Below are 57,671 nucleotides of genomic sequence, written 5' to 3'. Positions count from 1 at the left end.
CCTGGTGTCCACTGTAATGGTCGGCCCGCCAGGCTTCCTACCTCGCCGGTGCCTTGCCGACGGGCCCTGCTCGGCTCTCTGTAGGGAATCCCCGATACCTAGAGCCGTATTTGAACAAACGAGGCGAACCACGAAATCGTTTCGCCTAGTCGCCGGCAATCATTTCGCCACTAGCGAAAGCGACAAAGAACCGGCGCCCGGGCCCTTTAGCCCGAGCGCCGGTTGGCAGTTTGTTAGGTCGCGGCGTGGAATGCGTCGATGACGTCAGCCGGGATGCGGCCGCGCGTCGACACGTTGTGGCCGTTTCGCCGGGCCCATTCGCGGATCGCTGCGCTCTGCTCGCGGTCAATGGCGCCACGGCCCCGTCCCGAGCCGGTACGTCCACGACGGCGGCCACCGACACGGCGGCCGGCTGCCACCCACTGCTTCAGATCACCGCGGAGTTTCGCGGCATTCTTAGTCGAAAGATCAATCTCATAGGTCACCCCGTCAAGCCCGAATTCGACAGTTTCGTCGGCGGCACCCGCACCGTCGAAATCATCGACCAAGGTGACGGTGACTTTTTTCGCCATTGGCTTACCCTCGCGTTTCTTTCCTGAACAGTTGCTTGAGCAGATAGAACCCACTCCCCGGTCACCAATCTGCCATATGAACGCAGCATACTCAATCTGAGCGCGCAGCGTACAGTTCAACTTTTCAGGAGAGGGGCCGAACAATCGGGAACAAAACTGTCTCTCGAATTGACAGCCCGGTCAAACACATCAACAAGCGGTCGATACCCATTCCGGTTCCAGTACATGGCGGCATCCCATACTCAAGGGCTGCCAAAAAGTCTTCGTCAAGCGCCATAGCCTCGTCATCGCCTGCCGCAGCGGCGCGGGCTTGCTCGGCGAATCGCTCGCGCTGCACGACCGGATCATTCAATTCCGAGTACCCGGTGGCCAGTTCGACGCCACGTACGTAGAGGTCCCACTTCTCGGTCACGCCCGGGATGCTGCGATGCTGACGTGTCAAAGGTGTTGTCTCGACGGGGAAATCCTTGACGAATGTGGGCGCGGTCAATGTGTTACCGACCACATGCTCCCACAGTTCTTCGACGAGCTTGCCGTGCCCGTACCCACGATCGACGGGTATCTCGACGTCGAGACGATCGGCAATTGAACGCAGGTGTTCAACTGTCGTCCCGGGTGTGATCTCTTCACCGAGCGCCCCGGACAACGACGGATACATTTGTATCGAAGCCCATTCTCCGTCTATGTCGTAGACACTCCCATCTGGCAACGTGAGTTGTCGGGTCCCGATCGCCTCGTCTGCTACCTCTTGAATAAGCTCACGCGTGACGACCGCCGAATCGTCATACGTTCCGTAGGTCTGGTAGGTCTCCAACATCGCAAATTCTGGAGAATGCGTCGAATCCGCACCTTCGTTTCGGAACACTCGATTTAGTTCGAAAACCTTGTCGAAACCACCGACGATGCATCGCTTGAGGAACAGTTCCGGCGCGATCCGCAGGTAGAGATCGATGTCAAGCGCATTGGAATGGGTGACGAACGGCCGCGCGGCCGCGCCGCCGGCAAGCGTCTGCAAGATAGGCGTTTCGACTTCGAGAAACCCGCGCCGTTCCAGTGCGTTGCGTACGGCGCGGACAACGGCAATTCGCTGCCTGGCCACCGTGCGCGCCTGCGGGCGGACGATCAAATCGACATAGCGCTGCCGCACCCGCGACTCTTCGCTCATCTCTTTATGCGCGACGGGCAGCGGTCGCAGCGACTTGGACGTCATCTGCCAGGCGTCGGCCAGTACGGACAATTCGCCGCGCCGTGAGCTGATCACGGTGCCGTGCACATAGACGATGTCGCCGAGGTCGACGTCGGCCTTCCAGGCGTCCAGCGATTCCTGACCGACTTTGTCCAGGCTGATCATCACCTGCAGGGTGGTCCCGTCGCCGTCTTGCAGCGTCGCGAAGCACAGTTTCCCGGAATTGCGCGCGAATATGACCCGGCCGGCGATCCCGACGACGTCATCGGTGGCGGTGTCCGTCTGCAAATCGGGGTGTGCGGCCCGGACCTGGGCCAGTGTGTGGGTGCGTTCGATAGCCACTGGGTAGGGGTCGTGCCCCTCGGCCAACAGCCGAGCGCGCTTATCCCGGCGAATGCGGAATTGCTCGGGGGCGTCTGAATCGGCGGCACTCACGACGTGCCAGCTTAAATGACCCGGCGTTGGCTTCCATCGGTGGCGTCGAGTGTGCGCTGGTGGCGTCGGGCGTGCGCTGACGGCGCGAAACCGGCCGAATTACCGCCGTGGCCGCACACTCGACGCCGTATTCGCACGCTCGAAGCGAACGAATTCAGCGTGCGGTCTTCAGCCGGCCGCGCTGGACGTCTCGGTTGCGTTCGAAGACCAGCCGCAGCCCGTCCAGGGTGAGGTGCTGGTCGTAGTGGCTGACGGTGTGCAGCTCGGCCAGCAGCAGCGGCGCGGTGTGGCCGGTGGCCACGGTCACCACGTTGTCGCCGGAAAAGCCGTCGACGTCTTCACGAATGCGTCCGACGATGCCGTCGACCAGACCGGCGAAGCCGAACACCGCGCCCGCCTGCATGCACTCGACGGTGTTCTTGCCGACCACCGAGCGGGGCCGGGCCAGCTCGACGCGGCGCAGCGCCGCCGAGCGGGCAGCGGCGGCATCCGAAGACACCTGTATCCCCGGCGCGATGGCGCCGCCGAGAAATTCGCCCTTGGCCGACACCACGTCCACGCAGATCGACGATCCGAAGTCGACGACGATCGCCGGCTTGCCGAACTTATGAAATGCCGCCAGGCAGTTGACGATTCGGTCGGCGCCGACTTCCTTCGGATTGTCGACCAGCAGCGGGATGCCGGTCCGAACGCCCGGTTCGATCAGCACGTGCGGCACCGACGGCCAGTACTGGTCGAGCATGAGGCGCACCTCGTGCAACACCGACGGGACAGTGGACAGCGCGGCAGCTCCGGTGAGCCGCTCGGAGTCGTCGCCGATGAGGCCGTCGATGGTCAGCGCCAGTTCGTCTGCGGTGATCTCGGATTCGGTGCGAATCCGCCACTGCTGCACGACCTTTGCCTGCTCTTTGGCGCCGGAAAGCAACCCGACGACGGTGTGTGTGTTGCGGACGTCGATCGCCAGCAGCACGACTACCGCGCCCCCATCCTGGGATTAATCAGCTCGGCCGCGTCGTCGGGCACATGCGCCGGGTCGTGGCCGAGGTCGATCGCCTTGTTGTCGGCATCGACGAATACGATCCGCGGCTGGTAGGCACGAGCTTCGGCGTTCTCCATCGTCCCGTAGGCGATCAGGATCACCAGATCGCCGGGGTGGATCAGATGTGCCGCGGCGCCGTTGATTCCGATCACGCCACTGCCACGCTCGCCGGTGATCGCATAGGTGACGAGCCGGGCGCCGTTGTCGATGTCCACGATGGTGACCTGTTCACCCTCCAGCAGGTCGGCCGCGTCCATCAGGTCGGCGTCGATGGTCACCGAGCCGACGTAGTGCAGGTCGGCCTGGGTGACGGTGGCACGATGAATCTTGGACTTGAGCATGGTCCGTAACATCAATTCCTCCAAGGTGATTGGGCGGTTTCGTCCGGCCCTGAGGTGCCGGCGATTGCGACGTCGATCGCGATGTTGTCCAACAGTCTGGTGCTGCCCAGCCGGGCGGCAATGAGTAGGCGTCCGGGTCGGTCCGCCCGCAGCGGACCGAGGTCCGCGTCGCGCAGCTCGAGATAGTCGACCTCGATCGCGGGCACCGCGTCGAGCACGGCGCGTGCCGCGTTCAGCGCGGCCTGTTCGCCTGCCGGGCCCGAATGCGCACCGGCCAGCAGCGCCGCCGACAGCGTCGCCGCCAGTTCGCGCTGCGCGGGATCCAGGTACCGGTTGCGCGACGACATGGCCAGCCCGTCGTTTTCCCGGACGGTCGGCACCGCGATCACCGCGACGCCGAGGTTCAAGTCGGCGACCATCTGCCGGATCAAGACCAGCTGCTGGTAGTCCTTCTCGCCGAAGAAAATCCGGTCGGGTTGCACGATCTGCAGCAGTTTGCACACGACGGTCAGCACACCGGCGAAATGTGTTGGCCGAGCGGCACCTTCGAGCTCGGCCGCCAGCGGGCCCGGATGCACGGTGGTGCGCAGGCCGTCCGGGTACATCGCCGACGCGGTGGGTGCGAACACGATCTCGACGCCCTCACCACGCAGCAGCTCCACGTCGGCGTCGAGCGTGCGGGGGTAGGCGTCGAGGTCTTCTCCGGCACCGAACTGCAGCGGATTGACGAAGATCGAGACCGCGACCACCGAACCGGGCACCCGTTTGGCGGCGCGGACCAGGGCCAGGTGCCCGTCGTGCAGCGCACCCATGGTGGGCACCAGCATCACCCGGCGTCCGGTGGTGCGCAGTGCGCGGCTGACGCCGGTGACATCGGTCGGCGTGGAATACACGTTGAGTTCGCCGGGCTTGAAGACCGGCGGCCGGGCCGTCATGAAGTTCATTGGGCCAGCACCTCGACGACATCCTGGGGAGCATGTGCGCGCTGGGCCGTCCGCAGGGCGTTCACCCGGTAGGCGTGGGCCAGCTCCGGGTCGGCCTGCGCCAGCGCGGCCAGATGCGCGGCGACGGCGGCGGCGTCGCCGCGGGCGACCGGGCCGGTGAGGGCGGCCGGGCCGCGTTGCAGGGTGTTCTCCAGCGCAGCGCGGGCCAGCGGCCCGATGACGCGCTCGGCGAGGCCGCCCGGCTGGTCGTCGACGAGCTGCTGGCCGAGCAGTTCGTCGCCGCGCAGTGCGGCCCGCAGCGCGTCGAGCGCGTCGGCGAGCACCGTGACGATGTGGTTGCCGGCGTGGGCCAGCGCGGCGTGGTAGAGGACGCGGGCATCTTCGCGGACGCGAACCGGCTCGCCGCCCATTTCCAGGACCAGCGACTGCCCGATCGCGTAGCCGACCTCGTCAGCGGCGGTGATCCCGAAGCAGGCGTCCGGCAGCCGGCTGATGTCCTCGTCGGAGCCGGTGAACGCCATCGCGGGGTGAATCGCCAGCGGTATGCACCCGTCCCCGGACAGCGGCGCGAGAATGCCGATCCCGTTGGCGCCGGACGTATGCGCGACGATCGTGCCGGGCCGCACCGCCGCCGTCGCGGCCAGCCCGGAAACCAGGCCGGCCAGCTCGCTGTCGGGAACCGCCAGCAGCAGCAGCTCGGCGCCCGCGGCCACGTCCTGCGGCGGGAACACCGGGGTGTCGGGCAGTCGGCGCTGTGCCCGCTGCCGGGACGCGTGGGAGATGGCGCTGCACGCGACCACGACGTGGTCGGCGCGTTCCAGCGCCACGCCCAGCGCTGTACCCACCCGGCCGGCAGAAATGATTCCCACCTTGAGCCTGGCTGGGCGCAAACCGTCGAGCTGCACCATCGCAGCGACCTCACATGCTTTCTTGTTCGTTCCGGTCCCACCCAGTGGGTACCGTTCGGTCAATAAGACTGTAGTCGATCGAGGGGCGGCGCCCAATGTGAGGAAGCTCCCAGCTCAGTCCTCACGGCGACGACGGCGGCCACCCCCGGATGGCTGGACCTGCAACCGCGCCAGCAGGTCGGCAACCGACTGGCCGCCGCTGCGGGGGTTGTCCTGGTCGCCGTCCCACTCCTCCGGCGACGCGTCCGCGCCGCGGTGCCGCGGTGCGGGCTCGGCAAGCGGCGGCGTGGCCAGGCGGGGCGGCGGCGACGCGTCAGCAGGCGGCGCCGGGTGCGGCGGCGGCCCCCCCCCTCCGGCGCCGCGCCCGCGCCGCGGTGCCGCGGGGCGGGCTGGGCAGGCGGCGGCGTGGCCGGGGGGGGCGGGGGCGAGGCGTCAGCGGGCGGGGCCGGGTGCGGGGGGGGCGGCGATGCGGGCGGAGCGGCGGCGGGGGCGTGCGGAGGCGGCGGTGCTGCGGCCCCGTCGGCCGGGGCGAAGTTCCGCACGCCGTAGTCGCGGTACTCGGCCGAATGGCGTGAGCGCGATCGCCGTCCCGGCTCGCCGTACTGCGGGGACAGGTCGGAGTCGGTGGACGGGCTTCGCGGCGCGCTGTCCGCCACCTCGTCGGGGCTGGAGTGGCGGGAACGCCGGCGCCGGCCCGACGAAGGGGGCGGTGGGGTGGGCGAATCGTCGCCGGCCCAGTTGCTGCCCCGTGCCCCCGGGGGCAACCACTGCCCATCGGAGCCGAGCGGCCGCCAGTTCTGCGGCACCGGCTCCGGTTCCGGCGGCGCGGATGGTGCCGGTGGCGGCGTGCGGTGGAGGGGCTCGAAGCGCGGCTCTGGCTCCGGCTGGGGCGGCAACGGTCCGGGCGCATACGAAGGCTCGGGCGGCGGCGCATACGAAGGCTCTTGCGGCGGTGGCGCATACGACGCCTCTGGGGGTGGTGCGTACGACGGCTCCGGAGGTGGCACGTAAGACGCCTCGTGCGGGGCTTCGTAGTGGAATCGGACCCGCTCGCGCGGGCGGGGCGGCAGCAGCGGTTCCTCGGGCACATCGATGATGGCGGATTCGTCGGTGTTGGGATCGGTGCTACCGAGCGACTCCTCCCGGCGGACCGACGTGATCCGATCGCTGGATACCCAGTCCGCGGGCGTGCTCTGGCCGTTGCGATCCCAGTCGCTGAACGCCCGGGTGGGCGGCGTCTCGCTGTCCATCGACCCCAGCGCAGGGCGGTGTTCGAGGTCGGTGTCGAACAAGATTTCCAGGCTGGTTCGCAGCGACGCCAGCTCGGCCCGCAGGGCGGCGATGTCGTCGGCGGCCTGGGCACGCAGTTCGGTGGCCAGCTCGCGGCGCAGCTGAGACTCCACGGTCAGCTCGTACTCGCGGCGGGCCGAGATCTCCCGATCCAGCTGCAGGTCGTACACCAGCTTCAGGTCGCGCACCCGCGACTGGTCAGCATCGCTTTGCCGGCGGTACACCACCGACACGAACGCACCGGCGGCTGCGGCCCACAGCGCCAGGATCACAGCGAGCTTGAGAAGTTCCACCCGATTGGTGAAAACCAACGCGCAACTGGCCCCCATCGCGAGGACCAGCAACGCGGTCAAGAGCACCCACCCCGGCCTGCGGCCGCCGCGCCGCACCCGGGCGCCGCGGGACAGAACGGTCATGGCCTGACTGTACCTAAGCGAGGTCAATCCGCGTGTCGCGCCAGTCCGGCGATTCTCACCTGGGTTTATTCGGCGGTCAATTGTGGCTACGTTTCGGCCCCATCTGGGTGCTCGGTCGCATCCGGCGGAGACTTGCAGCAATGCTGCAGCCACAGCGCGGCAACCACGAGTGCCAGTGCGCTGACGGCGGCCACCACCGTTCCCGTGGTGTCCTGCGCCGCGACCCGCAACCAGGACCGTCGCGGCAGGAAATACACCATGACACCGACCCACCAGCCCAGCACCAGCGCCCCCACCCAGGCCGACGCCTTGGCGACGATGAGGCTGCGCGCCACCGCGAGCGGGTGCAGCCAGCCGGGCCCGGCACCGATTTGCCCCTCGCCGATCTTGGTCCGGACATAGCGCGCCCACAGCGCCTCGGCGATGGCGACACCGAGCAGCGACAGACCAGTCCAGACCGTGATCGGCGGGAACCACCGATACAGCACGATGACCAGGAGATAGCTCAGGAAGGCGGCGCCGACCACCGCACCCGTCAGGTCACGCTTGCGGGTCGGCCCCATCAGTTCTTCGATTCCAGCTCGAGTCCCTGGTCGATCAGCTGGACACTGTCCCTGTCGGCCGGCTCCAGCTCCGCCAGCAGCCGAGCGACGGGCTGCGGTCCCCCGACGATCGTCAACCGGGCGTCCGGGTCGATGGCCAGCCACGGGATCATCACGAAGGCACGCAGATGGGCCAGCGGATGCGGCAGCGTCAGATGGTTCTCGACGGAGATGATCTCGGTGTCGCCGTAGCAGGCGATCAGGTCGACGTCGAGACTGCGCGGGCCCCAGCGTTCGCCACGAACCCGGCCCGCGGCCTCCTCGAACTCCTGTGCCCGGCGCAGCCACGCCTGACCGTCGAACGCCGGGTCGTCGGCAATCAGCACCGCATTGAGGAACGGGGCCTGGTCGACGAGGCCCCAGGGGTCGGTCTCGTACACCGGCGAAACCGCGATGACCTTGTCGCCGAGCCCGTCGACGACGGACTGCAGCCGGGCCAGCCGGTCGCCGAGATTCGAACCGATGGATAGCACAACCCGCGTCATGACAACCCGCTCGCCGGGATCACCGAGCCGCGCCCGCCGCGTCGCGACCGCCGGACCACCACCGCCACATCAGCGAAGCGATGCGAGATCGGGGCCTGCGGCTTGTGCACCACCACCTCGACGGCGTGCACACGTTCGTCGTCCATCACAAAGTCGGCAATCTCGGCTCCGACCGTTTCGATCAGGTTCCGCGGCGGACCCGCGATGATGTCGGCGGCCCGCTCGCTCAGCGCGCCGTAGTCGTAGGTGTCGGCCAGATCGTCGCTGGCGGCCGCGTCGGCCAGATCAATCCACACGGTGATATCGACGACGAAGTCCTGCCCGTTGGCGCGCTCATGGTCGAAGACCCCGTGCCGGCCGTGAACGGTCAAGCCGCGCAACTCGATTCGATCAGCCATCGTGTCCGGCCACATCGCTGTCCGTCCACGCCGCGACCACCTTGAGGGCGTCGACCGAGGCCCTCACGTCGTGCACCCGCACCCCCCAAGCTCCGTGTAACGCGGCCATTGCCGAAATCACCGCCGTCGCCGTCTCGCGCCCGTCGGGCGGTCGCGGCGATCCATCCGGTCCCGCCAACAACGTACCGAGGAATCTTTTCCGCGAAGCGCCCAGGAGCACCGGGACACCGGTATTGACCAATTCCGGTAGCGCATGCAGCAGCGCCCAATTGTGTTGTCCCGTCTTGGCGAAGCCCAGCCCGGGATCGATCAGCAGCTTGGCCGGGTCGACGCCCGCGGCAACCGCGTCGTCGACGCCGGCGAGCAGCTCGGCGCGCACTTCGGCCACCACGTCGCGATAGTGCGGGGCGTGATGCGGCTGATCGGACGACACCGACCGCCAGTGCATCAACACCCACGGCACACCGGCTTCGGCCACCAGTGGCGCCATCGCCGGGTCGGCTCGTCCGCCGGAGACGTCGTTGACGATTCGCGCTCCGCTCTGCAGCGCGGCCCGCGCGACGTCCGCGTGCATGGTGTCGATGCTGACGGTAATGCCCTGCGCCGCAAGCTCTTTGACGACGGGGACCACGCGGGACGCCTCGACCCTGGGATCGACCCGATCCGCACCCGGCCGCGTCGACTCCCCGCCGACGTCCACGATTGCCGCGCCCTCGGCGGCCATGGCCAAGCCGTGCGCGACGGCACTGTCCGAATCGAGGTACCGCCCCCCATCCGAGAACGAATCGTCGGTGACGTTCAGAACGCCCATAACCTGCACTGGCAATGAACTACTTACGCAGGATCAGGTCGAGCGCCTCGGACCGGGAAGCGGCACTCGTCTTGAATTGACCGCGCACCGCCGACGTCGTGGTCACGGCGCCCGGCTTGCGGACACCGCGCATGGCCATGCACAGATGCTCGGCCTCGACCACCACGATCACCCCGCGCGGGTCCAGTTTGTTCACAAGGGCATCGGCGATCTGGCTTGTTAGCCGCTCTTGCACCTGCGGCCGTTTGGCGTACAGGTCCACCAGCCGGGCGATCTTCGACAGACCGGTGACCCGGCCGTCCTTGCCCGGGATGTAGCCGACGTGGGCCACCCCGTGGAACGACACCAGGTGATGCTCGCAGGTGGAGTACATCGGGATTTCCTTGACGATCACCATCTCGTCGTGGTCTTCGTCGAACATGGTGTTCAAGACGGTGTCGGGATCGGTGTAGAGCCCGGCGAACATCTCGCGGTACGCGCGGGCGACGCGAGCAGGGGTGTCGCGCAAGCCATTTCGGTCGGGGTCCTCACCGATCGCGTGCAGCAACTCACGTACTGCGTCCTCGGCACGCTGCTGGTCAAACGACCGTACACGCCCCGCCGAGACGCCAGTGTCCGGCAGCGCCATCGAATCCTCCGTTTCGTCAGCCGCGGGCCGGCGGATTAGACCGGCTCACATCATCATCCGAGTGCTCAGGTGATTTTCCGGTATCCGGGCTGGGCTGAGGGGGCGGGTAAGGCGGCTGCCCCTGACCTGGATAAGGCTGCTGGCCCGCATAAGGCTGCTGGCCCGCGTAACCCGGCTGGCCGGCATAACCCGGCTGACCTTGCTGGCCAGGATAATTCGGTGCCGGCTGCGGCCAATACGGCTGCTGCTGAGGCTGTGGCTGTGGCTGCGGATAAAAGTGGCCGGGCTGCTGTTGGGAGGGCGGCCAGCCCGGCGCATACCAGCCGACCGGGGCGCCGTAATCGGGCTGAGTGGAGCGCTGCTGATCACCGGAACCCTGAACACCGTGAGAACCGTTGCCGCCATTGGAATTTCGGTCAGCCTCGGTCCGCGCGGCCTCGGCGGCCTGACTCGCCGCCGCGATAGCCGCCTTGAAGGCCGGCTCGACCACCGGCGGGGGCCAGGGCTCACCGCGCTCGATCGCCAGCTCACCGGGCGTCTTGATCGGCGGCTTGTCGGACGGGATGCGGCCACCGAAATCGTCGAACATGGTCAGGCGAGGCCGCTTTTCGACGTCGCCGAAGATCGCTTGGAGTTCGGCTCGGTGCAGGGTTTCTTTTTCCAGCAACTCGCCGGCCAACGTATCCAGCACATCCCGGTATTCGGTGAGGATCTCCCACGCCTCGGTGTGTGCGGCCTCGATCAGCTTGCGGACCTCATCGTCGATGTCACGGGCAACTTCGTGCGAGTAATCGGCCTGGTTGCCCATGGTGCGGCCCAGGAACGGGTCGCCGTGTTCGGTGCCGTATTTGACCGCGCCCAGCTTGGAACTCATGCCGTACTCGGTGACCATCGCGCGGGCGATCTTGGTGGCCTGCTCAATATCGGACACCGCCCCGGTGGTCGGCTCGCGAAACACCAGTTCCTCGGCGGCGCGCCCGCCCATCGCGAACACCAGTTGCGCGATCATCTCCGAGCGGGTCCGCAGGCCCTTGTCATCCTCGGGCACCGCGACCGCGTGCCCGCCGGTGCGGCCGCGGGCCAGGATCGTCACCTTGTAGACAGGGTCGATGTCCGGCATCGCCCAGGCCGCCAAGGTGTGACCGCCCTCGTGGTAGGCGGTGATCTTCTTCTCGTGCTCGCTGATGATCCGGCCCTTGCGGCGCGGGCCCCCGATCACCCGGTCCACTGCTTCCTCCAGCGCGGCGCCGGTGATCACGGTGCCGTTCTCCCGGGCGGTCAGCAGCGCCGATTCGTTGATGACGTTGGCCAGGTCGGCGCCGGTCATGCCGACGGTCCGCTTGGCCAGTCCGTCGAGATCGGCGTCTTCGGCGATGGGCTTGCCCTTGGAATGCACCCGCAACACCGCGCGGCGCCCAGCCAGGTCGGGGTTGGACACCGGGATTTGCCGGTCGAAGCGGCCGGGCCGCAGCAGCGCCGGGTCCAGGATGTCGGGCCGGTTGGTTGCGGCGATCAGGATGACCCCGGCGCGTTCACCGAAACCGTCCATCTCGACCAGCAACTGGTTCAGCGTCTGCTCGCGCTCGTCGTGGCCGCCGCCCAGGCCGGCGCCGCGCTGGCGGCCGACCGCGTCGATCTCGTCGACGAAGATGATGCACGGGCTGTTCTGCTTGGCCTGCTCGAACAGGTCGCGCACCCGCGAGGCGCCCACACCGACGAACATCTCGACGAAGTCGGACCCGGAGATGGTGAAGAACGGCACCCCGGCTTCACCGGCCACCGCCCGGGCCAGCAGCGTCTTGCCGGTTCCGGGTGGCCCGTAGAGCAGCACGCCCTTGGGAATCTTGGCGCCCAGGGCCTGGTACCTGCTCGGGTTCTGCAGGAAGTCTTTGATCTCGTAAAGCTCCTCGACCGCCTCGTCGACGCCGGCGACGTCAGCGAAGGTGGTTTTGGGCATGTCCTTGGACAGTTGCTTGGCCCGCGACTTGCCGAATCCGAAGCCCATCCGGGCGCCGCCCTGCATCCGCGAGAACATCACGAACAGGCCGACCAGCAGCAGCAGCGGCAGCACGTACACCAGCAGCTCGCCCAGGATGCTGCCCTCGTTGACGACGGTGCTGACCTTGGCGTTCTTGGCCGTGAGCGCGTTGAACAGGTCGACGGCATAGCCGTTCGGGTACTTGGTGATGATCTTGTCGGAGTTGTCGGTGTCTCCGTTGCCCTTGTTCAGGGTCAGGCGCAGCTGCTGTTCGCGGTCATCGATCTGCGCACTCTTGACGTTGCCGCCGTTGATCTGCGACATCGCCACCGAGGTGTCAACGGGCTTGAAGCCGCGGGTGTCGTCGCTGAAGTAAAAGAACGACCAGCCCAGCAGCACCACGACAGCGATCGCCGTGACCGTGCGAATCACGTTTTTCCGGTTCATCAATCATCGGCCTTGCCGGCCAGGTCCTTCCCCGATACACGCAGCTGCAAAAGTCCAGGCTACCGCTACTGGTGATCGCCAGTACGGCCTATCCAGGCCCAGCAGCCCACCATCGTCCTGTCCAGACAACGAGCGACAGTTCCCGCGCGGCGCCAGGGAGTGCGAGGGAGTCAGTCGTAGTAGCGAGCTTCGACCACATTGCCGTCCGGATCGGCGAAGTAAAACGTCTGCGCCGCCCACCCTTGGGCCCCGTAGCTATTGGTCAGCCGCGTGCTGGTGTCCACGCCTTCGGCCCGCAGACGCTCATCCAATGCGTCGTATTCGGACTTGGACAGGGCCAGGCAGATGTGATTGACCGGATGGCCATCCCGACCATCCAGCGGCATCAGGTCGATGACCGAGTCTTGCGACACGCGCACGCTCGGGAAGGGCGCGTCGCCGGTCTCGAACTCGCTGTAGCGAAGCGGAGCAAGACCGACCACGCGGGAGTAGAAGTCCACCGCCGCCCGTGGATCCTTCGTCCACAGCACCACGTGGTCCAACCGCATCGGCCCTGCCTTCACGAATTGTTGAGTACCGTTCGCACCCCTGCGAAATCTAACCGGTAATTCCAATCAGGCAGAGCCCTTCTCACCCCGCGGTCGCTGTGATTTGGTGAGACATGCCCTTGTCCAGGCCCACATCAACCGAACGGTTAGTCGACACCAACGGCGTGCAATTGCGGGTGATCGAGGCCGGAGACCGCGACGCCCCCGTGGTGGTCCTGACTCACGGCTTTCCGGAACTGGCCTACTCATGGCGTCACCAAATCCCGGTTCTCGCCGAGGCCGGCTACCACGTGCTGGCACCCGATCAGCGCGGCTACGGCGGTTCGTCTCGTCCCGATGCGATTGACGCCTACACCATCCACGAATTGACCGCCGACATCGTCGGGCTGCTCGACGATGTCGGAGCCCAGCGCGCCGTCTGGATCGGCCACGACTGGGGCGCTCCGGTGGCATGGCATGCGCCGCTGCTGCATCCCGACCGGGTCGCGGCGGTCGTGGGCATGAGCGTCCCGGCGCTGCCCCGCGCCAAGGTGGCACCGACAGCGGCGTTCCGAAAGACGTTCGGGGACAACTTCTTCTACATGCTCTACTTTCAGGAGCCGGGGGTCGCCGATGCCGAACTCGGCGGCGACACCGCCCGCACCATCCGCCGCATGATGGGCGGCCTGCGGCTCTCCGACGACCAGAGCGCCGCGCTGCGGATGGTGGCCCCCGGCCCGGAGGGCTTCATCGAGCGTCTCCCCGAGCCGGACGCTCTGCCGGATTGGATCAGCCAAGACGAGATCGACCACTACATCGGCGAGTTCTCCCGCACCGGGTTCACCGGCGGCCTCAACTGGTACCGCAACCTCGACCGCAACTGGGAGAACACCGCGGAACTCGCCGACGCCAAGATCTCGGTGCCGTGCTTGTTCATCGGAGGCACAGCCGATCCGGTGCTGACCTTCACCCGCGCCGACCGCTCGTCCGAGGTGATCAGCGGACCGTACCGTCAAGTGATGATCGACGGCGCGGGCCACTGGTTGCAACAGGAGCGGCCCGACGAGGTGAATGCGGCCTTGCTGGACTTCCTCAAAGGTTTGGAGCTGCGATGAGCCTTCGGTTCGGCGTTTTTATCACGCCCTTCCATCCGGTCGGCCAATCCCCCACCGTGGCACTGGAATACGACATGGAGCGGGTCGTGGCACTGGACCGCCTGGGCTTCGACGAAGCCTGGTTCGGCGAACACCACTCCGGCGGCTACGAGTTGATCGCCTGCCCGGAGGTGTTCATCGCGGCCGCCGCGGAGCGGACCAAGCACATCCGGCTGGGCACCGGCGTGGTCTCGCTGCCGTATCACCATCCGCTGATGGTGGCCGATCGCTGGGTGCTGCTGGACCACCTGACCCGCGGCAGAGTCATGTTCGGGACCGGCCCCGGTGCGCTGCCGTCGGACGCTTACATGATGGGCATCGACCCGGTCGAGCAGCGGCGGATGATGCAGGAGTCGCTCGAGGCGATCCTGGCGCTGTTCCGCGCCGGCGCCACCGAGCGCATCGACCGGCACTCCGACTGGTTCACCCTGCGCGACGCGCAATTGCATATCCGCCCCTACACCTCGCCGTATCCGGAAATTGCCACGGCCGCAATGATCTCCCCGTCCGGCCCGCGACTGGCGGGCTCCTTGGGCACGTCGTTGCTGTCGCTGTCGATGTCGGTCCCCGGTGGCTTCGCCGCCCTGGAAACCACCTGGGACATCGTGCGCGAACAGGCCGCCAAAGCCCGCCGCGGCGAGCCGGACCGGGCCGATTGGCGGGTGCTGAGCATCATGCATGTCGCAGACACCCGCGAGCAGGCGATCAGCGACTGCACCTACGGCCTGCAAGATTTCGCCAATTACTTCGGTGCGGCCGGATTCGTCCCGCTGGCCAACACCATCGACGACACGCAGACGCCGTACGAGTTCGTGGAAAACTATGCGGCCGCGGGGAACTGCTGCATCGGCACACCCGACGATGCGATCGCGCACATCGAAGACCTGCTCGAGCGCTCGGGTGGATTCGGGACGCTGCTGATGCTCGGCCATGACTGGGCCTCGCCGGAGGCGACCTATCATTGCTATGACCTGTTGGCCCGCAAGGTGATTCCACATTTCAAGGGACAACTGGAAGCGGCGCGCTCGTCGCATGAGTGGGCGCGAAGTCATCGCGATCAACTGATCGGACGCGCGGGTGAGGCCGTGGTGGCGGCCATCACGCAGCACGTCGACGAGAAGGGCGGGGTGAAGTAATGCGGGCCTCGGTATTACGTGACGGCCGGATGGTCTACCGGGATGACGTGGCGGACCCGGTGCCCGGACCCGGTCAGGTCCTGGTTGCCGTGCGATCGTGTGGAATCTGTGGCTCCGACTTGCATTTCGCCGCCCATGGGTCCCAGGTGCTGAAGATGACGGCCGAGGCGGCCGGCGCGGCCGGTGCCATGGACGTCGACCTGAGTCGCGACATCTTCATGGGCCACGAATTCAGCGCCGAGATCCTCGAAGCCGGCCCCGACACCGACACCCATCCGGCCGGAACCATGGTGACGTCGTTGCCGATCTTATTGTCCGCCAAAGGATTCGATCCAATGGTCTACAGCAACAGCACACTCGGCGGCTACGCCGAGCGGATCCTGCTTTCCGCTCCCCTGCTGCTGCCCATTCCCAATGGGCTCGACCCCAGGCATGCCGCCCTGACCGAACCCATGTCGGTGGGGTTGCATGCCGTCAACAAGTCCAACATCGAGCGCGGCGAAACGGCGCTGGTGATCGGGTGCGGCCCGATCGGTATCGCGATCATCGCCGCCCTCCGGCTCCGCGGTGTGGAAAGCATTGTGGCTGCTGACTTTTCACCGAAGCGGCGCGAGCTCGCCACCGCGATGGGCGCGCATCAGGTGCTGGATCCGGCACAGGGATCGCCGTTCGACTCCGTCAAGGCCAGGGTGGTGTTTGAAGCGGTCGGGGTGCCGGGGATCATCGATGACGTCTTGCGGCGGGCGCGGTGGGGGACCCGACTGGTGGTCGCCGGGGTGTGCATGCAACCCGATGAGGTGCACCCGTTCTTCGCGATCGCCAAGGAGATCAACGTGCAATTCGTGCTCGCGCAAACCCCGGAGGAATTCGCCGAATCGCTGCGCGCGCTCGCCGAGGGCGAGATCGATGTCGCGCCGATGATCACCGGTGAGGTGGGCCTGGACGGAGTCGGCGCGGCGTTCGACGACCTGGCCGACCCCGAGCGGCACTGCAAGATTCTCGTCACGCCCTAAGGCCAGCTGCGCCAACGAAATCGGCATCACGTTTCAACATGCTCGATACGGCCCCAGCTTGGGCCGGAAGCCGGGACGCTGGTTCTGCTGCACCGCTTGTACTTTCAACCTCGCCCCAGGGGCAACTTTAGGCTTATGATCATCGCGGGGAGAGCGCCGTCCGACTGCGAACCGTCCGGCCGCAGCCGACTGGATTTCTCGGTGCTTCGGCACTGAATCTAGGACCGCCCTGCGTTGGAAAAGCAGCGCACGAGCAGTTGGGTTCATTTTGTCGTCACAGCGCGATTTTGTGCGCCGGCCAATCGATTCCCCACGGGTCGAATGGCGTCGAATCCCCGCCCTCCGGGCGCTCGAGGAACACCCGCTAGCCGCCGTGGTCGTAGCGGACGACGGTGCGGTCCTGTTCGCCAACGCAGCGTTCACCGAGGTCCTCGGCTGCTCGTGTGATGCCGTCACCTCACTGAACTATGGCGACATCTGCGCCGCCCTGCCTGCTGACGAAACACTTCTTGCGGTAACCCGGCTATCGCCCACCACCCTGACCAGCTCGCCGCTGTCGGGCCGGGCCACCTGTTTCGTCAAAGTTTGCAAGTCGGCGCTGTTCGTCGGCGCAGACTCGGCTGCCGTGACCGTGATCAAAGAACTGATGGACGACTGTGCACGATGCGCCTCGCCCCGCCAGTTATCCACCACCGACAACGCGGCCGTTCGACCTGTCGGACGTTTCGTCTAGCATCGAATGTATATTCGAGTGCGAACCTGACCCCGCCGCTCCGGTGGCGGTTGCCGAGTCCCTGCATCGGCAGGAGTCGATGTTGACGGCTCGCCGCATGGCGGCGGTGCGGCATTGCTGCGGTATCGGGTGGCCGAGGAAGAACGGGGCGAGGGCCGAGGGTCGAACCGATTGGCGGACAGTACGGTTGATCCTCAGCCGCACTGATTCGCTCTCTGACGACAAGCTGAGCGCGAAGGTCGACCAGTCGCTGGCAACGCGCACCGGCAACTGGCACGGCTGGTCGAAGCTGCGGATCGTCAACGCCGTCGATGCCACCGCGCGCGCCACGGACCCCGACGCCGCCCGCGAGCGCCGGGTTGCCGCCGAGGACGACCGGCACATCGGAATCAACGCCCTCGACGACGGGATGGCCGAGATTTAGGGCACGGTGGGATCACGGTCATGGGCAACCTCAAATGCCTTTGCCGACAACATCATCGACTCAAGACTTTCCACAGTGGATGGCAAGATACTCAACTGCTCGACGGCACCGTCATCTGGACGTCCCCCACCGGGCGAACCTATCGGACCTCACCGGCCGGTGCGGATCTCTTTCCGCCGTCACGCGCCCGCATGCGCCGCGCCGACACCCAGCAGGCGCAGCAGGCCGAAGCAGCGAAGCTCTCGAATTACGCAGGCGCGCAAGCATAACCGGACGCAAAGAAGCGCGTCGGCAGGAAATCAAAGCACGACAGTTCCGAAACCACATGCGCGACATGCTGTTTGCCTTCAAGGACGCACCGAGCACCAGCCCGTTCTGCACCTGGATCAATGATCCGCGGGAGCCGGAAGAACTACCTGCGGATTGGACTCCCGACGAACCGGCCCCAGCATCCTTGCCGATCGACCCTCCCTTCTGAGGCCCCGGTCGCGCTAGGGTGCCAGGCATGGCGACCGCACGAAGATTTGCTCGCTGGACGATTGCGCTGGCCGCGACCGGCCTGGCCACGGCCGCCATGGCGGGGTGCGACAAGCACAATTCGACGCCGGCACCGGGAGCGAATCCGCGGCAGGTGACCGTGCTCGGATCGGGTCAGGTGCAGGGCGTCCCGGATACCCTGACCGCCGACGTCGGTATCGAATTCACCGCTACCGATGTCACGGCCGCGATGAACCAGACCAACGACCGTCAGCAGGCGGTCATCAACGCGCTCGTCGGCGCGGGCCAGGACCGCAAAGACATCAGCACCACCGAGGTCACCCTGCAGCCGCAATACAGCAATCCAGGACCCAACGGCACCGCGATCATCACCGGCTATCGGGCCACCAACGCCATCCAGATCAAGATCCACCCGACCGACGCTGCGTCACGCATGCTGGCGCTGATCGTCGGCACCGGCGGCGACGCGACCCGGATCAATTCGGTCAGCTACTCCATCGCCGACGACTCGCAGCTTGTCAAGGACGCACGCGCGCGGGCTTTCAACGACGCCAAGAACCGGGCCGATCAGTACGCCCAGCTGGCCGGATTGCGCCTGGGCAAGGTGCTGTCCATCTCGGAGGCCACCGGCGCTTCGCCTACCGCAGGCGGGCCTGCGGCTCCGCCGAAGGCCATGCCGACCGCGGTCCCGCTAGAGCCCGGCCAGCAGACGGTGAGCTTCTCGGTGACGGCGGTGTGGGAGCTGGACTAGTGGCGATCGCAAGCGCGGCGTAGCCGGGCGCGGCGGTGTGGACGCTCGACTGAGTCCGGCCGGCTACTCCTCGTAAATCCTGGGGTCGAGGGTCCCGATGTAGGACAGGTCGCGGTAACGCTCGTCGTAATCAAGGCCGTAGCCGACCACGAACTCGTTGGGGATATCGAAGCCCACGTAAGAGATTTCGACGTTGGCGCGCACCGCGTCCGGCTTACGAAGCAGCGTGCACACCCGCAACGAACGCGGATGCCGGGTTTTCAAATTGCGCAGCAGCCAGGACAGGGTCAGGCCGGAGTCGACGACGTCCTCAACGATCAGCACGTCGCGATCGTTGATGTCGCGGTCCAAGTCCTTGAGGATTCGCACCACGCCCGACGACGACGTCGAAGAGCCGTAGGAGCTGACGGCCATGAATTCGAACTGCGTCGGCATGGGAATCGAGCGGGCCAGGTCCGTGACGAAGATCACCGCGCCCTTGAGCACGGTGATCAGCAGCAGATCCTGCCCCGTCGCGGCGGCGCTGGCGCGATAGTGGTTGCCGATTTCCTCGCCGAGCTCGGCGATGCGGGCCTGAATCTGGTCGGTCGTGAGCAGCACCGACTTGATGTCCCCCGGGTACAGCTCCAGCGGCGGATCGGGGGTGATCGCCGAGGGGATCTGGGCCACGCCCACAGATTGCCACGCCAGCGCGCGAATCACCAACGGCGGCCTGGCGTTTACACAGGCTCACGGCGCAGAAAGAGCACACCGTCGCGCCGCGCGGCGAACAATCGCTCGCCCCGCAGCGCGGAGCCGACCGCCACTCCGCCCTGCCCGCGCCACGCGGTGACCAGCGTGTCCACCCCGCGGATCTGCTTGTCAGTGAGCCCGGTCGCACCGCCGGCCAGCAGCCAGCCGCGGATCACCCGGCGCCGCACCGGGTCGGCCAACCCGGCCAGCGCCTCGACTCGCAACCCAGCGCCCGTGTCCGCCTCCGGCAGGGCCGCGGCGGCCAGCGCGTCGATCAGCTCGGTGTCCTCGCGCAGTGCCGTCGCAGTGCGGGCCAGCGCTTCGGCAACTCCGCCGCCCAGCACGTCCTCCAGCAGCGGCAGCACCTCAAGGCGCAGCCGGGCACGGGTGAAGCGGGGGTCGCTGTTGTGCGGGTCCTGCCACGGGGTCAGACCCAGCTCACGGCAGGCGGCATGCGTGGTGGCCCGGCGAACACCCAGCAGCGGCCTGCACCACGGCGGATCGTGCGGGCGCATCCCCGCGATCGAACGCGCCCCGGAACCACGGCCCAGCCCCAGCAGCACCGTCTCGGCCTGGTCGTCGAGGGTGTGCGCCAACAGCACGGGCCCGTGCCGGTGGGCGCTCAGGGCCGCATAGCGGGCGGCCCGCGCCGCCGCCTCGGGCCCGCCCTTCGGACCAAATGGGCTGCCCACCTGCACGCAAATCACGTGTGCGTCAACGCATCCCAGTGCGAAGGCTTGGGCGCGCGCGGTTTCGGCGACCGCCGCCGACCCAGGCTGCAGGCCATGGTCAACGATGCAGGCGGTGGTGGGCCGCAGCTGCGCGGCGACGGCCGTCAACGCCAACGAATCCGGGCCGCCCGACAGCGCAACACACCATTGGTCGTCGACGTCCAGATGGGCCTTGGCGAACGCCTCGACAGCGGCGCGCAGCTGCCCTACAGCACCCGGTCGATCCATCGCTGAGGGTCTTCGATCTCGGCGGGCAGCGGCAACGTATCGGGGCCCGACCAGACGGTGTTGAACCGTTCCATTCCCACCCGGCCCACCACGTGGTCGACGAACGCCTTGCCGCGGGTGTACTGGATGAGCTTGGCGTCCAGCCCCAGCAGGGCACGCATGAGGCGCTGCAGCGGCGGTTGCTTGCGTTGGCGCCGCTCGTCGAATCGACGGCGGATGAGGGCGACCGACGGCACCGCCATCGGCCCGACCGCATCCATCACATGATCGGCGTGGCCCTCCAGCAGCGTGCCCAGCACCAGCAGCTGGTCCAGGGCCTGGCGCTGCGGCTCGGACTGCACGGCGCGCACCACGCCCAGAATCCCCGGCGAGCTGCCGTCCGCGTCCGGCGTCCCCACCCCGCGGTTACGGACATACTCGGCGAGCCTGCCCGCCACCTGCCCGACGTCCTCGCCGGCGTCGCGGGTCAGCAGCGCGAGCCCCTGCGACATGTAGTCGGCCAGCCAGCGGTTGGCGGTGAACTGCACCCGGTGGGTCACCTCGTGCAGGCACACCCACAACCGGAAATCGGCGGGCGCGATACGCAGCTGACGCTCGACGGCAATGACATTCGGATAGACCAGCAGCAGACAACCTTCGCGATCCGCGGCGAACGGGTCGTATTGACCGAGGATCCCCGACGACACGAACGCCAGCACCGCACCCGTCTGGGCGCCGGTGATGCGGCCGGTGAGAAATCCGCGGGGCTTCTCGGTGCCGTTCATCATCAGCCGCATCGACTCGGCCGCCGCGCCGACCCACTCGCCGCGATCGACCACGCGGGCCGCCGGTATCGCTCCCTCGGTGGCCAACCCCGTCACGTCGCGCACCAGCGGTTCGGCCTTCGCGGCCGAACTCGTCAGCTCCGTGATCGCCTGGCGGCGGGTGTAGTCGCTGGACGGCGGGCCGGGCCGAGCCAGCCGCTGCCCGACGGTGGCCGCGAAGCGCCAGTCGACAGCGGTACCGATGGTCAGGTCAGCCGATGTGGTCATGAGCAACCACAAGTCCACAGCTTGCCGGCCAGGGCATCCATCGCATTGCGGCCGTTTGGGCCGGCGGCATTGGAGATGAACGCGAAGGTCAGGACGCGACCGCTGCGGTCGGTGACGACGCCGACCAGCGAATTGATGGCGGTCAGCGAGCCCGTCTTGGCCCGCAACCAGCCGGCCGGGCCCTGGTTGGTGGCCGAGTCGAGGAAGCGGTCGGCCAGCGTCCCGCTGCCACCGGCGATCGGCAGCAGATCGAGCAGCGCCCGCAGCGACGGCTGGTCGGGCCCCGCGGCCGCCTGCACCGTGCCGTCGAGGGTCTTCGCGGTCAGACGGTCGTCGACCGACAGCCCGCTCGAATCCTGCAGCGCGGCACCGGTGGTGTCGATGTGCGCGGTGCCCAGTCGGTTGGTCACCGCGTCGACCGCGCCGGCGAAGCTTCGCGGCCGATTGGTCGCGCCGGCCACCTCACGGGCGATGCATTCGGCCAACACGTTGTCGGAGTGGTCCATCATCTCGTTCAGCCGCACCACCAACGGCGCCGACTGCACCACGGCCAGCTGCCGCGCCCCCGACGGTGCAGTCGCGATCGTCACCGCCCCGGGATCCATGCCGAGGGCCTTGGCCAGCTCGCGCCCGGCGTCCAGCGCCGGGGTCCGCGATCGTCTCGAGTTGACGGTGCTCGGCTGGATGCGTCCGGCGTCGATCATCGTCGACTCGATCGGTGCGATGTCGCCGTTGTCGACATCGGTGGGATCCCAGCCCTGCGCCAGCGTCGGGCCGCTGAACGCCGAGACGTCCACCTGCACCGCGGTCGGCGTCATGCCGCTGCGGTGGATCTGCTCGACCAGGTCGCTGATCCTGGGCGCACCCCGGTACCAGGTGTCGACGCCGGGCGGCGCCGCCGACAGCGTCGGATCCCCGGCGCCCACCAGGACGATGGGCCCCTGGGCGTTCGGGCTACCGGCCACGACCCGGGTGCTGATCCTGGCCTGGCTGTCCAGGCTCAGCAGCGCGGCGGCCGCAGTGAGCACTTTGTTGGTCGACGCGGGTACGAGCGGCAGATCATCGGCGACCTGCCACAGTTCCTTGCCGGTGATGGCGTCAGTGATCCGCCCGCCCAGCCTGCCCAGGTTGGGATCGGCGGCGGCGGGCCCCAACACGGCCGCCAGGCTGGGGGCGCTGGGTGTCTCGGCGGTGTCGGTGACGGGCACCATTCCCGGCTTCACCGCGGGCGGGCGCGGCGGGGGTACCGAGGCTCGCGTGCCGGCAGTGCCGTGAATACCCGTCGTGAAGAACATCGCGGCCACGACCACCGCGGCGATAAACGCCAGCACGGCTAACCCGACGAACACTTGGGTGGATCTCCGCCGGCGAGTAGGACCCATGGAACTCCTGACTGTTTGATCCCATTCTGCCGAACCGTTCCCCGTTCTGACCTCTCGGCTAGGGTGAACCCGCGACGCAACGGATCTACCGGGCCGACCGATTCTTCAAAGGAGCCGAGCAGTGCAATTCGACGTGGTCATTGAGATCCCCAAAGGCCAGCGGAACAAGTACGAGGTCGATCACAAGACGGGGCGGGTGAAACTTGATCGCTACCTGTACACGTCGATGGTCTACCCGACCGATTACGGGTTCATCGAGGACACCCTCGGCGAAGACGGCGACCCGTTGGACGCCCTAGTGCTGTTGCCGCAGCCACTGTTCCCCGGCGTTCTGGTGGAGGCACGTCCGGTCGGCATGTTCGAGATGACCGACGAGGCCGGCGGCGACGCCAAGGTGTTGTGCGTTCCGGCCGGCGACCACCGGTGGGATCACATCCAGGACATCGGTGACGTCCCGGCCTACGAACTGGACGTCATCAAGCACTTCTTCTCCCAATACAAGGCTCTGGAGCCGGGCAAATACGTCAAGGCGGCCGACTGGGTCGGCCGGGCCGAAGCCGAAGCCGAAGTTGAGCGCTCGATCGAGCGGTTCAAAGCCGAGGGGCACTAACGCTGCTGGCGTAACCGCGCCCACCCCACTCCGCGATTCTCGGTGGCATCCTGGCGAGGTGACCCCGGTGCTGCATTTCGCCGCGAACTTCTGGTGGCTGATCTTCCCGTTCGCGGGTGCGATCGGCACCGGCATCAGGGCGGTGACCGCCGCCAACGAGCGTCGCGCGGAGCGACGGATGGAACGGTACCGGCTTAAACAGCAGGCCAAGATCGCCATCGCGCAAGCCTCCGGCCGGACGCGGGACAACGAGGAGACCTCGCGGCGCGAACTCGCCAAACTCCTTGAGGCACACGGTCGTGCCGACGCCCGCTGGCTGGACTACGAAGTCGACATCGCCAAGTCGCTGGACTTCCCGCTGATGACCGATATGCGTGATCCGCTGACCGTCGCGTTCCACAAGGCGAAGCGGCACGCGGACCTGCTGCGCCCGGACCGCCCGCAGGACGTCGACGCCCTGTCTGGCGATCGCGCCGCGCAATCCGAATATCGCAACGCCGTCCACGAGTACATCAGCGCGTTCGAGGTCGCCGAGGCGGAGGCGATTCGGCGGCGCCGCAGCGACTTCTCCGAAGACGAACAACAGCGGATGGCGCGCGCCCAGAACCTGCTGCACCTGGCGCAGGACGAAGCGGCCACCCGTGAGGAACGCCAGAACGCGTACGCCCGGGCCGGCAGGGAACTCGACGGCCTTATCGTGTTGCCCGCCCCGGCGCGGGCCAGCATCGAACGACGTATCGCCGGGCAGATCGAGGCATAACCTCAGGCGCCCTTGGCAATTCGCCGGTTGCGCAGCACGCTCCACGCCAACGCCGCCCCGATGAAGACCACGCCCACCGACGCGGTGAACACTTCGGGGATCTCGAAGTGCGGCTCTATGGAGAGCAGCATGATCACCGACAGCGCGCCGATCGCCCAGTGCGCGCCATGCTCCAGGTAGACGTACCGGTCCAGCGCATCCTGCTGCACCAGGTAGATGGTGATCGACCGGACGAACATCGAGCCCACCAGCCCGAGACCCAGCGCGATGACGATCGGGTCCGAGGTGATCGCGAAGGCCCCGGTGACCCCGTCGAACGAGAACGCGGCGTCGAGGACCTCGAGATAGAGGAACAGCGTCAGGCCCGCTTTGCCGGCCGCCAGAGCCAGGCCGGGCCCGCCCGTCGCCTCGACATCCAATGGCTGGAACGCCCGGCTCAACCCGTTGACAACCAGATAGGTCACCAGCCCCAGCAGCCCGGCGGTCAGCACCGTCGCGCGCTCCTCGGTGGAGTGCGTCAACATCGTCCCGGCCAGCACCAGCGCGACGGCAGCCACCGCCACCGACACCTGACCAAGCCGACCAATGCGGGCAAACGGTATCTCAATCCACTTGAGCCACTTGATCTCTCGGTCCTGGACGACGAAATCCAAAAACAGCATCAACAGGAAGATCCCGCCGAAGGCGGCAATCTGCGGGTGCGCCGCGACGACCAGCTTCTCGTAGCTGGGTGAACCGTCGGGGAATTCCAGTGCCCCGTGCGGCGGCGGATTGAGCGCCAGCTCGAAAGCGCGAACGGGCTCGACGCCGGCGGTCGCCCAGACCAGCAACAGCGGAAACACCAGCCGCATACCGAAGACCGCGATGAGGATCCCGACGGTCAGAAACATCTGCCGCCAGAACCGGCTCAGCCGCTGCAGTACCGCGGCGTTGATGATGGCGTTGTCGAACGAGAGGGACACCTCGAGCACGGCCAACGCCACCAGCAGGAAGAGGGCGTTGAGCCCGCCGTGTGCATATCCCGCGACGAGGGCCAGGGCGGTCACCAGTAGCGAGACACCGAAGACGCGAAACGCTGCCATGGCTCCTTCCCGACAGGCGCTCACAATAGCGAAGCCGATCGACATCGCGGGGCTTGCGTGCCGGCGCACTTAGTATCTTCACGGTGACCGAAGTCGGCGGCACGTCGTCCCCACTCACGCGTGCCAGCGTGGCCAGGGTCGGTGCCGCGACCGCGCTGACGGCACTGTGCGGATACGCGGTGGTTTATCTGGCCGCGCGTGACCTGGCTCCCAGCGGCTTTTCCATCTTCGGCGTGTTCTGGGGCGCATTCGGGCTGGTCACCGGCGCCGCCAACGGTCTGCTGCAGGAAACCACCCGAGAGATCCGGTCGATGCTCAACGGCAACGGACCGGCGAGCCCGCCCGACTCCGGGCGACCGCGCACGCATCCGCTGCGGGTCGCCGCCGTGGTCGGGGTGGCCGCGGCCGTCGTGATCGCCGCCAGCTCGCCGTTGTGGAGTGGGCGGGTGTTCGTCGAGGAGCGCTGGCTGTCGGTGGCACTGCTGTCCGTCGGCTTGGCCGGGTTTTGCCTGCACGCCACGCTGCTCGGCATGCTGGCCGGAGCCAACCAGTGGACCCAATACGGGGCGCTGATGGTGACCGATGCGTCCATCCGGGTGATGATCGCCGCGGCCACCTTCGTGATCGGGTGGGGCCTGACGGGATTCTTGTGGGCAACCGTAGGTGGAGCGCTCGCCTGGCTCATCGTGCTGCTCGCCTCGCCGGCAGCACGCGCGACATCGCGCCTGCTGACGCAGGGCGGCATGTCGACCTTCCTGCGCGGCACCGCGCATTCGATCACCGCGGCCGGCGCCAGCGCGATCCTGGTGATGGGCTTCCCGGTGCTGCTGAAACTGACCAGCAGCGAACTCGGCGCCCAGGGCGGCGTGATCATCCTGGCCGTGACGTTGACCCGCGCGCCGCTGCTGGTGCCGCTGACCGCCATGCAAGGCAACCTCATCGCTCATTTCGTCGACGAACGCACCGACCGGCTGCGCGCCCTGATCACACCGGCGGCGATCATCGCCGGCATCGGGGCGATCGGGGTGCTGCTGGCCGGCGTCGTCGGGCCCTGGCTGCTGCGGGTCGCGTTCGGGGCGCAGTACGACGCCCGGGGCGCGCTGCTGGCCTGGCTGACTGCGGCCGCGGTGGCGATCGCGATGCTGACCCTCACCGGCGCCGCTGCGGTCGCGGCCGCGCTGCATCGCGCCTACTCGCTGGGCTGGGTCGGCGCGACGGCCGCATCGGGACTGTTGCTGCTGCTGCCGTGGGCGCTGGAGACTCGCACCATCGTCGCCCTGCTGTGCGGCCCGCTGGTCGGAATCGGCGTGCACTTGGTCGCCCTGACGCGCGTCGGACGCTCAACCGGGTGATCCTGGCTAACCTTGGGAGCATCGAAACGCAATATTCCGGCGTCTGGATCATCATCCCCGCCTACAACGAAGCTGCGGTCATCGGTGAGGTCGTCGCCGATGTGCGCTCGGTCTTCGACCACGTCGTGTGCGTCGACGACGGCAGCCGCGACGGCACCGGGGAGATCGCCCTGCGGGCCGGGGCCCATCTGGTGCGCCATCCGATCAACCTGGGCCAGGGAGCGGCGATCCAGACCGGGGTCGAGTACGCCCGTAGGCAGCCCGGGGCGCAGGTCTTCGCCACCTTCGACGCCGACGGGCAGCATCGCGTCAAAGATGTGGCCGCGATGGTCGAGCGGCTGGGCGCCGGCGACGCTGACATCGTCATCGGAACCCGGTTCGCCCGCCACGACGGGAGCCGGCCGCCGGCCGCAAAAGGGCCACCGTTTTTGAAGAGGGTTGTCCTGCGCACCGCCGCCTGGCTGAGCCCGCACGGTCGCCAGCTCGGCCTGACCGACACCAACAACGGCCTTCGGGTGTTCAACAAGAAGGTCGCCGACGGGCTCGACATCACCATGAACGGGATGAGCCACGCCAACGAATTCGTCCTGCTGATCGCCGAAAACCATTGGCGCGTAATCGAAGAGCCGGTCGAGGTGCTGTACACGGACTACTCGAAGTCCAAGGGCCAGCCCCTGCTCAACGGCGTCAACATCATTTTCGACGGGTTCCTGCGAGGGAGGATTCCTAGATGACAAAGAGCGAGAAATGAACTGGATCCAGGTGCTGCTGATCGGATCGATCATCGCGCTGCTGGTGTATCTGCTGCGTTCCCGCCGGAGCTCACGGTCGAAGGCGTGGGTCAAGGTCGGCTATGTGCTATTTGTGCTGGGCGGTATCTACGCCGTACTGCGGCCCGACGACACCACCGTGGTCGCGAACTGGTTCGGGGTGCGACGCGGCACCGACCTGATGCTCTACGCGCTGATCATGGCGTTCAGTTTCACCACGCTGAGCACGTATATGCGGTTCAAGGACCTGGAGTTGCGCTACGCGCGCCTGGCCCGGGCCGTCGCGCTGGAAGGCGCACAGGTGCCCGAGTAGCGCTACGAGCTGTGTGCGGCGCGGAAGAACTCGACCGTGCGACGCACGCCCTCGTCCAGCCCCACGTTCGGCTGCCAGCCCAAAACCTTTGCCGCCGAACCGATATCGAGGCACGATCGCTTCAGGTCACCGAGCCGGGGCGGATGAAACTCCGGGTCGTCGGGTGCCCCGACGGCCGCTGCGACCGCCGAATGCAGTTGTCTGTCCGAGGTTTCGACGCCGGTGCCGACGTTGAATCGCTGCCCGCCGCCTGCGTCCCCGGAGGCCTTGACGAACGCGTCCACCACGTCGTCGACGAACACATAGTCGCGGGTGTTGCTGCCGTCGCCGAATACCTTGGTGGTCTTGCCCGACAGCAGCGCCTGGGCGAAGATCGCCACCACGCCGGCTTCACCGTGCGGATCCTGGCGTGGGCCATAGACATTCGCCGGTGCGATGTGCGAGCACTCCAGGCCGTACAGATGCCGGAAGGTGTTCAGGTAGATCTCTCCGGCCACCTTGCCCGCCGCGTACGGCGACCACGGATCGCATGCCACGACCTCGGGAGTCGGATACTGCGGCGGGATGCCGTAGATGGACCCGCCCGACGAGGTGTGCACGATTTTGCGGACCTGAGCGCGCTGCGCGGCGTCGGCCAGCCGCACGGTGCCGATGACGTTGACCGAGGCGTCGAATTGCGGGTCGGCCACCGAGTGCCGCACGTCGATCTGCGCGGCGAGGTGAAACACCACCTCGGGCCCATGCTCGTCGAGGATGGCGTCGAGGTCCGCGGTCACGATGTCGGCCTCGACGAAGACGTGCGCGGGGTTATCGGCGAGATGCTCGAGGTTGGTCGCCCGACCCGTTGCGAAATTGTCCAGTCCCACCACGGTGTGGCCGTCGGCGAGGAGGCGGTCGACTAGCGTCGACCCGATGAATCCGGCTGCCCCGGTGACCAGTGCGCGCACCGGCCCACCATACCGGGGGTTCCCCGTGGTTCGGGGTGTCCCTGCGGCAGCCGCTGCCCTGATCGCCGTGCAGCTCGGGATACGTGCGGTGCTGGCGTTCGGCGGCTATTTCTACTGGGACGACCTGATTCTCGTCGGAAAGGCCGGCACCGAGGGCCTGCTGTCGCCGTCATACCTGTTCGACGACCACGACGGCCACGTGATGCCGGGCGCCTTTCTGGTCGCCGGGGTGATCACCCGGTTGGCGCCGCTGGATTGGACCGGACCGGCGATCAGCCTGGTCGTGCTGCAGTTGCTGGCCTCGCTGGCACTGCTGCGCGCGCTCTGGGTGATCCTGGGCTGGCGGTGGGTGCTGCTGATTCCGCTGACGTTCGCGCTCTTCACCCCGCTGGGGGTGCCCGGGTTCGCGTGGTGGGCGGCGGCGCTGAACTCGCTGCCCATGCTGGCTGCGCTGGCCTGGGTGTGCGCCGACGCGATCCTGCTGGTGCGCACCGCCAACCTGCGCTACGCGGCGACCGGCGTGCTGGTCTACTTCGGCGGGCTGCTGTTCTTCGAGAAGGCCGCGGTGATCCCGTTCGTCGCCTTCGCGGTGGTAGCCCTGCTCTGCCATGTTCAGGGCGATCGCGCGGCGGTGCGGACCGCCTGGCGGGCCGGCAAGTGGTTGTGGATCGCCTCCCTGTTGGTGACCCTGGCCTGGGTCGCGGTCTATCTGGCCGTGGTCAACCACCGGCGATGGAGTTTCGACCTGTCGATGACATGGGATCTGCTGTCGCGGTCGATCACCCACGGCATCGTGCCGGGGCTGGCGGGCGGGCCGTGGCACTGGGACCGCTGGGCGCCGGCGTCACCGTGGGCCACGCCGCCGCCACTGGCGATGGCGCTGGGCTGGCTGGTGCTGATCGGGCTGCTGGCGCTGTCGCTGGCCCGCAAGCAACGCATCGGCGCGGTGTGGCTGACCGCGGCGGGGTATGCGGCGGCCTGCCAGGTGCCTATCTATCTGCTGCGGTCGTCGCGGTTCACCGCCCTTGAGCTGGCGCAGACGCTGCGCTACCTGCCGGATCTGGTTGTGGTGCTGGCGCTTTTGACCGCCGTGGCATTGCAGGCGCCGAACCGGCCGGCGAGCGCGCGCTGGCTGGACACCTCGCCGCCACGGGCCATCGCGACGACGGGGTTGGCGGCATTGTTCGTGACCAGCAGCCTGTATTCGACAGCGACATTCCTGACCAGCTGGCGCGACAACCCGGCGCAGCCGTATCTGCAGCGTGCCGAGGCCAGTTTGGCTGCCGCGCACGCGAATTCGACCGCTCCGCTGCTCGACCAGGAGGTCGATCCGCTGGTGTTACAGCGGGTGGCCTACCCGGAGAATTTGGCCAGTCACATGTTCGCGTTGCTGCGAAACAGACCCGAGTTTGCTTCGGCCACAACACAATTACGGATGATCGATAGCTCGGGCCGGCTGGTCGCCGCGAGGGTGACCTGGGTGCGGACCATCGCGCCGGGCCCGATGCCGCAGTGCGGCTATTTCACCCAGCCGGACAGGCCGGTCCGCCTGAAGCTGGACGGGCCGTTGCTGCCCGCCGATTGGACCGCCGAATTCAACTACCTGGCCAACAGCGACGGCTCGATGACGGTGTCGCTGACCGAGGGGCCCGACGTCAAGGTTCCGGTGCACCCGGGCCTCAACCGCGTCTTCGCCCGGGTACCGGGCGCCGGCGACGCCATCACCGTTCGCGCCAACACCACCGCGCTGTCGCTGTGCATCGCGTCGGGACCGGTCGGTTTTCTGGCCCCGGCCTGAATTCGAAGGTGTCACTATTGAGATGCGACTGAGATGCGACAGGAAGGAACACACCCATGGCGGACCTTCTGGCTCGACCGATCGACGGCGTCACCGCCTTGGTGACCGGAGCCAACCGCGGACTCGGTCAGGCTTTTACGCAGGGGCTTCTTGACCATGGCGCCGCGAAAGTCTATGCGGGCGCTCGTGATACAGGTTCGGTCGACGTGACCGATGACCGCATCGTCCCGGTCCGGCTGGACATCACCGACCCCGCCGAGGTTGCGGCGGCCGCGCACGACTGCGCCGACGTGTCGCTGGTGATCAACAACGCCGGTGTGCTGCTGCAGAAGCCGTTTTTGGCCGCGCCGGACATGTCGGCCGCCCGCAGCGAGATGGAGATCAACTATTTCGGCACACTGGCCATGGCGCGGGCATTCGCTTCGGTGCTGGCCGTGAACGGCGGCGGCGCCCTGGTCAACATGCTGTCCGTGGTGAGCTTCTACGCGTCGCCGTTCCACGGCTCCTACTGCGCCTCGAAGTCGGCGGCGTGGGCGTTGACCAACGCGATTCGAGTGGAGCTGCACGGCCAGGGCACCCTCGTGGTCGGAGTGCACGCCGGGTTCATCGACACCGACATGGCCGCCACCGTGACCAGTTCCAAGATCTCGCCGCGCGAGGTCGCAAGCCAGGCACTGGATGCGGTCGAACAGGGACGCCCCGAGGTGTTGACCGACGACAGGACCCGCCGGGTCAAGAGCCTGGTCCCCACCGACCAGGACAGCCTCTACCCCGAGATTCAGCGCAGTTGGGATGCCGGCGAATCACCGTGGAACGGCTGATCGCGGGGCACCGGTCTAGCCGTCCGAGTCTTCGTCCTCGGGTTGTTCGTCGTCGCCCTCGGTCTTTTGTGGGGGCTGTTCATCGCCTTCCGGCGGTGGCTGTTCGGCGGTCGTCATGGGGTTCACCTACCCGGAACATGGGATGGGAAACCGTTGGAGCCGCCTGGGGGAATCGAACCCCCGACCTATTCATTACGAGTGAATCGCTCTACCGACTGAGCTAAGGCGGCACACCCGGACGCCGGGCGGCACGAGTCTACGGCAGGCGGCCGTGCCCACCCAACTTCAATCCCGCAGTTCCTGGCCGATCGTGGCCACCATCGCATCGACGGCGAACTTGGGTTTGACGTTGACGGCCAGCGCCTCGCGGCAGCCGAGCACCGCCTCGATGCAGCGCAACAGCCGTTCCGGGGTGGCGTGGCCGGCCAGCGCCGCCACCCGCTCGGCCATGTCGGGGTGGTTGGCCCGCACCGCCCCCGCGCTGGACGACACCATCAGGGCATCGCGGAAATAGGTCGCCAGGTCGATCAGCGCCCGGTCCAGCGCGTCGCGCGACGCCCGCGTCTGCCGCGACTTCTGCCGTCGCTCGAGGTCCTTGATGGCGCCCGCGGCACCGCGCATGGCCCCCGCGGCGCCCTTCCCCGTCCCGCCGGCGCCCAGAGCAGTCCGGAGCTCTTCGGTCTCGGCCTCGGCGCGATCGGCCGTCAACACCACCGCCTCGGTCTCGGCCGCGGCCACCAACTCCTCGGCGGCGGCGTAGGCCCGCGCCGGGGTGGCGGCGTCGCGCACCAACCCCAGCGCCCGCTCCCGGTGCTGCCGGGCCTCCGGATCGGTGGCCAGCCGCCGGGCCCGCCCGACATGACCACCGCTGACCGACGCCGCCCACTCCGCGGTGTCGGCGGCCAGACCGTCGCTGTCGACCAGCACGTGCGCGATCGCCTCGGTCGACGGGGTCACCAGCGCGACGTGGCGGCACCTTGACCGCAGCGTGACGGCAATGTCCTCGGGGTCCACCGACGGCGCACACAGCAGGAACACCGTCGACGGCGGCGGCTCCTCGACCACCTTCAGCAGGGCGTTCGCGGCGCCTTCGGTCAGCCGGTCGGCGTCTTCGATCACCACGACCTGCCAGTGCCCGGTGGTCGGGCGGCGCGAGGCGATCTGCACGATCCCGCGCATCTCGCCGACGCCGATGGACAGACCCTCGGGAATCACCCGGCGGACGTCGCCGTGGGTACCGGCCATCGTCGTCGTGCAGGCACGGCATTCCCCGCACCCGGGTTGCCCATCTGACGTGCATTGCAGCGCGGCCGCAAAGCACAACGCGGCCACCGAGCGCCCCGACCCGGGCGGGCCGGTGATCAGCCACGCATGTGTCATAGTCCCGTGATCCGCCGCGCTGTGAACAGGATCACGGCGGGCAGCCCTCGCGGCGCTGAGCAGCTCGGCCTCGACCGCTTGCTGGCCTACCAGCCGCGTAAACACTCCGGACATCAACGGCAACAGTAGTGACACCGGCCGACGTCCACCGGACGGCCACCCAATCGCGACACTTCCGTGATGTATTCCGGTGTTTTGCCAGGTGCCGGCGACTTGCCGAGGCGATTAGAGGTTTCCAACAAGTCCCCCCCGACCGATACGGTGGGCAGGTGACTACCGGGGCAGCACTGCCCGGGCGAATTAACGGATTCGTCCGGTGGGTCTTGCGTACCCCGTGGCCGTTGTTCTCGCTGAGCATGCTGCAGGCCGACATCATCGGCGCCCTGTTCGTGCTCGGATTCCTGCGCTACGGCCTGCCGCCCCAGGACCGTATTCAACTCCAAGACCTGCCGACCCTCAACTTGACGATCTTCGGTCTGTCGCTTGTCGTCTTGGTCGTTGCCGGCTGGGTGCTGAACCTACAACTGCTGGTGCCGGTTTTCCGCTGGCAGCGCCGCGACAACTTGCTCGGCGAGGCGGATCCGGCCGCCACGGAGGTGGCGCGCAGCCGGGCGTTGCGCATGCCCTTCTACCGAACGCTGACCAGCGTGGTGCAGTGGTGCATCGGCGGCGTGGTGTTCGTCATCGCCAGCTGGTCGGTCGCCAAGTACGCGGCGCCGGTCGTGACAGTCGCCACCGCGCTGGGTGCCGCCGCGACCGCGATCATCGGCTACCTGCAATCGGAGCGGGTGCTACGCCCGGTGGCGGTCGCCGCGCTGCGCAGCGGTGTACCCGAGAACGTCAAGGCCCCCGGCGTCATCCTGCGCCAACTCCTGACCTGGACGCTGTCCACCGCCGTGCCGGTCCTGGCGATCGTGCTGGCCGTGGTGGCCGACAAGGCCTCCCTGCTGCATGCCCCCCCGGAGCGGTTGTTCACCCCCATCCTGTTGCTGGCCCTGGCGGCGCTTGCCATCGGCTTCGTCAGCACGCTGCTGGTGGCCATGTCGATCGCCGACCCGCTGCGTCAGCTGCGCTGGGCGCTCAGCGAGGTGCAGCGCGGTAACTTCAACGCGCACATGCAGATCTACGACGCCAGCGAGCTCGGTCTGCTGCAGGCCGGCTTCAACGACATGGTGCGCGACCTGTCCGAGCGGCAGCGGCTGCGCGACCTGTTCGGTCGGTACGTCGGCGAGGACGTGGCCCGCCGGGCGCTGGAGCGCGGCACCGAGTTGGGTGGCCAGGAGCGCGACGTCGCGGTGCTGTTCGTGGATCTGGTCGGCTCCACTCAACTTGCCGCCAGCCGCCCGCCCGCCGAGGTGGTGCACCTGCTCAACGAGTTCTTCCGGGTCGTCGTCGATACCGTCGCCAAGCACGGCGGCTTCGTCAACAAGTTCCAGGGCGACGCGGCGCTGGCGATCTTCGGCGCGCCCATCGAACACCCGGATGCGCCCGGCGGTGCGCTAACCGCGGCCCGTGAGCTGCACGACGCGCTCCTCCCGGTGATCGGTTCGGCGGAATTCGGCATCGGGGTGTCATCCGGGCGGGCCATCGCCGGCCACATCGGCGCGCAGGCCCGCTTCGAGTACACCGTGATCGGCGACCCGGTCAACGAGGCGGCGCGGCTCACCGAGCTGGCCAAACTCGAGTCCGGGCACGTGCTCGCGTCGGCGATCGCGGTCAGCGGCGCGCTGGATGCCGAGGCCCTGTGCTGGGACGTCGGCGAGATCGTCGAGCTGCGCGGTCGCTCCGCACCCACACAGCTGGCCCGCCCGGTAAAGCTGGCGCCCAGCGGGGACGGACGGATCACCAGGGCCGCCGCGAAGGAACCGTCCTCAGAGGCCATCGGCCCCGGCTACTAGACCGGCACTAGCTGCGCTTGGCCGCCTTTTTCGCGGCCGTCTTTTTCGCCGGCGCCTTTCGGGTGGTCTTGCGGGCGGGACGTTTCGCCGGGCCACGGGCACGTCGATCGGCCAGCAGCTCGGACGCACGCTCGTCGGTAATCGACAACACGTCGTCGCCCTTGCGTAGGCTGGCGTTGGTCTCGCCGTCGGTGACGTACGGCCCAAATCGCCCGTCCTTGACCACCATTGGCATGCCCGACACCGGGTCGGTCCCCAGCTCGCGCAATGGGGGCGCCGAAGCGCTTTGTCGCCCAGAACGTTTCGGCTGGGCGTAGATCTGCAGCGCCTCGTCGAGCGTGATGGTGAACATCTGGTCTTCGGTGCTCAGCGATCGAGAGTCGGTGCCGCGCTTCAGATATGGGCCGTAGCGTCCATTCTGTGCGGTGATTTCCTCGTTCGTGGCCGGGTCCACGCCGACAACGCGGGGCAGCGAGAGCAGCTTGAGTGCGTCCTCGAGCGTCACGGTCTGCAGGTCCATGGTGCGCAGCAGCGAGCCCGTTCGGGGTTTGGGCCCGGTGGGCTTCTTGCCCTTCTTCGCCGGCGCGGCCTCGCCGTCGTCGTCAGGCTTGGGCAGCACCTCGGTCACATACGGGCCGTATCGGCCGTCTTTGGCGACGATGTCGTGACCCGTCTGCGGGTCCACGCCCAGCACGCGCCCCTCCTGGGGCGTGGCGAACAGCTCCTCGGCCACCTCGATGGTCAGCTCGTCGGGCGTCAGCTCGTCTTTGAGATTGGCCCGCTGCGGCTTGGGTTCACCGTCGTCGCCGGTGATCGTGCGTTCCAGGTAAGGCCCGTTTTTGCCGACCCGGACATAGACGGGCCTGCCCTCCGCATCGTCAAAAAGCTTGATGGAGTTGACTTCTCGGGCATCAATGCCCTCGAGGTTGACGCCGACCAGCTTCTTGAGGCCACCGGACCGTGCCACCGAGTCGGCCACTCCATGCTCGCCGCCGAAGTAGAAGTTGTTGAGCCAGTTGGTGCGTTGCTCGTTGCCCGATGCGATGGCGTCGAGCTCGTCCTCCATCGCCGCGGTGAAGCCGTAGTCGACCAGCCGGCCGAAATGCTGTTCGAGTAGACCGGTGACCGCGAATGCCACCCAGGACGGCACCAGGGCGCTGCCCTTCTTGTGCACATAACCGCGGTCCTGAATGGTCTTGATGATCGACGAATACGTCGACGGGCGGCCGATACCCAACTCCTCGAGCGCCTTGATCAGCGACGCCTCGGTGTAGCGTGCCGGCGGGTTGGTGGTGTGCCCGTCGGGAGTGAGGTCGAGGGCCCCCAGCCGCTGGCCTTCGGTCAGCCTGGGCAGGCGGCGCTCGGCGTCGTCGGCCTCGCCGCCGGCCTGGTCGTCCACGGTTTCGACGTAGGCCTTCAGGAAGCCGGCGAAGGTGATGGTGCGTCCACTGGCCGCGAAAACCACTGGGCGGCCGTCTGATTCGCCGTTGATCCGCAGGCTCAATGTGGTTCCGCGGGCGTCGGCCATCTGCGAAGCCACGGTGCGCTGCCAGACCAGCTCATACAGGCGGAATTCGTCGCCGTCGAGTTCGCGACGCACGGCGTCCGGGGTGGCGAATGTTTCGCCGGCGGGCCGGATCGCCTCGTGCGCCTCCTGAGCGTTTTTCACCTTGCGGGTGTACTGGCGCGGCGCCGGGGACACGTACTCCTCGCCGTACAGCTGGGCCGCCTGGGTGCGCGCGGCGTTGATCGCCGAGTTCGACAGCGTCGTCGAGTCGGTACGCATATAGGTGATGTAGCCGTTTTCGTAGAGCCGCTGGGCAATGCTCATCGTCCGCTCCGAGGAGAACCGCAGCTTGCGGCCCGCTTCCTGCTGCAGCGTCGACGTCATGAACGGCGCGTAGGGACGGCGGGTGTACGGCTTTTCCTCCACCGAGGCCACCGACAGCTGCGCGCCACGCAGACCTGTGGCCAGCGAGGTCGCGTCGGCCTCACCCAGCACGATGACCTCGTCGGCCTTGCGCAGGGTGCCCAGCGAGTCGAAATCGCGGCCGGTGGCCACACGGAGGCCGTCCACCGACGTCAGACGCGCGATGAAGGTCGGCGGCTGGGCCGTCGCGTCGGACACGCTGGCGTCCAGTTGGGCGACGATGTCCCAGTACGACGCGCTGCGGAACGCCATCCGGTCGCGTTCGCGCTGCACGATGATGCGAGTGGCTACCGACTGGACCCGGCCCGCCGACAGCTTGGGCGCAACCTTCTTCCACAGCACCGGGCTGACCTCGTAGCCGTACAGCCGGTCCAGGATGCGGCGGGTTTCCTGCGCATCGACCAGGTCGATGTCCAGGTCACGGGGATTTGCCGCGGCTTCCAGGATGGCGGGCTCGGTGATCTCGTGGAACACCATCCGTTTGACCGGGATGCGGGGCTTCAGGGTTTCCAGCAGGTGCCAGGCGATGGCCTCGCCCTCGCGGTCGCCGTCTGTGGCCAGGTAGAGCTCGTCGACGTCCTTGAGCAGGCCCTTCAGCTCGGTGACGGTGCTCTTCTTCTCCGGGCTGATGATGTAGAGCGGTTCGAAGTCGGCGTCGACGTTGACCCCGAGCCGGGCCCAGGGCTCTGATTTGTACTTCGCCGGCACGTCGGCCGCGGCGCGGGGCAGGTCTCGGATGTGGCCGCGCGAGGATTCGACGATGTACCTGGAGCCCAGGTAACCGGCCAATTTACGCGCCTTAGTCGGCGACTCGACAATCACAAGTCGCCTGAGGCTGCCATTTCCGCTGCTGTCGCGGTCTAACTTCGGGTCAGCCAACTGCGCTTACGCTCCATCTCTTCTCCCGGTCCCCCACGAGACCGCCCTGCAGGAAGAATGACAGGCGGTCGTCCGAAATTCCGGTGAAATTCAGATACGCCGGCGTTCCTTCCCTTCGGGCACCTGACAATTTCGCACCCATGGGCAGACATACGCAAACCGACTCACTGAAATCGCAGGTGTTCGTCCCGCACGTAACTTCGACGCAACGACCCGGATCGGCGTTCAGAAGCTCGAGGGCTCGGGGGCCTAGACCCGGGGCCACTGCGACAACGCCTCGGCGTCGTCGGGCGGTTCCCCTACGTTCTCTACCAGCCGCGATAGCCGCCGACGGCCGGTGATCCGAAGCGCGGGCCGACCGCCGCGGGTTCCGATCAGGGTGGGCGCAATCCCGACCCGCATCAGGGCCGACGCCAGCGGCGAATGGGTGTCCGGCGCGTGGGGATCCAGACCCAGTAAGTAGTGGTCGCCCTCGGGGACGCCGGCCGCCAGGGTCCACGCCCGCAGCTCGCGGGGGCCGGGCAGCCAGCGCGGCGGCACCGTCTTGACCGCGCCGCGCGTCCATTCCACCGCGATCGTCGTCAACGAGCGGTCGACAGCCGTCCGCACCAGGGGTGTGCCCTCCTCGGTGGTGCCGATCTCGGGCACCATCCCCGCTTCCCGGACCATTTCGGCCAGCGCCGAGGCGCGCCAGAGCCGATCCACCACAACCGAGAGCCGCGCACCCAGCACATCGGCCGCGCCGACCGTCACGATCTGGCCGGAGGCCGCCAGCACCCCACAAAGATCGGCGACCGCGGGCGGCACCGACTCCGCTGTGAAGAAGGAAAGCTGGCTCACCACACCGACAGTAAGCCAGGCCGGCGGTGCTCGCCTTCAGGCAGGCTGACGTAGATTGCCCGAGAGTGAATAAGAAATGAAAACCCCCCGCCGGAACCCGCTAAGCGGGGCAGCACGGGGGGATTCGTGGGGAATCTGCTCGGTCTAGACCGAGCGGACTCCGGTGGCCTGGGGGCCCTTAGGGCTGTGGCCGATCTCGAACTCGACCTTCTGATTTTCTTCAAGGGTGCGGAAGCCCGAACCCTGGATCTCCGTGTAGTGGACAAAAACATCCGCGGATCCATCTTCGGGGGCGATGAAGCCAAACCCCTTCTCCGCGTTGAACCACTTCACAGTTCCCTGTGGCATTTCTCGATATTTCCTTTACTTCGGGTGTGCGGGGCATCGCCTTTCGAAGCCCCGGGCGCCGAGTACGACCGCCATACCTCGCAGAGTCGCCGGAACTTCACCCGACCGATAACCTCGCAGGAACCGCGGTCGCAACGTTGATCCTGCGAAAGTTTGACACGAACACAGAAGCTGCGACCGCCATCATCCAACCACGTTCGTAGCGTCGGCGACAGACTTCTATGCTCGACGGATTCTTGGAGGGTACGACGTGGCGAGTTTCGGCAGCGATTTGCTTGCCGTCGCGGTCGCCGGCAGCGCGACGGGCGAACACCCGCTGCGCCACGTCGCCGAGCTGCCCTCCCGAAGCGGCAGGCCGCACAGCTGGCCGACCTGGGCCGAACCCGACGTGGTCCGCGCCTTTGCCGAGCGCGGCATCAGCGCCCCGTGGTCACACCAGGCGCAGGCCGCAGAGCTGGCCTACGCAGGCCGTCACGTCGTGGTGAGCACCGGCACCGCCTCGGGCAAGTCCCTGGCCTACCAGCTTCCGGTCCTCAACGCCCTCGCGACGGACCCCCGGGCCCGGGTGCTGTACCTGTCGCCAACGAAAGCGCTCGGCCACGATCAGTTGCGTGCCGCGCACGCCTTGACGTCCGCCGTTCCGCGCCTGGCTTCTCCAGGTTTCGCAGTCGCACCGACCGCCTACGACGGTGACAGTCCCGCCGAGATTCGGCGCTTCGCCCGGGAACGCTCCCGGTGGCTGTTTTCCAACCCGGACATGATCCATTTGTCGATCCTGCGCAATCATGCCCGCTGGGCCGTGCTGTTGCGGGGCCTACGCTTCGTGGTGGTCGACGAATGTCATTACTATCGTGGCGTTTTCGGCTCCAACGTGGCGATGGTGCTGCGCCGTCTGCTGCGGCTGTGCGCGCGGTACTCCGCCGCGCCGACGGTGATTTTCGCCAGCGCGACGACGGACTCGCCGGGTACGACGGCCTCCGAGCTCATCGGGCTTCCGGTCGAGGAGGTCGTCGACGACGGCTCACCGCAGGGCGCACGCACCGTGGCGTTGTGGGAACCGGCCCTGCGCGCCGACCTCACCGGGGAGAACGGTGCCCCGGTGCGCCGCTCCGCGGGTGCCGAGGCCGCGCGGGTGATGGCGGACCTGATCGCCGAGGGAGCCCAGACGCTGACGTTCGTTCGGTCCCGGCGCGCGGCCGAATTGACCGCGCTGGGAGCCCGGGCGCGGCTGGACGAAATCGCCCCCGATCTGGCGGGGACCGTGGCGTCGTATCGGGCCGGTTATCTCGCCGAAGACCGCAGCGCGCTGGAGCGCGACCTGGCCGAGGGTCGGCTGCGCGGCCTGGCCACCACCAACGCGCTGGAATTGGGGGTCGACATCGCCGGGCTGGACGCGGTGGTGCTCGCCGGTTTTCCTGGGACGGTCGCGTCGTTCTGGCAGCAGGCCGGCCGGTCGGGGCGCCGCGGCCAGGGGGCGTTGGTCGTGCTGATCGCCCGCGACGATCCGCTGGACACGTATCTGGTGCACAATCCGGCCGCGTTGCTGGACAAGCCGGTCGAGCGCGTGGTCATCGACCCGGCCAACCCGTATATTCTCGGACCTCAACTCCTCTGTGCCGCAACCGAATTCCCGCTCGATGTCACGGAGATCCGGGAATTGGGTGCGGCGGAGGTGGCCGAAGGCCTGGTCGACGACGGGCTGCTGCGCCGCCGCAACGACAAATATTTCCCCGTGCCCGGCCTTGAACCGCATGGCGCGGTGGATATCCGGGGCTCAGTGGGGGGCCAGATCGTCATCGTGGAGTCCGACAATGGGCGGCTGCTGGGCAGCACCGGGGTGGGCCAGGCTCCGGCGTCGGTGCATCCGGGCGCGGTGTACCTGCACCAGGGCGACAGCTATGTCGTCGATTCCCTGGACCTCGAGGAGGGAATCGCGTTCGTGCGCGCCGGCGACCCCGGCTATGCGACGTTCGCACGCGAAATCACCGACATCGAACTCACCGGCAGCGGAGAACGCCTGACGTATGGCCCCGTCACCCTGGGTTTGGTCCCGGTCACTGTCACCCATCAGGTGATGGGCTATCTGCGTCGGCTGCTCTCCGGAGAGGTCATCGACTTCATCGAGCTCGAGATGCCGCAACACACGCTGTCCACGACTGCGGTCATGTACACCATCACACCGGATGCATTGTCCGACAACGGTATCGACGCGCTGCAGATCTCCGGCTCGTTGCACGCCGCCGAGCACGCGGCCATCGGCCTGCTGCCGCTGGTGGCGAGCTGCGACCGTGGTGACATCGGCGGATTGTCCACCGCGGTCGGCCCCGATCCGCTTGGCCTGCCCAGTGTCTTTGTCTACGACGGCTATCCGGGCGGGGCGGGGTTCGCCGAACGTGGCTTCCGGCAGGCCCGCACCTGGCTGGGAGCGACGGCCGCGGCCATCGAGGCGTGCGAATGCCCCAAGGGGTGTCCCTCCTGCGTGCAGTCCCCGAAATGCGGCAACGGCAACGACCCATTGGACAAGGCGGGTGCCGTGCGGGTGCTTCGGCTGGTCCTTGCGCAGCTGCCGTAGCTGCAGCGCGGCGCAGTCCTGCGGATGGCGACCGACCCCTCGACGGTCGACCTCCACGGATCTGCATCGCGGCGGCCGCTAGGGAAACGCACCTCTTCTTCGTTAAAGAAATGCCAGCGTGCCGTCGCACAGCGCGGCGAACGGTCGGTCAACACGGCCTGTTCGCAACTCCCGACCAGGCGGGCGCAGCAGAAAGCTATCAAGGTCGCGTTGGCCTATGCAAACCGAATCGCTTGCCAGGGCGGCCCCAAATCACATAGCGGCGGCCTAAAGTTGATCGCATGGCCCACGACTGGTTGCTCGTGGAGACTCTGGGGGGCGAACCCGCCGTGGTTGCGCAGGGGCAACAACTCAAGAACCTCGTACCGATCACCACATTCCTGCGCCGCAGTCCCCATCTCTCCGCGGTCCGAACAGCGATTACGGAGTCGATGCAGACCGGTCAGAGTCTGACCAGCATCACTCCCAAGCGCGACCGCGTCATCCGTACCGAACCGGTGGTGATGTCGGACGGGCGCGTGCACGGCGTGCATGTGTGGACCGGTCCTTCCGACGAGGAACCGCCGGAGCGGCCGATTCCGGGTCCGCTGAAGTGGGACCTGACCCTCGGCGTGGCCACCGATACCAGGGAGTCGCTGGCCAACAACGGTAAGAACGCGGACGTCGAACTCACCTTCGGCAGAGCTTTTGCCGAAGACATGCCGTCGCGCGAACTCAATCCCAACGAGACCAAGGTTCTCGCCATGGCGGTCCGGGCCGAGCCTGGCCAAACACTATGCAGCACTTGGGATCTCACCGACTGGCAAGGAAACCACATCCGGATCGGTTTTGTGGGGCGCAGTGCACTGGAGAAAGGCCCCGACGGTCGGGACCATCTCGTCGCCCGGGCGATGAACTGGCGGGCCGAGATGAAGGGCCCGACGGTGTCCACCGACGATCTGGCGCTGCGAATTCTTCACGGACTGCAGGAGGCCGGCGTCCACCGGGCACTCGTCGACCTCAATAACTGGACCCTGCTGAAATGGCTTGACGAGCCGTGCACGTTCTACGACTGGCGCGGCGCCAGCGCAGACAAGCCGAAGGTCCATCCCGACGACGTGCATCAGATGACGTCCATGACCGCGGAATTCAGCAAGGGCTCGACCAGCCGCGTCCTGCGGATGCGCGGCTTCGACGGCAATTGGGTGCCGGTGCACGTCACGGTCAACCAGGTCGAACTCGAACCGGATACCTATGCCGGGCTGGTGTCGCTGCGGTTGCCCACCGACGAGGAAGTCGACGCGGCAGGACTACCCAAGGACTCGGACTAGGCCAGCGACTACGGCGCGTCGACCGGTCCGGCTCGCGCCGCGGCTCGTGCCACACCGACGATCACCACAACGACCGCGACGGTAACCACGACGTCCAGTTCGTCTATCCGGCATCGTAGGTCGTCGACCCGCATCTCGCGGGCCACCGCGGTCGCGCGGGTGCAGGCCGCCGCCCCGCCCGCGGGCAACCGCGCGGCGGCGGCCAACGCGGCAAGGTCGGCGGCCGCCTGTGCACGATGGCGTGCCACCACCGCCGAGCCGAGATATGCGCCGGCGCCGGTGACGCACAACAGCACCGCGACCATGGCGGCCGCCAGCACGGTCGCCGAGCCGCGATCATTGCCGGGACTCGGCCGCAGAGACCGCGCGGGCCGCAATAGCCAACGCGGGCAATAGTTTTGAATGAACCTCGACGGTCGCGACCAGGAAGTCGCCATCGCGGTGTACCTGGACGCGCGCTCCACTCGGCGCGAGACGGCGCGCCGCGTCGACCGCAGAGCGTTCGTCACCGCGCGCGGCCAACCGGGCGGCCTCACGGGCGGCGTCCACACACCGGACCTGCATCGACACCGCCGTGACCCCAGCAAGACACAGCACCAGCACCACGACCAGCGACGCGATTGCCAAGGCCGCCTCGACCGTGCTCGCGCCGGCACAGCCGACTAGACCTTGGTGTTGAGCGCACGGCCGATGATGTTGGTCAACGCCGACACGATCGAGTCGCCCGTGACGACGGTGTAGAGAATGGCGCCGAATGCGGCGGCCGCTATCGTGCCGATGGCATATTCGACGGTGGACATACCCGACTCGTCGGTGGCCAGCACCGTGATCCGAACCGCAAATGCGCGAAACATGTTGATGAGCAACAGATCCCCTCCCCTGTAGTGGCCGCGTACCCGTCACAGCAACCCCGATTGCAAGACATCACCGGCCAGCCCGGCCACCACCGGAACAATGCCCAGGCACACGAACGCCGGCAGAAAACACAGCCCGAGTGGACCGGCGATCAACACCCCCGCCCGCTCGGCGGCCGCACTGGCCGCGTGCGCCGCGTCGTGCCGAGACTGGTCGGCCAAGTCGGCGACGCCAGCGGCCAGCGCCGTGCCCGATGACGCCGAACGCCGCGCCAGCCGCAACAGCGCATCGGTGTGGTCGTCGACCGAGCTGCGTGCTGCCTCAGACGAAATTGCCCATGCCACAGCAGGATCGGCGCCCAGCGCCAACAGGTCGGCAGCGCGGCGCAGTACCCGGGCCAGTGCCGGTGGTGCGGATGCGGCCGTCGCCGCGGCGGCCGTCGACACCGCCATGCCTGCGACCAGGCACACGGCCAGGACATCCAGGCTCGAGGCGACGGCAAGTGGGTCCGAGCCGGACACCGGCCGCGCCCGGGGCCGATGCCTGTCGGTGCGAACTCCGGCGCGGGCCCGCACCACCAACGGTCCCGGACAGATCCACAGCGCGACGGCCAGCAACACCGACGCCGCGCTCACGTCGCGGACCCGGCGCGCTCGGTGATGCGATCCGCCCACAGCAACCCGACGCACGCCAGCGTCGCGCCGCCCAGCAACAGCCAGCCGCCCGCATGCCCGTTCAGCAAGAAGCTGAGCGGCCTGGCCCCGATCAGCTGGCCGAGCAGCACACCCAGCACCGGCAACCCGGCCAGTATCGCCGCGGTCGCGCGCGCTCCGGCCATCCCCGCTGCCACGCGCGCCGAGAACCGTTGTCGCTCAGCGATATCGCGCTGCGCGGCACGCATCAGCGTCCCGATCGACAGCCCGTGTTCGCTGGCCAGCTGCCAGCACACCGCGATTCGGTCCCACTGCGCTGGTAGGGCTGACGATTGGGCCGCGGCCCGCAGCCCGGCCGTGACGTCGGCGCCCAATTCGGCGCGGGCCGCGACCGCGCGCAGCGCCACGGCCACCCCGCCGGCGGTTTCCTCGGCGGCGACTCCGAACGCCCGCACCGGGTGAGAACCCACGCGTAGTTCGCCGACGAGCACGTCGAGCGCGGCTTCCAGCGTTCGGCCCTCGTCGGTCGCGAGCCGGATTCGGCGACGGCGGCGGTAGCGCAGGCCGGCGGTTGCCACGACTGCCGCGAGGGCAAGCACCGTCGTCGGTGGCAGCAGCATCGCGGCGACAAGCACGGCGGCGGCCGTCACGCCGGCGGCGCCCTGCGTGCCGAAGGGAACCCGGCGCCCAGGCGGGCCGGCCGCGCCAAGCCGTCGCCGCGGTGATGACGGAAAGACCAAGAGCGCCAACGACAATGCCAGCGCCGCGCCCGTCACTCCGGTCACGCGGACCGCCGGCTGCGCAGCAGGCGGTACAGCTCACCCGCATCGTCGGTCATGCCGCGGTCCGCGTGCCACACCGTGACGGCCCGCACGTGCGAGTCGAGGTGACGCAGCACCGCGATCTCGGCCAGTCGGCGGCGACCATTGCGGTCGCGGGCGACGTGCAGCAGCACCTGGACCGCCGCGGCGAGTTGGCTGTGCAACGCGGCCCGATCGAGACCACCGAGTGCGCCCAACGCCTCCAGCCGGGCGGGGACCTCACCCGGATTGTTGGCATGCACGGTGCCCGCGCCCCCGTCATGGCCGGTGTTCAGCGCCGCCAGCAGGTCGACGACTTCGGCACCCCGGACCTCGCCGACCACGATGCGGTCGGGCCTCATCCGCAGCGCCTGCCGCACGAGCTGGCGCACCGGAACCTCGCCGACGCCCTCGACATTCGCGCAGCGCGCAACCAGCTTGACCAGATGGGGATGCCGCGGTGCCAGTTCGGCTGCATCCTCGACACAAACGATCCTCTCGCGCGGCGACACGGCGCCCAGCATCGCGGCCAACAACGTTGTCTTGCCGGCGCCCGTGCCACCGCACACCAGGAACGCCAGCCGGGCCGCGATGATGTCATCCACGAGGGCGGCGGCACGCGGCTCGATCGCGCCGGCCGCGGCCAGGCCCGCCAGATCCTGGGTGGCCGGCCGCAGCACCCGCAGCGACAAGCAGGTGCCTTCGGCCGCGATGGGCGGCAGCACCGCGTGCAAGCGCACCGCGAAACCTCCGGCGCCGAAACCGGCCAGCTGGCCGTCGACCCACGGCTGCGCGTCGTCGAGACGCCGGCCAGCGGCCAACGCCAGCCGCTGCGCCAACCGCCGCACGGCCGCCTCGTCGGCGAACCGAATCTGGCTGCGTCGCAAGCCGGTTCCATCGTCGACCCAGACCGCGTCGGGGGCTGTGACCAGCACGTCGGTGGTGCCCTCGGCGCATAACAGCGGGTCGAGGATGCCGGCGCCGGTCAACTCGGTCTGCAGCACTCGCAGATTCGCCAGGACCTCGGTATCGCCCAGCACCCCGCCGGACTCGGCCCGGATAGCGGCGGCGACCACATTGGGCCGCAGGGAAGAGCCCAGCGGGGCGGCTTCGGCAGCCAACCGCTCGCGCACCCGTTCAATCAACGAATCACTCACGCCGCCCTCCCTCGCTGCAGTGATCCGTGGGGCAGGACGGCGAGCACCCGTTCGGCGGCCGCCGCCAACGCGGACCGTCGCCCCACTCGCAGACCGCCGTGTTCCAACTGATCGGCGAGTTGCGGCTGCGCTCTCATCGACGCCAGCAAGGGCAGGCCTGTGATGTCAGCAACCTCGCTGGCGCGCAGTCCTCCCGGGGACGGCCCGCGCACGACCAGGCCGAGATTGGGATTGATCGCCGTCAGCACCGGGGTGATCGCCGCACTCGCCGCGCACGCCCGGACATCACATGGGCTGACCACCACGACAAGATCGGCGGCGTCCAGCGCGACCTGCGCGGCATCGGTCAGGCGGCGGGGAAGGTCGCACACGACAGTGACTCCCCCGCGGCGGCCGGCATCGACGACCGCATCGACCGGCCCGGCGTCCAGCTCGTAGCCGTGCCGGGTACCCGACAGGAAGCTGATCCCCCGGTGCCGCGGCAGGGCCTCCCGCACGGCCGGCCAGACCAACCGGCCGCCCCGCAACGCCAAGTCGGGCCAGCGCAGACCCGCGGTGGTCTCGCCGCCCAGTAGCAAATCGACCCCGCCGCCCCACGGATCGAGGTCGACCAGCAGCGCGTCGGCGGCGCCCAGCGCCAGGGCGACCGCGTAGACCGACGCGCCGGCTCCGCCGCAACCGCCGATCACGGCGACGACATCACCGCGCGGACCATCGTCACGCGCCGACTCCGCAGCCTCGGCAAGGCCGCGGATCAACTCGTCTTCTTGGCCCGGCACCCTCAGCACGTGCTGCGCGCCGGCCGCGACGGCCGCCGCCCACGTCGCCGTCGCGGGTTCACCGGCGGTGAGCACGGTGACGTGTGCGCGCCGCGGTAGCGAGGCCCGACCACACCGGTCCGCGGCCGCCGCATCGAGCACCACCGCCGCGGCCGCCGCCCAAGTCTTGCGGCTCATCGATGAACCCCCGGCGTGGACCACCCGAACGCCGACGGCCGCGGCCACCCGGTCCAGTTCGTCGCGCAACTGCGCATCGGTCAGCACCGCCAGCACACCGGAGGAGCCCTTGGAACCCGCCGCGCTACCGCGGCCGCCGCTGGTCATTCACCCACCATCCGGGTCGTGACCTTGGGACACCAGTCCCAAACCGGGATATGTGGAGAGAGACGCGAGTGTGCACAAAGACGTCGGGCTGGCGAACATTTAGACCAGGAATCCCATGGTCTCCGCAACGCGCGGACGGCTTGGCCGAGCCCGCAAATCGCCGGAGAAAAACACCCCACAAAAGGGACGACCCCCGCCAGGGGGGGAGGAGGCGGAGGTCGTCGTGCATCAGCCCCGGGGGGTCGGGCTGATACACCCTCGGCTCAGGCCGAGTAATGCTTACTATACACACGACAGTGGGCGGTGTCGCAAGTTCCAATTTTATTCAAAAGTCACTTTGAGCCGCAAAAACGCCGCCGACCCCGCCCGCCGCAGCCGCCTGAGCGGTCGTTTTGCGCGCGATATCGCAGGCCCGTCCGATCACGGACCTATGCTGTGTCCGTGACCGTCTCCGACTCGCCCGCGCAGCAGCAAACAGCGGCACCCGCCGGCTCCAGCGCCCGCACTGCGGCCTTCTTTGACCTGGACAAGACGATCATCGCCAAGTCCAGCACCCTGGCGTTCAGCAAACCGTTCTTCAACCAGGGACTGCTCAATCGACGCGCCGTGCTCAAGTCGAGCTACGCGCAATTCATCTTTCTGCTATCTGGTGCCGATCATGACCAGATGGACCGGATGCGCACCCACATGACCAACATGTGCACCGGTTGGGACGTCGCGCAGGTGAAATCAATCGTCAACGAAACGCTGCACGACATCGTGACGCCGCTGGTCTTCGCCGAGGCCGCCGACCTGATCGCCGCCCACAAGTTGTGCGGCCGTGACGTGGTCGTCGTCTCGGCATCCGGGGAGGAAATCGTGGCGCCGATCGCCCGGGCCCTCGGCGCGACCCATGCGATGGCGACGCGGATGGTCGTGGAGGACGGGAAGTACACCGGCGAGGTCGCGTTCTACTGCTACGGCGAAGGCAAGGTGCAGGCCATCCGCGAGCTGGCGGCCCGCGAGGGTTACCCGTTGCAGTACTGCTACGCCTATTCCGACTCGATCACCGACCTGCCGATGCTCGAAGCCGTCGGCCACCCCAGCGTGGTCAACCCGGACCGGGGCCTGCGGCGAGAGGCCACCGAGCGCGGTTGGCCGGTGCTGAGCTTCTCGCGACCGGTATCGCTGCGGGACCGGATTCCGGCGCCGTCGGGTGCCGCGATCGCGACGACCGCGGCGGTGGGGATCAGCGCACTGGCGGCCGGAGCGGTCACCTACTCGGTGCTGCGCCGTTTCGCGCTCTAAATCCAATCACGCTGATAGCAAACATTTTAAGCCCGCAGCGGGCTACGGATTGGCAACATTCACAGAATTGGGCCTTGCTGTGCTAAGGCTGCAGGAGTACAAAGGAACCACGGCAGCCCGGTAAGGCCAAGGTCGATCCGGAAGAGAAGGATCCATCTCCCAATCCGGGCACCCAGCACGGTACCCGGCACCCACGCGGAGTCATAGCCGCGATAATGGCAGAAGTGTTGCGGGCCTGCGTAATTGCGAAAATCGGAACGGTGTCGACGACCCCTTGGGTGGGGTCGCAGCCAGACGAAGCGCAAGATCGCCGAGGCCACCCACGTAACCCAAAGATGCACGCTTGGTAACCGAGTTCCGTGCTCGCGGGCGGCGGACCGAACATTTCGGTACGCCGCCCGCTCTACCTGTTCGTCGCCGACTCGGCGATCGACAACGCCTCCTGCGCGCCGTCGTGCATCGCCCGGCAACACAGCAGCAGCCAGGCCGCCAGGCCGCTTGGCGTGCCATCGGCGAATCCCCTTGCGGCATCACGATATTCCACGGGTTTACGCATCCAGCTCACCTCCGGCACGCCCAGTCCGTGCGGGTCGAGCCCGCTGGTGATCGTCACCAGGCGTGACACCCCGCGAGCGACGACGCCGTCGGCGCTGCCGAATGGCCTCAGCGTCAGCAGCTCGCCGTGCGCCACTGCGGCGACCACCGGCGCCGACGCGCGCGTGCGCCCGGTGACCAATTCGGCGAGCAGCTCCAGCCGCGGTCCCACTTGGGCGTCGGCACGCGGGCGGCCCAGTCGGTCGTCACCAACCTGATCCGCCGCCGCCAGCATGTGCAGGCGGGCCAGGGCCTGCAACGGCGCTCGCTCCCAGATACCGACGAGGGCGCCGCCGCCGCCCTCCAATGCCTGGGCTACCCGCAACGCCCCGCCGAACACCGGATCGCCGATCGGCTCCGCGACATCGTCAAGTCGCGCCGGCCCCCCATCGAGCACCGAGGAGGCGCGCGCCGCCCGCCACGCGGCCTCGGCGGCCGACGCCGGCCAGCCCCGCAGATTCGCCCGGTGCCGATGCGCTCGGCCCAGCGCCGCACGCGCCTCGTCGCTCGCCTCGGCGACGCCGGGGAGATCCATCAGCGGGGCGAGCGGATCAGCCGTCACAGGTTGCCAACCTATCGGGGCCGCGCGGGCGCGCCGGGGATGGCATCCAGCAACTGACGGGTGTACTCGTGGGTCGGCCGGGTGAACAGCTCCTCGGTGGCGGCCTGCTCGACGACGCGCCCGGCGCGCATCACCAGCACCTCGTCGGCGATCTGCCGGATCACCGCCAGGTCGTGGCTGATGAATAAATACGTCAGCCCCAGTTCGGACTGCAGATCCGCCAGCAGATCGAGTATCTGCGCCTGCACCAGGACGTCGAGCGCCGACACCGCCTCGTCGCACACCAGCACCTCGGGCCGCAGCGCCAGCGCCCGGGCGATGGCGACCCGCTGCCGTTGACCGCCCGAGAGCTCCCGGGGCACCCGGCGCAATACCGACGACGGCAGTGCCACTTGATCGACGAGCTCGCGTACGGTCCGCTCACGCTGAGCGCGGTCACCGATCCGGTGGATCCGCAGTGGTTCCTCGATCGCACGAAAAACCGAGTACATGGGATCCAGACTGCTGTAGGGGTTCTGGAACACCGGCTGGACGCGACGGCGGAAGGCCATCGCTTGCTTGCGGTCCATTGAGCCGACGTCCACGGTGTCATCGAAAACCACTGTGCCCGAAGTGGGTTGCATCAAGCCCAGCACCATCCGGGCTACGGTCGATTTGCCCGAACCCGACTCACCGACGATCGCGAGGGTGCCGGCTCGGCGCATCCGAAACGATACGTCGTCGACCGCGCGAAATTCCGTGCGCCGCCACGGTGCCCCGCGCGACTCGGAGTAGATCTTGGTCAGCTGCGAGGCGACGACGATGTCGTCGCGATCGGCGACCGGCGTCGGCGTTTGCGATGTGTTCTTGGGTGTCAGCGAGGGGACCGCCGCCACCAGTCTGCGGGTGTACTCGTGCTGCGGGTCCCGCAGGATCGATTGTGCCGCACCGGATTCCACCACCACACCGTGATGGACGACCACGACAGACTCGGCGCGTTCGGCGGCCATCGCCAAATCGTGGGTGATCAGCAGCAGCGCGGTGCCCAGTTCATCGGTGAGGCGCTGCAGATGGTCGAGCACCTGCCGCTGCACGGTGACATCGAGCGCCGACGTCGGCTCGTCGGCGATCAGCAGCTGCGGGCGACCGGCCAGGCCGATGGCGATCAGCGCGCGTTGACACATACCCCCGGACAGCTGGTGTGGATACTTGCCGGCTTGCTTAGCCGGATCGGGCATCCCGGCATCGGCGAGCAACTCCACCGCCCTTCGCCGTGCCTGATGGCTATCGGTGTTGACGCGCAACGCTTCGCGGACCTGGAAGCCGACCTTCCACACCGGGTTGAGATTTGTCATCGGGTCCTGGGGGACGTAACCGATGCGACGGCCCCTGATCGAGCGGAGCTGCCGGCGATCGGCGGCGGTGATGTCGACGCCGTCGAAGGTGATGCGCCCGGCGGTAATTCGCCCGCCGGGTGGCAGCAGCCCGAGGACAGCGGCGGCCGTGGTGGACTTTCCCGAACCGGATTCGCCGACGACAGCGACGGTCTGGCCGCGCAGCACGTCGAGATCCATACCGCGCAGGACCGGGGTGTGGCCACCGAACGTGACCTCCAGCCCCTCGACCGACAGCAGCGGCGACGCTTGCGTGCTCATACTCGCCGCGCCCTCGAGGTCGGATCCAGCGCATCGCGCAACGCGTCGCCCATCATCATGAACGCCAACACCGTAATCGCCAGTGCACCAGCGGGATAGAACAGAATCGGCGAGCCCGAGCGCAGCCGGCTCTGCGCCATGCTGATGTCACCGCCCCAGGACACCACCGAGGCCGGCAGCCCCACACCCAGGTAAGACAGGGACGCCTCGGTGACGATGAACACGCCGAAGGCCAGGGTGGCCATCGCGAAGACCGGCCCCAAGGCGTTGGGCACCACATGCCGCATCAAGATCTGAAAGTTCCCCAGGCCCAGCGCTTTCGCCGCCAGCACGTAATCGCTCGAGCGCACCTCGAGCACGGCGCTGCGGGCGACCCTTGCGATCCCGGTCCAGCCGAACAGGGCCAGGATCGCGATCACCGTCCACACCCTGCGGTGGTGCATGACGCCCATGATCACAATCGCGGCCAGCAGCAACGGCAGCCCGAAGAAGACGTCGGTGATACGGGAGACCACGGCGTCGATCCAGCCCCCGTAAAAGCCGGCCAGCGCCCCCAGGGCGCCACCGACGAGGAAAACCAGCAGCGTGGTGCCCAGTCCCACGGTGAGCGAGGCCTGCGCGCCGTACACGGTGCGCGCGTAGATGTCGTGACCCTGAAGGTCGGTGCCGAACCAGTGTGCGGCCGACGGCGCAAGCAGGCTCTGGCTGGGATCGCCGTAGTTGGGATCGATTCCGGTGAACCAGGACGGAACCAGCGCGACGATCACGACGAACAGGATCAGGGCGGCGGCGACGACGAACTTGGGGCGCCCACGCAACTCACGCCAGGTGTCGCGCCAAAAGCCGTGCCGCTCTTCGGTGCGCTCAGCCATAGCGGATCCGGGGGTCGAGGGCTGCGTACAGCAAGTCCACCGCAAGGTTGGCCAGCAGATAGATCAGCACCAGCACCGTCACGATGGACACCACCGTCGGGGCCTCCTGCCGGGTGACGGCCTGGAACAACACGCCGCCGACGCCGTGGATGTTGAAGATGCCTTCGGTGACGATCGCCCCTCCCATCAGCGACCCGAGGTCAGCGCCGAGGAAAGTCACCACTGGGATGAGCGAGTTGCGCAGAATATGCACGGTCACCACCCGCGGTCGCGACAACCCCTTCGCGGTCGCGGTGCGGACGTAGTCGGCGTGCGCGTTTGCGGCCACCGCGGATCGGGTCAACCGCACGACATACGCGAAAGACACTGAGCCCAAGACGATTCCGGGCAACAACAACCGCCCGAAGGTCGAGATCGGACCCACGGTGACCGGCGCGATCCCCAGCCGGACACCGAAAACGAACTGCGCGAGAAAGGCCAGGACGAAGATCGGGATCGCGATGATGACGAGGCCGGTGATCAGCACGGTCGAATCAAAGAGACTGCCCTGGCGTAAACCGGCGAGCACACCAAAACCGATGCCCAACAAGGCTTCTACTGCCACCGCTATCAGCGCCAGCCTGATGGTGACCGGAAATGCATGTGCCAGAACGGCACTGACCGGCAGCCCGGAGTAGGAGCGGCCCAAATCACCGTGCAGGACGCCACCCAGGTAGCGCAGGTACTGCACGATGAAGGGGTCGTCGAGGTGGTACCGGGCACGCAATAGCGCGGCCGCTGCGGGAGTCAGCGGACGGTCACCTGCCATCGCTGCCACCGGATCACCGGGCAACAGGAAAACCATGCCGTAGATCAACAGGGTGGCACCGAGGAAAACCGGCACCATGATGGCGATTCGGCGTGCGATGTACCAACCCATCTCAGCCCTTCACGAGGTTCTCGTAGTCGGGCAGTCCATTCCAGCTGACCTTGACATCGTGCACCTCAGGCGACCAGCCCACGACGCTGATGTTGTCCCACAGCGGCACAACGGGCATGTCGTGCAACAGGAATCGTTGCGACGCGTTGGCCAGCACGTTGGACTCAGCCAGGTTGGGGGCGGCCTCGGCGGTCGCCAGCGCCGCGTCGAATTCGGGGTTGGCGTAGCCGACGTCGTTGGACCCGGCGCCGGTGGCGAACAGCGGGGCAAGGAACTCGATCATCGACGGGTAGTCGCCCTGCCACGCGGCGCGAAAACCGGTGGAGATGGTGTGGTTGGTGATCTCGGTGCGAAACCCGGCGAAGGTCGGTTGCGGAGCGCCAACCGCGTCGATGCCCAGCACGTTCTTGATGCTGTTGGCCACGGCGTCCACCCATTCCTGATTGCCGGCATCGGCGTTGTAGGCGATCACGTATTGGCCGCTCCACGCCGAAATCGCGTTGGCTTGCGTCCAAAGTTGCCGCGCGCGACCGGGATCGAAGTCCAAGACATCTTTCCCCGGCAGGTTCGGATCGAAACCCGGCAATGATCGGGCGGTGAAATCGCTGGACGGGGTGCGGGTGCCCAGGAAGATCTTGTTGCAGATCTGCACGCGATCGACGGCGGCCGACAGTGCGAGCCTGCGCAATCGGCCCTCCTCGCCGCCGAAGTGCGGCAGTCGCAGCGGGGTGTCGAGGCTGTGTTTGACCGCGACGGGGCCGCTGATGACGTTGTTCCCCAGGTCGCGTTTGTAGATCGGCAGTGCGCTCGGCGGAATCGTGTCCAGCACATCGAGATTGCCCGACAGCAGGTCGGCGTAGGCGGTGTCCAGGTTGGCGTAGAACTCGAACCTCAGGCCCTTGTTGTGGGGCATCCGATTGCCGTGGTAGCCGGGATTGGGCCGCACATCGATCTTCACGTTGTGCTCCCACGCCGGCCCGTCCGGGCTGTCGGCGAGCTGATACGGGCCGTTGCCGACCGGGTTGCGGCCGAACGCCGCCATGTCGCGAAAGGCGACGGCCGGCAGCGGATAGAAGGCGCTGTGACCCAGTCGCAACAGGAAGTCGACAGTCGGCGCCTTGAGTCGCACGGTGAATTCCCGGTCATTGACCACCTGCAGCCCAGACATGGTGGTCTGCCCCGATTTTGGGACCGGCTTTCCGTCGCTGGTAACGCCGGCAACCTGGTCGTACCCGTCGATGGGGCTGAAAAAGCTCTGCTGCAATTGGGTATTGCTGCTCAAGGCGCCGTAGTTCCACGCGTCGACAAATGAGTGAGCCGTCACCGGCGAACCGTCGGTGAACGTCCAACCCGGCTTGAGGACGATGCGGTAGTTGACGTTGTCGGGCGTCTCGATCGATTCGGCGACCTCCTGCGAGGCATGCCCGGCCGCGTCGTAGGACATCAGCCCGGCGAAGAGCCGGTCGATGATCCTGCCGCCGTTGCTGTCGTTGGTGCTCGTCGGGACCAGCGGATAGGGCGGTTCCCCGCCGTTGACCAGCACCAGATCGGGGCTCAATACGCCACCGCCGCCGCAACCGGCCAGCGACGCGACCACCAGCATGCCGGCGGCCAGGGCCGCCGTCGCCGTCCGCATCCGTCGCATGATTGCGACCATAGCGACCGAGCAAAGACCGCCACCCCAGCACGGGTGAGGTGCGACATCGGGTGCTGTCGACCTACGATCGCGCCGTGACCACCGTGTACGCCGCATACACCGCCTCAGAGAACGCGGCATTCCACTTGGGCATTCTGATAGCGCGGGTCGGCATTCCGCTGATCGGATTGATTTGCCTGGTCATCGGCTTGTGGGATCGGTCACGAAATCGGCGTCAGCCCCGTCCCGGCTACCCGTACCCGCCCGGACCTCCGCCGCCGCCCGTCGGATATCCCGGCGCCTATCCCCCGCCCTTCTATCCCGGATATCCACCGGGTTGGCCGCCGCAGCAACGCGCGGGGATACCGTCGGGGAAATCGGCCACCGTGCTCATCACCATCGGCGCGGTCGTGCTGGCGTTCGGCGTTCTGGGCAACCTTACGCGCGTGCTCACCGCGCTGGGCGAGAGATCGCGTGCCGATGCGTCCCAAACCTCGATGCGGGTGGGCGAATGCATCAACCAAATGGCTTACTCCAAGCGATCATTCAGCTCGACGTCAGGCAGCGACTGCGGCGATCCGGCGAACACCTACGTGCTCGCCGCCAAAGGCGACGCTGCGGCGACATGCCCGGACGGCAAGCGCGACGGCTCGATCTATGACCGCTTCACCAATAGCGCGGGCATACTGTGCTTCGCGTTGAACCTCAAAGAAGACCAGTGCTATGAAATCGGCCCCGACCGCGATCACCCGACGATGAGTCTGAGTACCTGTGACGAAACCCGGTCCAGGCAAATCAAAGTCGTCCAGCGCATCGATGGCAGCACCGACCGGTCGCAGTGCCCGCCGGGGGCCAAGGGAATCAGCTACCCCACTCCCGCCGTTGTTTACTGCCTGGAGAAGGCCGGCCCCTAGCGGCTACCTGGCCGAGGTGATGGGGTGCACCTGCAGTTCGCAGGCATCGATGTCGACGGGCACGGTGAAAACGATGCCGGTGTCGGGCGGATTGACGCGCAGATCGGTGTAGCTGGGGCACGGATTACCGGCGCCGTCCATCGCGATGCCCTCGACGGTCGCCTGCCCCTGCGTCGAGATCGACAGGATGACCGTGGGCGGCACGTCGACACCGCTCGGCAAGCCGCCCATGTATCCCCGCAACGTGGGCCTGGCGTGAATGTCGGGTCCGCCGGCGCCGGACTCGACGGCGGGATAGCCGGTCAGCGTGCACGGCTCCGCGCCGCCGGCAAGGCTGAACGTCAGCGTCAACGCCCGGTGGCCCACGGCGCCTTGCGTCGGGGAAGCGCTCACCGCGACCTGCTCCGCCCAGCAGGGCGCGGCCTCGTCGCCGGTCTCCACCGGCACGGCCCAGGCCGGCGTTGGCAACAGCGTGGCGGCCGTGTAACACGCTGCGGTCGCGGCAAAGCTGCGCACTAGTCGGCGGGCGTAGCGCCTGTAACATCCCGGCACACCGGTGAGTATGCGGTATGGCGGGACGCTATGACCCCAGATTGGAAGCGCGGCTTCACCGGACGGGTCTAGGCTCACAGACGGTTGAAGAGCCTGGACATAGGAGAAGCCCGTGACTGCCACCCGCACCGATGGCGCGTCCGCCCACCCCGCTTCCTATCCGCCGCCGACGACATTCGCCGAGCAGGCCAACGCCCGCGAAGAGCTGTACAGCGAGGCCGAACAGGACCGGCTGGCGTTCTGGGCCAAGCAGGCCAACCGGCTGTCCTGGGCGACGCCGTTCAGCGAGGTGCTGGACTGGTCCGACGCACCCTTCGCGAAGTGGTTCGGCGGCGGCAAGCTCAACGTCGCCTACAACTGCGTGGACCGCCACGTCGAGGCCGGCCTCGGAAACCGGGTCGCCATTCACTGGGAGGGCGAGCCCGCCGGTGACAGCCGCAGCCTGACCTACGCGGATTTGCAGACCGAGGTGTGCAAGGCGGCCAACGCGCTGACCGACCTCGGTCTGGTGGCCGGCGATCGGGTCGCCATCTATATGCCGTTGATCCCTGAAGCCGTGATCGCGATGCTGGCCTGCGCGCGACTGGGCCTGATGCACAGCGTGGTCTTCGCCGGGTTCACCGCCACGGCGCTGCGGGCCCGCATTGACGATGCCCAAGCCAAGCTGGTCATCACCGTCGACGGGCAGTTCCGGCGCGGCAAGCCGGCACCGCTGAAGGACGCGGCCGACGAGGCCGTGGCGCCGGGCCCGGACGGCGACAGCCCTGTCGAACACGTTCTGGTGGTGCGGCGCACCGGAATTGACGTGTCGTGGAACGACGATCGCGACGTGTGGTGGCACGATGTCGTCGACTCCGCGTCGCCCGAACACACCGCACAGCCCTTCGATGCCGAGCATCCGTTGTTTTTGTTGTACACCTCGGGCACCACCGGCAAGCCCAAGGGCATCATGCATACCAGCGGCGGCTACCTGACCCAGGCCTCCTACACGCATTACAACGTCTTCGACATCAAGCCCGAAACCGACGTCTTCTGGTGCACCGCCGACATCGGCTGGGTCACTGGGCACTCCTACGGTGTGTACGGTCCGCTGTCCAACGGCGTCACCGAGGTTCTCTACGAGGGCACGCCCGATTCGCCCACCCAGCATCGGCATTTCGAGATCATCGAAAAGTACGGCGTCACAATCTATTACACTGCGCCGACGCTCATCCGAACGTTCATGAAGTGGGGGCGTGAGATCCCCGACGCACACGACCTGTCCAGTCTGCGGCTGCTGGGCACGGTGGGCGAGCCGATCAACCCCGAGGCGTGGCGCTGGTACCGCAAGGTGATCGGCGCCGACAGCCTCCCGATCGTGGACACCTGGTGGCAGACCGAGACCGGTTCGGCGATGATCTCGCCACTGCCCGGAGTCACGGCGGCCAAACCCGGTTCGGCGATGGCGGCGCTGCCCGGGATCTCGGCCAAGATCGTCGATGACCACGGCGACGAGCTGACGCCGAGCGTCCACCATGGCGAACACGTCACCGGCTACCTGGTGTTAGATCAGCCGTGGCCGTCCATGCTGCGCGGCATTTGGGGCGACCCGGAGCGCTACGTCGAGACCTATTGGTCCAGGTTCGCCGAGCAGGGCTGGTACTTCGCCGGCGACAGCGCCTATTACGACCGCGACGGCGCCATCTGGATCGTGGGGCGCATCG

Annotated in this window: 55 protein-coding genes, 1 tRNA gene and 1 pseudogene (1 of these 57 running past the window's edge); 19 read left to right on the top strand and 38 right to left on the bottom strand. The window is 67.6% G+C overall.

Annotated elements, in window-relative coordinates:
- Nucleotides 1-233: 233 nt before the first annotated feature.
- The 14 genes from lsr2 to MNAB215_RS11095 all read right to left on the bottom strand — a co-directional run bounded on the left by lsr2 (nt 234) and on the right by MNAB215_RS11095 (nt 13,028).
- Nucleotides 234-572 carry a histone-like nucleoid-structuring protein Lsr2 gene (gene lsr2 / locus MNAB215_RS11160; protein ID WP_077078917.1) on the bottom strand — a complete coding sequence of 113 codons (339 nt, stop codon included), beginning with the start codon at nt 570-572 and terminating at the stop codon, nt 234-236.
- A 124-nt stretch (nt 573-696) separates the two neighbouring features.
- A complete protein-coding gene (gene lysS, locus MNAB215_RS11155) occupies nt 697-2,193 on the bottom strand; it encodes a lysine--tRNA ligase (RefSeq protein WP_077078916.1) in 1,497 nt (498 codons plus the stop codon).
- Between the two features lie 154 nt (nt 2,194-2,347).
- The gene (locus MNAB215_RS11150) at nt 2,348-3,163 is read right to left on the bottom strand and encodes a type III pantothenate kinase (protein WP_077078915.1); all 816 of its coding nucleotides are present in this window, start codon (nt 3,161-3,163) and stop codon (nt 2,348-2,350) included.
- 2 nt (nt 3,164-3,165) lie between these two features.
- Complete coding sequence (panD, locus tag MNAB215_RS11145) at nt 3,166-3,585, bottom strand: aspartate 1-decarboxylase (RefSeq protein WP_077078914.1); 420 nt, start codon at nt 3,583-3,585, stop codon at nt 3,166-3,168.
- Nucleotides 3,585-4,508: a pantoate--beta-alanine ligase gene (gene panC / locus MNAB215_RS11140; RefSeq protein ID WP_077081928.1), complete on the bottom strand. Its 924-nt coding sequence runs from the start codon at nt 4,506-4,508 to the stop codon at nt 3,585-3,587. Before panC ends, panD begins: the two co-directional genes overlap by 1 nt.
- A 5-nt stretch (nt 4,509-4,513) precedes the next feature.
- Nucleotides 4,514-5,425: a Rossmann-like and DUF2520 domain-containing protein gene (locus tag MNAB215_RS11135; protein ID WP_077078913.1), complete on the bottom strand. Its 912-nt coding sequence runs from the start codon at nt 5,423-5,425 to the stop codon at nt 4,514-4,516.
- Nucleotides 5,426-5,484: 59 nt separating this feature from the next.
- On the bottom strand, nt 5,485-7,131 hold the full coding sequence (locus tag MNAB215_RS11130) for a DUF6779 domain-containing protein (RefSeq protein ID WP_245830255.1): 1,647 nt from the start codon (nt 7,129-7,131) through the stop codon (nt 5,485-5,487).
- A gap of 86 nt (nt 7,132-7,217) precedes the next feature.
- Complete coding sequence (locus MNAB215_RS11125; RefSeq protein ID WP_077078912.1) at nt 7,218-7,694, bottom strand: DUF3180 domain-containing protein; 477 nt, start codon at nt 7,692-7,694, stop codon at nt 7,218-7,220.
- Complete coding sequence (folK, locus tag MNAB215_RS11120) at nt 7,694-8,218, bottom strand: 2-amino-4-hydroxy-6-hydroxymethyldihydropteridine diphosphokinase (protein WP_077078911.1); 525 nt, start codon at nt 8,216-8,218, stop codon at nt 7,694-7,696. Before folK ends, MNAB215_RS11125 begins: the two co-directional genes overlap by 1 nt.
- Nucleotides 8,215-8,616, bottom strand: coding sequence for a dihydroneopterin aldolase (gene folB, locus MNAB215_RS11115; protein WP_077081927.1), 402 nt, complete (start codon nt 8,614-8,616; stop codon nt 8,215-8,217). The genes folK and folB overlap by 4 nt, the downstream gene beginning before the upstream one ends.
- Complete coding sequence (folP, locus tag MNAB215_RS11110) at nt 8,609-9,427, bottom strand: dihydropteroate synthase (RefSeq protein ID WP_077078910.1); 819 nt, start codon at nt 9,425-9,427, stop codon at nt 8,609-8,611. The genes folB and folP overlap by 8 nt, the downstream gene beginning before the upstream one ends.
- Nucleotides 9,428-9,446: 19 nt before the next feature.
- Nucleotides 9,447-10,055 (bottom strand): GTP cyclohydrolase I FolE, encoded by a 609-nt coding sequence (folE, locus tag MNAB215_RS11105; protein WP_077078909.1) that lies wholly within the window; start codon nt 10,053-10,055, stop codon nt 9,447-9,449.
- 16 nt (nt 10,056-10,071) lie between these two features.
- Nucleotides 10,072-12,480, bottom strand: a complete 2,409-nt coding sequence (gene ftsH, locus MNAB215_RS11100) for an ATP-dependent zinc metalloprotease FtsH (RefSeq protein WP_077078908.1) — start codon at nt 12,478-12,480, stop codon at nt 10,072-10,074.
- 170 nt (nt 12,481-12,650) lie between these two features.
- The gene (locus MNAB215_RS11095; RefSeq protein ID WP_077078907.1) at nt 12,651-13,028 is read right to left on the bottom strand and encodes a VOC family protein; all 378 of its coding nucleotides are present in this window, start codon (nt 13,026-13,028) and stop codon (nt 12,651-12,653) included.
- A gap of 113 nt (nt 13,029-13,141) precedes the next feature.
- Here MNAB215_RS11095 and MNAB215_RS11090 point away from each other — a divergent pair, with 113 nt between their 5' ends.
- From MNAB215_RS11090 to MNAB215_RS11065, 6 genes and pseudogenes are all read left to right on the top strand, one after another.
- Nucleotides 13,142-14,122 (top strand): alpha/beta fold hydrolase, encoded by a 981-nt coding sequence (locus MNAB215_RS11090; protein ID WP_077078906.1) that lies wholly within the window; start codon nt 13,142-13,144, stop codon nt 14,120-14,122.
- Nucleotides 14,119-15,297 (top strand): LLM class flavin-dependent oxidoreductase, encoded by a 1,179-nt coding sequence (locus MNAB215_RS11085; RefSeq protein ID WP_077078905.1) that lies wholly within the window; start codon nt 14,119-14,121, stop codon nt 15,295-15,297. The genes MNAB215_RS11090 and MNAB215_RS11085 overlap by 4 nt, the downstream gene beginning before the upstream one ends.
- Nucleotides 15,297-16,310 carry a zinc-binding dehydrogenase gene (locus MNAB215_RS11080; protein ID WP_077078904.1) on the top strand — a complete coding sequence of 338 codons (1,014 nt, stop codon included), beginning with the start codon at nt 15,297-15,299 and terminating at the stop codon, nt 16,308-16,310. Before MNAB215_RS11085 ends, MNAB215_RS11080 begins: the two co-directional genes overlap by 1 nt.
- Nucleotides 16,311-16,683: 373 nt before the next feature.
- Entirely contained in the window at nt 16,684-17,043 is a 360-nt protein-coding gene (locus tag MNAB215_RS29720; RefSeq protein ID WP_165691565.1) for a hypothetical protein, read from the top strand.
- A 10-nt stretch (nt 17,044-17,053) separates the two neighbouring features.
- Nucleotides 17,054-17,945: pseudogene (locus MNAB215_RS11070) on the top strand (DUF222 domain-containing protein).
- A gap of 27 nt (nt 17,946-17,972) precedes the next feature.
- Complete coding sequence (locus MNAB215_RS11065) at nt 17,973-18,716, top strand: SIMPL domain-containing protein (RefSeq protein WP_077081926.1); 744 nt, start codon at nt 17,973-17,975, stop codon at nt 18,714-18,716.
- Between the two features lie 63 nt (nt 18,717-18,779).
- On the opposite strand, the gene hpt is transcribed toward MNAB215_RS11065, so the two are convergent.
- From hpt to dacB, 4 genes are read right to left on the bottom strand one after another with little or no spacing between them, the layout of a single operon-like run.
- Nucleotides 18,780-19,391, bottom strand: a complete 612-nt coding sequence (hpt, locus tag MNAB215_RS11060; protein ID WP_077078902.1) for a hypoxanthine phosphoribosyltransferase — start codon at nt 19,389-19,391, stop codon at nt 18,780-18,782.
- A 44-nt stretch (nt 19,392-19,435) separates the two neighbouring features.
- Nucleotides 19,436-20,407, bottom strand: a complete 972-nt coding sequence (tilS, locus tag MNAB215_RS11055) for a tRNA lysidine(34) synthetase TilS (RefSeq protein ID WP_077078901.1) — start codon at nt 20,405-20,407, stop codon at nt 19,436-19,438.
- A complete protein-coding gene (locus tag MNAB215_RS11050; protein ID WP_077078900.1) occupies nt 20,386-21,438 on the bottom strand; it encodes a zinc-dependent metalloprotease in 1,053 nt (350 codons plus the stop codon). Before MNAB215_RS11050 ends, tilS begins: the two co-directional genes overlap by 22 nt.
- Entirely contained in the window at nt 21,435-22,820 is a 1,386-nt protein-coding gene (gene dacB / locus MNAB215_RS11045; protein WP_077078899.1) for a D-alanyl-D-alanine carboxypeptidase/D-alanyl-D-alanine endopeptidase, read from the bottom strand. Before dacB ends, MNAB215_RS11050 begins: the two co-directional genes overlap by 4 nt.
- A gap of 121 nt (nt 22,821-22,941) precedes the next feature.
- Between dacB and MNAB215_RS11040 the strand changes: the two genes are divergently transcribed.
- Nucleotides 22,942-23,430, top strand: a complete 489-nt coding sequence (locus MNAB215_RS11040; RefSeq protein WP_077078898.1) for an inorganic diphosphatase — start codon at nt 22,942-22,944, stop codon at nt 23,428-23,430.
- Nucleotides 23,431-23,488: 58 nt separating this feature from the next.
- Nucleotides 23,489-24,190, top strand: coding sequence for a hypothetical protein (locus MNAB215_RS11035; RefSeq protein WP_077078897.1), 702 nt, complete (start codon nt 23,489-23,491; stop codon nt 24,188-24,190).
- A 2-nt stretch (nt 24,191-24,192) separates the two neighbouring features.
- Here MNAB215_RS11035 and MNAB215_RS11030 read toward each other — a convergent pair whose 3' ends face one another.
- Nucleotides 24,193-25,272 carry a DUF475 domain-containing protein gene (locus MNAB215_RS11030; protein WP_077078896.1) on the bottom strand — a complete coding sequence of 360 codons (1,080 nt, stop codon included), beginning with the start codon at nt 25,270-25,272 and terminating at the stop codon, nt 24,193-24,195.
- Between the two features lie 74 nt (nt 25,273-25,346).
- Between MNAB215_RS11030 and MNAB215_RS11025 the strand changes: the two genes are divergently transcribed.
- From MNAB215_RS11025 to MNAB215_RS11015, 3 genes are read left to right on the top strand one after another with little or no spacing between them, the layout of a single operon-like run.
- Nucleotides 25,347-26,624 (top strand): hypothetical protein, encoded by a 1,278-nt coding sequence (locus tag MNAB215_RS11025; protein ID WP_425436534.1) that lies wholly within the window; start codon nt 25,347-25,349, stop codon nt 26,622-26,624.
- A 2-nt stretch (nt 26,625-26,626) separates the two neighbouring features.
- On the top strand, nt 26,627-27,358 hold the full coding sequence (locus MNAB215_RS11020; protein ID WP_077081925.1) for a glycosyltransferase family 2 protein: 732 nt from the start codon (nt 26,627-26,629) through the stop codon (nt 27,356-27,358).
- Nucleotides 27,359-27,371: 13 nt separating this feature from the next.
- On the top strand, nt 27,372-27,707 hold the full coding sequence (locus MNAB215_RS11015) for a DUF2304 domain-containing protein (RefSeq protein WP_077078894.1): 336 nt from the start codon (nt 27,372-27,374) through the stop codon (nt 27,705-27,707).
- A 2-nt stretch (nt 27,708-27,709) separates the two neighbouring features.
- Here the strand turns inward: MNAB215_RS11015 and MNAB215_RS11010 are convergent, their stop codons facing one another.
- Nucleotides 27,710-28,654: an NAD-dependent epimerase/dehydratase family protein gene (locus MNAB215_RS11010; protein ID WP_077078893.1), complete on the bottom strand. Its 945-nt coding sequence runs from the start codon at nt 28,652-28,654 to the stop codon at nt 27,710-27,712.
- Between MNAB215_RS11010 and MNAB215_RS11005 the strand changes: the two genes are divergently transcribed.
- A complete protein-coding gene (locus tag MNAB215_RS11005) occupies nt 28,620-30,452 on the top strand; it encodes a hypothetical protein (RefSeq protein ID WP_245830252.1) in 1,833 nt (610 codons plus the stop codon). The two genes, MNAB215_RS11010 and MNAB215_RS11005, sit on opposite strands and share 35 nt — an antisense overlap.
- A 56-nt stretch (nt 30,453-30,508) precedes the next feature.
- Nucleotides 30,509-31,273 (top strand): SDR family oxidoreductase, encoded by a 765-nt coding sequence (locus MNAB215_RS11000; protein WP_077078891.1) that lies wholly within the window; start codon nt 30,509-30,511, stop codon nt 31,271-31,273.
- A gap of 154 nt (nt 31,274-31,427) precedes the next feature.
- On the opposite strand, the gene MNAB215_RS10995 is transcribed toward MNAB215_RS11000, so the two are convergent.
- Together MNAB215_RS10995 and MNAB215_RS10990 are read right to left on the bottom strand one after the other, a co-directional pair.
- A tRNA-Thr gene (locus MNAB215_RS10995) sits at nt 31,428-31,503 on the bottom strand.
- A 55-nt stretch (nt 31,504-31,558) separates the two neighbouring features.
- A complete protein-coding gene (locus MNAB215_RS10990) occupies nt 31,559-32,767 on the bottom strand; it encodes a DNA polymerase III subunit delta' (RefSeq protein ID WP_077081924.1) in 1,209 nt (402 codons plus the stop codon).
- 110 nt (nt 32,768-32,877) lie between these two features.
- Between MNAB215_RS10990 and MNAB215_RS10985 the strand changes: the two genes are divergently transcribed.
- The gene (locus tag MNAB215_RS10985; RefSeq protein WP_245830435.1) at nt 32,878-34,551 is read left to right on the top strand and encodes an adenylate/guanylate cyclase domain-containing protein; all 1,674 of its coding nucleotides are present in this window, start codon (nt 32,878-32,880) and stop codon (nt 34,549-34,551) included.
- 7 nt (nt 34,552-34,558) lie between these two features.
- Here MNAB215_RS10985 and topA read toward each other — a convergent pair whose 3' ends face one another.
- From topA to cspA, 3 genes are all read right to left on the bottom strand, one after another.
- Nucleotides 34,559-37,360, bottom strand: a complete 2,802-nt coding sequence (topA, locus tag MNAB215_RS10980) for a type I DNA topoisomerase (protein WP_077078889.1) — start codon at nt 37,358-37,360, stop codon at nt 34,559-34,561.
- Nucleotides 37,361-37,609: 249 nt separating this feature from the next.
- Nucleotides 37,610-38,200 (bottom strand): hypothetical protein, encoded by a 591-nt coding sequence (locus MNAB215_RS10975; RefSeq protein WP_077078888.1) that lies wholly within the window; start codon nt 38,198-38,200, stop codon nt 37,610-37,612.
- A 144-nt stretch (nt 38,201-38,344) separates the two neighbouring features.
- Nucleotides 38,345-38,548, bottom strand: coding sequence for a cold shock protein CspA (gene cspA / locus MNAB215_RS10970; protein WP_007166602.1), 204 nt, complete (start codon nt 38,546-38,548; stop codon nt 38,345-38,347).
- A gap of 250 nt (nt 38,549-38,798) precedes the next feature.
- Here cspA and MNAB215_RS10965 point away from each other — a divergent pair, with 250 nt between their 5' ends.
- Nucleotides 38,799-41,120: a DEAD/DEAH box helicase gene (locus MNAB215_RS10965; protein ID WP_077078887.1), complete on the top strand. Its 2,322-nt coding sequence runs from the start codon at nt 38,799-38,801 to the stop codon at nt 41,118-41,120.
- Nucleotides 41,121-41,401: 281 nt separating this feature from the next.
- On the top strand, nt 41,402-42,430 hold the full coding sequence (locus tag MNAB215_RS10960; RefSeq protein ID WP_077078886.1) for a PAS domain-containing protein: 1,029 nt from the start codon (nt 41,402-41,404) through the stop codon (nt 42,428-42,430).
- A gap of 8 nt (nt 42,431-42,438) precedes the next feature.
- Here the strand turns inward: MNAB215_RS10960 and MNAB215_RS10955 are convergent, their stop codons facing one another.
- From MNAB215_RS10955 to ssd, 7 genes are read right to left on the bottom strand one after another with little or no spacing between them, the layout of a single operon-like run.
- Complete coding sequence (locus MNAB215_RS10955) at nt 42,439-42,750, bottom strand: Rv3654c family TadE-like protein (protein WP_245830250.1); 312 nt, start codon at nt 42,748-42,750, stop codon at nt 42,439-42,441.
- 16 nt (nt 42,751-42,766) lie between these two features.
- Nucleotides 42,767-43,057: a TadE family type IV pilus minor pilin gene (locus MNAB215_RS10950; RefSeq protein WP_077078884.1), complete on the bottom strand. Its 291-nt coding sequence runs from the start codon at nt 43,055-43,057 to the stop codon at nt 42,767-42,769.
- A gap of 35 nt (nt 43,058-43,092) precedes the next feature.
- Nucleotides 43,093-43,299, bottom strand: coding sequence for a DUF4244 domain-containing protein (locus tag MNAB215_RS10945; protein WP_108637609.1), 207 nt, complete (start codon nt 43,297-43,299; stop codon nt 43,093-43,095).
- A 30-nt stretch (nt 43,300-43,329) separates the two neighbouring features.
- Nucleotides 43,330-43,920 carry a type II secretion system F family protein gene (locus MNAB215_RS10940; protein ID WP_217348928.1) on the bottom strand — a complete coding sequence of 197 codons (591 nt, stop codon included), beginning with the start codon at nt 43,918-43,920 and terminating at the stop codon, nt 43,330-43,332.
- Entirely contained in the window at nt 43,917-44,723 is an 807-nt protein-coding gene (locus tag MNAB215_RS10935; RefSeq protein ID WP_077078882.1) for a type II secretion system F family protein, read from the bottom strand. The genes MNAB215_RS10940 and MNAB215_RS10935 overlap by 4 nt, the downstream gene beginning before the upstream one ends.
- Nucleotides 44,720-45,895, bottom strand: coding sequence for a TadA family conjugal transfer-associated ATPase (locus tag MNAB215_RS10930; RefSeq protein WP_077078881.1), 1,176 nt, complete (start codon nt 45,893-45,895; stop codon nt 44,720-44,722). Before MNAB215_RS10930 ends, MNAB215_RS10935 begins: the two co-directional genes overlap by 4 nt.
- On the bottom strand, nt 45,892-46,938 hold the full coding sequence (gene ssd, locus MNAB215_RS10925; protein ID WP_108637749.1) for a septum site-determining protein Ssd: 1,047 nt from the start codon (nt 46,936-46,938) through the stop codon (nt 45,892-45,894). The genes MNAB215_RS10930 and ssd overlap by 4 nt, the downstream gene beginning before the upstream one ends.
- Before the next feature lie 501 nt (nt 46,939-47,439).
- On the opposite strand from ssd, the gene MNAB215_RS10915 reads away from it, so the two are divergent.
- Nucleotides 47,440-48,285: an HAD-IB family hydrolase gene (locus tag MNAB215_RS10915; protein WP_077081922.1), complete on the top strand. Its 846-nt coding sequence runs from the start codon at nt 47,440-47,442 to the stop codon at nt 48,283-48,285.
- Nucleotides 48,286-48,688: 403 nt separating this feature from the next.
- Here the strand turns inward: MNAB215_RS10915 and MNAB215_RS10905 are convergent, their stop codons facing one another.
- The 5 genes from MNAB215_RS10905 to MNAB215_RS10885 are packed head-to-tail and all read right to left on the bottom strand — an operon-like array spanning nt 48,689 to nt 54,514.
- On the bottom strand, nt 48,689-49,441 hold the full coding sequence (locus MNAB215_RS10905) for an oxidoreductase (RefSeq protein ID WP_077078878.1): 753 nt from the start codon (nt 49,439-49,441) through the stop codon (nt 48,689-48,691).
- 11 nt (nt 49,442-49,452) lie between these two features.
- Nucleotides 49,453-51,075 carry a dipeptide ABC transporter ATP-binding protein gene (locus MNAB215_RS10900; RefSeq protein ID WP_077078877.1) on the bottom strand — a complete coding sequence of 541 codons (1,623 nt, stop codon included), beginning with the start codon at nt 51,073-51,075 and terminating at the stop codon, nt 49,453-49,455.
- On the bottom strand, nt 51,072-51,947 hold the full coding sequence (locus MNAB215_RS10895) for an ABC transporter permease (RefSeq protein WP_077078876.1): 876 nt from the start codon (nt 51,945-51,947) through the stop codon (nt 51,072-51,074). Before MNAB215_RS10895 ends, MNAB215_RS10900 begins: the two co-directional genes overlap by 4 nt.
- Nucleotides 51,940-52,866 (bottom strand): ABC transporter permease, encoded by a 927-nt coding sequence (locus MNAB215_RS10890; protein WP_077078875.1) that lies wholly within the window; start codon nt 52,864-52,866, stop codon nt 51,940-51,942. Before MNAB215_RS10890 ends, MNAB215_RS10895 begins: the two co-directional genes overlap by 8 nt.
- Nucleotide 52,867: 1 nt before the next feature.
- A complete protein-coding gene (locus tag MNAB215_RS10885; RefSeq protein WP_108637748.1) occupies nt 52,868-54,514 on the bottom strand; it encodes a peptide ABC transporter substrate-binding protein in 1,647 nt (548 codons plus the stop codon).
- 83 nt (nt 54,515-54,597) lie between these two features.
- Here MNAB215_RS10885 and MNAB215_RS10880 point away from each other — a divergent pair, with 83 nt between their 5' ends.
- Nucleotides 54,598-55,416 carry an LppU/SCO3897 family protein gene (locus tag MNAB215_RS10880; RefSeq protein ID WP_245830248.1) on the top strand — a complete coding sequence of 273 codons (819 nt, stop codon included), beginning with the start codon at nt 54,598-54,600 and terminating at the stop codon, nt 55,414-55,416.
- Between the two features lie 3 nt (nt 55,417-55,419).
- Here MNAB215_RS10880 and MNAB215_RS10875 read toward each other — a convergent pair whose 3' ends face one another.
- Complete coding sequence (locus tag MNAB215_RS10875; RefSeq protein WP_083746093.1) at nt 55,420-55,968, bottom strand: DUF4232 domain-containing protein; 549 nt, start codon at nt 55,966-55,968, stop codon at nt 55,420-55,422.
- A 112-nt stretch (nt 55,969-56,080) separates the two neighbouring features.
- On the opposite strand from MNAB215_RS10875, the gene acs reads away from it, so the two are divergent.
- Nucleotides 56,081-57,671: the 5' portion of an acetate--CoA ligase gene (acs, locus tag MNAB215_RS10870; RefSeq protein WP_077078874.1), read on the top strand. 383 nt of this gene lie beyond the right edge of the window; only the first 1,591 of its 1,974 coding nucleotides appear in the window; its start codon is at nt 56,081-56,083; its stop codon lies off the right edge, out of view.

The organism is Mycobacterium numidiamassiliense (assembly GCF_900157365.1).
GTDB classification, from domain to species: domain Bacteria; phylum Actinomycetota; class Actinomycetes; order Mycobacteriales; family Mycobacteriaceae; genus Mycobacterium; species Mycobacterium numidiamassiliense.
Note: the sequence above shows the minus strand (reverse complement) of the source record. Positions and strands in the feature narration are given on the sequence as shown.

Bases quoted from the DNA above. Each gene is read 5' to 3' on its own strand.
- MNAB215_RS11085 (WP_077078905.1), top strand. From the start codon at position 14,119: ATGAGCCTTCGGTTCGGCGTTTTTATCACGCCCTTCCATCCGGTCGGC.
- folB (WP_077081927.1), bottom strand. From the start codon at position 8,616: ATGGCTGATCGAATCGAGTTGCGCGGCTTGACCGTTCACGGCCGGCAC.
- tilS (WP_077078901.1), bottom strand. From the start codon at position 20,407: ATGGATCGACCGGGTGCTGTAGGGCAGCTGCGCGCCGCTGTCGAGGCG.
- folK (WP_077078911.1), bottom strand. From the start codon at position 8,218: ATGACGCGGGTTGTGCTATCCATCGGTTCGAATCTCGGCGACCGGCTG.
- folE (WP_077078909.1), bottom strand. From the start codon at position 10,055: ATGGCGCTGCCGGACACTGGCGTCTCGGCGGGGCGTGTACGGTCGTTT.
- MNAB215_RS11090 (WP_077078906.1), top strand. From the start codon at position 13,142: ATGCCCTTGTCCAGGCCCACATCAACCGAACGGTTAGTCGACACCAAC.
- ftsH (WP_077078908.1), bottom strand. From the start codon at position 12,480: ATGAACCGGAAAAACGTGATTCGCACGGTCACGGCGATCGCTGTCGTG.
- MNAB215_RS10990 (WP_077081924.1), bottom strand. From the start codon at position 32,767: ATGTCCGGAGTGTTTACGCGGCTGGTAGGCCAGCAAGCGGTCGAGGCC.
- panC (WP_077081928.1), bottom strand. From the start codon at position 4,508: ATGACGGCCCGGCCGCCGGTCTTCAAGCCCGGCGAACTCAACGTGTAT.
- MNAB215_RS11125 (WP_077078912.1), bottom strand. From the start codon at position 7,694: ATGGGGCCGACCCGCAAGCGTGACCTGACGGGTGCGGTGGTCGGCGCC.
- MNAB215_RS11015 (WP_077078894.1), top strand. From the start codon at position 27,372: ATGAACTGGATCCAGGTGCTGCTGATCGGATCGATCATCGCGCTGCTG.
- MNAB215_RS11080 (WP_077078904.1), top strand. From the start codon at position 15,297: ATGCGGGCCTCGGTATTACGTGACGGCCGGATGGTCTACCGGGATGAC.
- folP (WP_077078910.1), bottom strand. From the start codon at position 9,427: ATGGGCGTTCTGAACGTCACCGACGATTCGTTCTCGGATGGGGGGCGG.
- MNAB215_RS11065 (WP_077081926.1), top strand. From the start codon at position 17,973: ATGGCGACCGCACGAAGATTTGCTCGCTGGACGATTGCGCTGGCCGCG.
- lsr2 (WP_077078917.1), bottom strand. From the start codon at position 572: ATGGCGAAAAAAGTCACCGTCACCTTGGTCGATGATTTCGACGGTGCG.
- MNAB215_RS11050 (WP_077078900.1), bottom strand. From the start codon at position 21,438: ATGACCACATCGGCTGACCTGACCATCGGTACCGCTGTCGACTGGCGC.
- panD (WP_077078914.1), bottom strand. From the start codon at position 3,585: ATGTTACGGACCATGCTCAAGTCCAAGATTCATCGTGCCACCGTCACC.
- MNAB215_RS11030 (WP_077078896.1), bottom strand. From the start codon at position 25,272: ATGGCAGCGTTTCGCGTCTTCGGTGTCTCGCTACTGGTGACCGCCCTG.
- MNAB215_RS11135 (WP_077078913.1), bottom strand. From the start codon at position 5,425: ATGGTGCAGCTCGACGGTTTGCGCCCAGCCAGGCTCAAGGTGGGAATC.
- MNAB215_RS11005 (WP_245830252.1), top strand. From the start codon at position 28,620: ATGAATCCGGCTGCCCCGGTGACCAGTGCGCGCACCGGCCCACCATAC.
- MNAB215_RS11130 (WP_245830255.1), bottom strand. From the start codon at position 7,131: ATGACCGTTCTGTCCCGCGGCGCCCGGGTGCGGCGCGGCGGCCGCAGG.
- MNAB215_RS10900 (WP_077078877.1), bottom strand. From the start codon at position 51,075: ATGAGCACGCAAGCGTCGCCGCTGCTGTCGGTCGAGGGGCTGGAGGTC.
- MNAB215_RS10890 (WP_077078875.1), bottom strand. From the start codon at position 52,866: ATGGGTTGGTACATCGCACGCCGAATCGCCATCATGGTGCCGGTTTTC.
- MNAB215_RS10960 (WP_077078886.1), top strand. From the start codon at position 41,402: ATGGCCCACGACTGGTTGCTCGTGGAGACTCTGGGGGGCGAACCCGCC.
- MNAB215_RS11000 (WP_077078891.1), top strand. From the start codon at position 30,509: ATGGCGGACCTTCTGGCTCGACCGATCGACGGCGTCACCGCCTTGGTG.
- MNAB215_RS11095 (WP_077078907.1), bottom strand. From the start codon at position 13,028: ATGCGGTTGGACCACGTGGTGCTGTGGACGAAGGATCCACGGGCGGCG.
- cspA (WP_007166602.1), bottom strand. From the start codon at position 38,548: ATGCCACAGGGAACTGTGAAGTGGTTCAACGCGGAGAAGGGGTTTGGC.
- dacB (WP_077078899.1), bottom strand. From the start codon at position 22,820: ATGGGTCCTACTCGCCGGCGGAGATCCACCCAAGTGTTCGTCGGGTTA.
- MNAB215_RS10895 (WP_077078876.1), bottom strand. From the start codon at position 51,947: ATGGCTGAGCGCACCGAAGAGCGGCACGGCTTTTGGCGCGACACCTGG.